Source organism: Flavobacterium sp. N1736 (assembly GCF_025947065.1).
Classification (GTDB): domain Bacteria; phylum Bacteroidota; class Bacteroidia; order Flavobacteriales; family Flavobacteriaceae; genus Flavobacterium.
Window position 1 is genome coordinate 3,575,630 of the sequence record NZ_CP109994.1, and the last position, 57,671, is coordinate 3,633,300.

The window sequence follows — 57,671 nt, forward strand, 5'->3', positions numbered from 1 at the left end:
GCGTTTGCTATTATCAAATAATCGGTTTCTAAGTTTTTCATGAATAAATTGATTCTTATTCTGAACTTTTGCATCGATTAAACTTGATAAATCATATTCAGTTTCCGGATTATAATCTCTGTAATTTTGGAGTTTTTCTACAATTTCATTTAAATCCTTCCAGCGATTTTCGCGATTTAATTCCGTCATTCCCAAAATGATATTGGCAATTGCAGGATTTATTTTGCTGTTCAAAAAGTACATTTTCTTTCGATATTCAACAAAACGTTTTACATCTTCAATATCCGTAAAATCAAACTGCAACGAAATACTCGCCAAAATCATTCCCAAAACAAAAATATCCGTCAATGGATCATGATGATCAAACTCAAATTCAAAACAACTGTAATCTTTTACATAAACAGGTTTTTTTGCGTTTTCCAAATCATCTTCAGCAACACTTTTATCGCCATATTCTCTTTTTACTTCATCTCCAATTTCGGTTGTATTAAATTGTTCGCCCGAAATTTCAAACGCCCTGCTTTTGCTTTTAAAAAATGCCGAAATTACTTTCGAATTATCTTCTATATCAAATGCATTATCAAGAATATGAAAATGCTGGTTTTCAATATAAATCGTCGAAATATCCTGCAACGACGCGACTTTTCCCTGATTATGAATGGCAGCAACTGTTTTCAGCAAAGGCATTATTATGGCAATAATATCATCATTGGCAAAACTTCCTTTCTGAAAATTTTCGGTAATAAATTGATAAAAAGCGGATTCCTTAATTGGTGTAATCATCTTAATAAGTATTTTCCTGGTCAGATTCTAAAATAGTATTTAAGGTAGTCGTACAATCCTGAGCAAAAGCTTTATATGTTTTTTCAGTCAGATTCAGTTCTTTTTTTAGAATCGTTTTCATCTCGTCTTCCAAACCCAATTGTTCAGAAATATCTAAAATGTGTCCAATAAATGCCTCTTTCAAATCCGGATCGCATAACGCAAAATCGAGCATTACATACGCGTAATATTCCTTTAGATTTTTCTTGCTGTTTTCGATTTTTAGTTTGAAAGCTTCATCAATAAACGCATCATTTTTTTTATCTGAATTGGAGAAATATTGTTTAAAAAGAGTGGTGCAATATTCAGACTGCGTCCATTTTGGTTTAAGAATAATCAAGATTAGTTCTTTTGTAGTATCAAAAACCAATTTTTTGTTGAATAAATTCAGCTGATGCAAATCGGTTTTTCCGGAAATAATTTTTTCTGTTCTCGAATAAAAATTCCCATGATCGTTTTCAAAGATTTCCAGCGATTTGGCACGAATAAAATTCTCCGGATGCGTTTCTCCATCAGAACCTTTTTCTATTCGATCCAGAATTTCATTGGCTTGTTTAAGATAACTTTCTGCCGAAACTTTTTCTAAACCTGTATTTAATTTGACTAAAGTCTGAATCGTAGTTTCCAGACTTCCGCTGACTTTTAAAGCGCCTAAATCACAAAATAATTCCGTGTAAAGCTGATATAATCTTGCAGTTTCATAATAAAATAATTCACTGTTGGTATCGCTCGCAATGGTATTGATAATTCTGTTGGTTATTTCAAAATCGCCATTTTCTAAACTAAACAATAAAATATGCGACAATTCATGTCCGAATAAAACCAGTAATTCATCGTCGTTAAGTAATTTTAAAATCGTTCCTGATAAAATAATATGGGCTTCGTTTTCAAAAAAAACAATTCCGGCATTATTATCCATACTTTGCGACTGATAAATGGTGATTGGAACAAGGATTCCTAATTTATCTTTTGCCGTATTTAAAATCTCATAAACCTTCGGTTCCGTATTGGGATCAATCCGATATGAATTTTTTAATAAATCGGTTTTAAAGGCTTCCTGCTGTTCTGCTTTTACTTTTTCTTCAGAAAACCAAGACCATGTTTTGTCTTGCTTTTTAAAATGATCTCTTAAATCAGAATGGAATGGAAATGGTTTAATCATGTCAAGTAGGTTAAGCAAATTTTATTTCAAAGTGAAAGCCTTTTTCAATCAAGTCATTATATTTTAAACCATTAAACTTAAATAATTTTGCCGGACGACCACTTTTTATGGGCGAAAAATGTTCGGTTTGTTCTAAAAAACCATAACTAAGTATCTTTTTTCTGAAATTTCTGCGGTCAATTTCTTTCTCTAAAATGGTGCAATACAAATTTTCAAGATCCGAAAACAAGAATTCTTCGGGAAGCAAATCGAAACCAATCGGTTCGTAAGTGAGTTTTGCTTTTAATCTTGCAATCGCTTTTTCGATAATTAAATTATGATCGAATGCTAAAGAAGGAATAGCATCTATTTTATACCATTGTACTCTTTCGGCATCTGTATCTGCTTTTATCTCCAAATTTGAAGCATCGACCAATGCAAAATAAGCAACAGAAATAACGCGGTTTCTGGAATCTCTGTAAATATCATCGCCAAAGGTGTAAAGCTGTTCCATGAAAGTTAACTGCACATTGGTTTCTTCATGCAGCTCGCGAATTACAGCGTCTTTTAACGATTCATCCTGTTTTACCAAACCGCCCGGAAGCGCCCAATATTTCTCTGCCGAACCAAACTTTTGTTCTATTAAAAGCACATATAAACTATTGTTTTTATATCCAAAAACAATGGCATCAACAGCGATTCTAATATTTTGAAAATTTTCCATAACTTAAAAAACGGGTTGTCACGAATTTATAAACGCAAAAGTTTGCTATGAATTACTAAAAATAGAATTCCTGACGAAAAACTACAATCTATTTCCAAAAAACAGTTTTAATTCTTTAGAAATAATATCAAAAAAAGAATTTAAATTATTGTTTTTGGGAACTAATAAATAGACAAATTCCTCCGGAACGTGAAAACTGTTCCATACTAACTGTAATTTATTTTCTTTAATATAATTTCTGGCATTACAATTCCAGGTTACGGCAATTCCTTCATTTTTAACCAAAAGCCTCAGCATTTCAGCTTCTGAAGGAATGATATAATTAGGAACCATAGACGGTCTTTTTTTATTAAAAGCATGCAGCCAGAATAATTTTATATGCGGAATTCGCGCATCATGACTATACCATTTTTGCACATTAAGCCATTGTTCAATTTCCGTAAAATTGTCTGCTTTTAAACGCTGGCGAAATTCTGTAATGTCCAAATTTGTTGGCGCAACCATGATCAGTTTAATTTTTCCAACAATTTCATAAGTGGTATCAAAAGTATCAAACCTTTTTGTTGTGATGGCAAAATCAAGTTTTTTTGAATTGACTAATTCAAAAAGAGCATCATTTTCTGCGAAAGTAAAATCGATTAAATCAAACTTCGAAATTAAAAGATGACCAACGCAGTCAAAAAGATGTTGTGAAATTCCAACCGAAATTAATCGGTTTGCATCTTCTGCTTTTGCCCTAAACGTATTTTCAACATTTTCCAGGCGATCAAGCGCATCAATAATTAAATTATTCAGTAACTTAGCGTATTCAGTTGGCTCTACTCCTTTTGATTTTCTATTAAACAATTTATTTCCAACATGAGCTTCTAACATAGAAATTTGCTGACTAACGGCAGGCTGGCTCATAAATAATTCTTTTGCGGCCACAGAAAAGTTTCCGTTTTTATAAACCGCTTTAAAAGTTCTGTACCACTCGAGATTTACCATGACATAAATATATTTATAACAAACATAGTTTATTTTATTTTTACAAATATCACTTAAACATTAATTTTGTTAAAAATTTTAAACCCTATGAAAAAAATAGCATTATTATCGATTATAGCATTCACAGCTTTTAGCATTTCTGCTACAGCTCAAAAATCAAAAAAAGGTATGAAAAAAGTATTATTTGTTGTGACCAGTAATGATAAACTGGGCAACACCGGAGAAAAAACCGGATTTTGGTCTGAAGAATTGGCTGCACCTTATTATGAACTACTAGATAAAGGTGTTGAAATTACAATTGCGTCGCCACTTGGAGGTCAGCCGCCAATTGACCCAAAAAGTGCCGATCCGTCATCAGCAACCGAAGACACTAAACGTTTTGACGCCGATAAAGCATTACAGGAAAAATTAAAAAACACGCATAAACTTTCGACTATTAATCAAAAAGATTACGATGCTGTATTTTATCCAGGAGGTCACGGACCACTTTGGGATTTGGTAGAAGACAAAAATTCAATCGCTTTAATCGAATCTTTTTACACACATAATAAACCGGTAGCATTTGTTTGTCACGCGCCAGCCGTTTTAAAAAATGTAAAGGTGAATGGTGAATTTTTAGTGAAAGATAAAAAAGTAACAGGGTTTACAAACGAAGAGGAAGAAGCTGTAGGTTTAACCAAAGTTGTTCCGTTTTTATTAGAAGATGTTTTGACTCAAAATGGGGCCAAATTTTCTAAAGGACCAAATTGGGCGCCTTATTCTGTGGAAGACGGACTTTTGATTACTGGACAAAACCCTGCTTCGTCAAAATTGGTTGCCGATAAATTATTGAAAAAATTATGATAAGATACTAAGTCTATAAGTTGCTAAGCTACTAAGGTTAAAAAACTTAGCAACTTAGAATCTAGTATCTCAGAAACTTAAAAACAAAAAAATGTTAAACTTTGAATTATACAATCCGACAAATTTAATTTTCGGAAAAGGACAAATTGAAAAACTTTCGACTTTAGTGCCAAAAGATGCTAAAATATTATTGGCTTATGGCGGTGGAAGTATTTTTAAAAATGGAGTTCACGAACAGGTAATCAATAATCTGAAAGGTTTTAATATTGTTGAATTTGGAGGAATTGAACCAAATCCGCATTTTGAAACTTTGATGAAAGCTGTTGAAGTGATTAAAGCCGAAAAAATTGACTTTATTCTGGCTGTTGGCGGTGGATCTGTTATTGATGGTGTGAAATTTATTTCGGCAGCCGTTAATTTTGAAGGAAATCCGATTGATATTTTACAAAAAAGAATCCTGATTAAAGAAAATGCTGTGCCTTTTGGAACTGTTTTAACACTTCCGGCAACAGGAAGCGAAATGAATTCCGGTTCTGTGGTTACGATTGCAGCATCACAGGAAAAATTGGCTTTTGGCGGCAGTGCATTATTTCCAAAATTCTCTATTTGCGATCCAACCGTTATCGAGTCGCTACCAAAAAGACAAATTCAAAATGGTGTTGTAGATGCATTCACACACGTAATGGAGCAATATTTAACGTATCCGCATGAAGGTTATTTACAAGACAGAATTGCCGAAGGAATTTTGCAGACTTTAATCGAAGTGGGTCCAAAAGTGGTAGAAAACCCAACAGATTATGCTTTGGCATCTAATTTTATGTGGAGCTGTACAATGGCTCTAAACGGTTTGATTCAAAAAGGAGTTCCTTCTGATTGGGCAACACACATGATTGGTCACGAATTAACAGCACTTTACGGAATTGACCACGCGAGAACTTTGGCGATTATTGGACCAAGTTTATACAACGTAATGTTTGAAACCAAAAAAGGAAAACTGGCACAATACGGAAGAAGAATTTTCAACCTAACAGGTTCTGATGACGAAGTTGCCAAAGAAGCCATCAACAAAACAGTAGAATTTTTCCATACAATGGGAATGGACACGAAACTTTCGCAATACACTGATGATTATACCAAAACAGCAGATTTTATAGTAAATCGTTTTGATGAAAGAGGCTGGAAAGGTCTTGGCGAAAACCAATTGGTAACTTTAGATAAAGTAAAATCGATTGTTGAGCTTAGTTACTAGTTGCAGTTTTCAGTCGCAGTAAAAAACAGTCGCAGTTTGCATTCAGTATTCAGTCGCAGTGCAAACTGTAAACTGAGACTGTAAACTGTATTTTTAAACTAAAAAAAAGGCGTTCTTAAAAATATTTAGGAACGCCTTTTTAAAATACTAAAACAAAACTAACTAACTCAATTTTTGCTAAACTCATTAAAATTCTAATTTATAATTACTTATAACGTAACTAATAACGTTTTATTGTGTGATGTCAAAAATATTTTTCTGAATTTTAAAATCTCGTGAAACCATTATTTTTAAAGGGCATTTTTAAATTTCTTAAATGAGATTTTGTGTTATTACTACATTATTAAGTACTTTTGTTTTAAATTATTAAAATAATGAGCGAAAATTTAAAATTTGCAGTAATTGGAGGAGGTAGTTGGGCAACGGCAATTGCAAAAATGCTTTGTGTAAATCTTTCCGAAATTTCGTGGTATATGCGCAATGATGCCGCAATCGAGCACATTCAAAAATACAAACACAATCCTAACTATTTAAGTTCTGTAGAGTTTGATACAAACAAGCTTAAATTAACCAACAATATCAACGAAGCCATAGAATATGCAGATTATGTGATTTTTGCTATTCCGTCTGCTTTTTTAGATGCAGAGTTGAAAAACATGACTGTTTCGTTAGCAGATAAAATTATTTTCTCAGCTATTAAAGGAATTGTTCCTGAAACGAGTTTAATTGTTGGAGAACATTTTCATATTCAATACGATATTCCATATTACAATATAGGTGTTATTACAGGTCCTTGTCACGCAGAAGAAGTGGCGCTAGAAAGACTTTCCTACTTAACAATTGCCTGCGGCGATCCTGATAAAGCGAAGAATGTAGCCAAACAATTATCCGGAAATTACATTAAAGCTAAAATTTCAGACGATATTATCGGAACTGAATATGCCGCAATGCTAAAAAACATTTACGCGATTGCAGCCGGAATTGCTCATGGTTTGGGTTACGGAGATAATTTCCAATCGGTAATGATGAGTAACGGAATTCGTGAGATGAAAAAATTCATTCGAAAAGTACATAAAATGAAACGTAACATCAATGATTCTGCTTATTTGGGCGATTTATTGGTTACAGGATATTCCGTTTTCTCCAGAAACAGAATGTTTGGAAACATGATTGGAAAAGGTTACACAGTAAAAAGTGCGATGATGGAAATGAGCATGGTTGCCGAAGGTTATTATGCTACCAAAAGTGCTTATAAACTAAATCAGGGTTACGGCGCTAAAACGCCAATTATCGATGCCGTTTACAGTATTTTATACGAAGGAAAAGATGCGAAATCTGTATTTAAGAAATTAACGGAGTCTTTGGATTAAGTTTTTTTTTTAGAAAATAGAGGAAAGAGTAAAGAAAATAGACTTCTATACTTTGAGAATAAAAAAAGAGTCAAGACTAATTAAATTTCGTCTTGACTCTTTCTTCTTTATTCTATTCTCTATAATCTATTCTCTATAATCTATTCTCTAAAAAACTACTTCACCATAATCCCTTCAACAAACAAAATCGGCACTTCTTCCGTATTATTTTCGTTGATTAGGTTTGATTTGAAGATAAATTTCTTGTCGTATAAAGTATTTCCAATGAAGAAAGTTACCATGAATTCGTTGTTTAAAACCAAAAGACTTTTTTCGATCATTTCGATTTTTACTACAGAAACGGCCGGAACTTCTACAAAAGCGTGACGCAAAATAGAAGTTTTTTTCATTTCTCCATCAATAGTTCCAAAAGCTTTTGAAACTACCATTACACTGTCTAAATTAAAGTCACTGTCGTTTATAAGATAAGCGTACCACACTTTCTCCATAAAATCGTCGCTCCATTCCTGAACAGCGGCTAAAAATACGTTTTCTACTTCGGGGATTGTTATATCTGCTTTCATAATGAGTCGAAAGTTTAAAAGTCGAAAGTCGAAAGTCCCAAACTTTGAGACTTTCGACTTTTGACTTTTGACTTAAAATTAAATATTTGCTTTAAATTGCTCTAGGAAACGAACATCATTTTCGTAAAACATACGAATATCACCAATTTGATATAGTAACATTGCGATTCGTTCCACTCCCATTCCGAAAGCAAAACCATTAAATTCGTCCGGATTGATGTCGCAATTTTTAAGAACATTCGGATCAACCATTCCGCAACCTCCAATTTCTAACCAGCCGGTTCCTTTTGTAATACGGTAATCAGTTTCGGTTTTTAAACCCCAATAAATATCAATTTCGGCGCTTGGTTCTGTAAATGGAAAATAGGACGGACGTAAACGAATCTTCGATTTTCCGAACATTTCTTTTGTAAAATAAAGTAATGTCTGTTTCAAATCGGCAAACGATACATCTTTGTCAATGTATAATCCTTCAACCTGATGGAAAATACAGTGCGAACGTGACGAAATTGCTTCGTTACGAAATACACGTCCCGGAGAAATCGTACGAATTGGCGGTTTGTGGTTTTCCATATAACGAACCTGAACAGATGATGTATGCGTACGCAACAACACATCAGGATTTGTCTGAATGAAAAATGTATCCTGCATATCACGCGCCGGATGGTATTCAGGTAAGTTTAATGCCGTAAAATTATGCCAGTCGTCTTCAATTTCCGGACCTTCGGAAACATTGAAGCCAATATTGGCAAAAATATCTATAATTTGATTTTTAACGATAGAAATAGGATGACGAGAACCAATAATAACAGGCTCTGACGATCTTGTTAAATCTCCAAAAATACCTTTTACTTCTTCTTTGCTTTCAAGTTCTTCCTGAATCTCTCTTACTTTTTCTTCAGCAACAGCTTTTAAGGTATTTATTACTTGTCCAAAGTCTTTTTTCTGGTCATTTGGAATATTTTTGAACTCTGTAAAAAGCTCTTTCAGCAACCCTTTACTACCTAAATATTTAATTCGGAACTGCTCTAAAGATTCTTTATTTTTCTCATTAAAGGCCTTAGCTTCCTCTATATGTTGTTTTATCTTGTCTATCATTTTCCTTCAATAATTGAGAGTACAAATTTAAGTAAAAAAGTGAGATGTTAAAGGTGAGAGGTGAGAAGTATTCTAAACTTCTGCTATTTTCATCCAAAATCTAAAATCTGCACTCTAAAATCTAAAATCCCTACTCTATAAGTTGTCTTTCTAAAAAATAATTCACAATCGCTTCTTTCATCAAAACAGATTGTTCGCCTGCTTTTAGCGGCGGTAATTCTTCTTTTACTTTATAATGCGGCCATCCGTCTTCATCAAAATATTCGAATTCGTAAAATCCGTACGGTTCTAATAATCGGCAAATAGCGATGTGCATTAAATTTAATTTTTCATCTTTTTTATATTCACGGTGTACTTTTCCAAGTTCCTGAACTCCGATTAGGTAAATAATGGCATCTAAATCTAAATCTTCGCCTTGCGAAAATTGATTTGAAAGTATATCAACGAGCTTTTCCCAACGCTCTTTTAATTGTGTATCTCTGGACATGTATATTTGTGATTTTAGATTTTAGATTTTAGATTGCTGACTTAAAAATCTAAAATCAACAATCTGAACTCTAAAATTAGATTTGCAAAGATACGGACTTCAAACTCAAAGACCTTAAAAAATTAAACACATAGAAATATTCCACAATTAAAAACCTCTGAACCTTTGTATCTCCGAACCTTTGAACCTAAAAAAAGATCTATATTTGCGCCTCAATATACAACGACAAAAAATATGAGTGTTTTAGATATGATTTTTGGTGTGCTTTTGGCGTACAGTCTTTATAAAGGAATTAAAAACGGACTTTTTGTAGAAATTGCATCTTTTATTTCTTTATTACTGGGTATCTATTTAGCGATCAAATTTTCTTCTTTTATGAAAGAAATTATCATGAAACATGTTTCGTGGAATCCAAATACGATTCAGGCTACCGCTTTTATCTTAACTTTTATTCTGGTTGTAGTTGGCGTTTATTTATTAGCGAAAGCCTTAACCGGAATCGCAGATTTTGCTCAATTGGGCTGGCTGAATAAATTGGGCGGAGGTTTTTTCAGAATCCTGAAAACGATCTTAATTTTAAGTATTATAATTGCTCTTTTCGAAAAAATAAATTTCGACAATACTTTTGCCAAAAAAGAAACCTTAGACAACTCTATCTTTTATAATCCGATTAAAAAAGTAGCCGGTTTTGTGTATCCTTCTATCGAAAAATGGTACGAAAACTTCAAAGAAAACCACACCGAAAAAAAGACTGAAACAACAGAAAAAGAATAATTATTTCTCTGCTTCTTCCTCTTTATTAACGGGTTGCGGAAATAAATTTTTAAGAATAATCAACATCATTCCAATTACATTTACAGACGATGTTGTCAATAGAGTAATCAAAACATTTTCTGAAAGATTCAGTTTTAGCAAATAACCATTAAAATATAAAATAGACACTACAGAAGCGAGCCAAAGAAGAATTATGACAGAAAAAATATAGGTTAAATGTCTTCTCAGTTTAGTATCTTCAAGAAATCGGCCTACTTTGGCATTTCCTAATCTGTCTTCAAGAATTTGATTTTGGGCGCGGGCATTTTCTATATCATCCGGAGTTATTGACGCAGTATTTTCAATAGAAATCCGACTTAGGTTTAGTGACGACATCTTAGGCAGAAATTGGTTTTAATTGATTTTTATAGTGTTCAAAAATATCATCGTCAGAAATAAGGGCGTTACTGTCTTTACGATAAACTTTTGTCCATGGCGTGCCCTCATTATGGGTTAAAGCACTCAAATAAATTCCGTCATATCTTCCGTAAAGCTCCCATATTTTATCTAAAAATTTACCGTCTTCGCCTGAAACCTTTTCGTTCTTGATGGCGTTTGGAATTTTCTCGGTAATTTTTTCTTTTTTATATTGTTTAAGACTGTAATATAAAGAGGGAAAAACAGGTCCGAAATCCCAGGCAATAGGATTTTCATCAATTAATCTTTGCTTTTTATCCGTTAAGGCCAAATACCAGCCATAAGCGATGTAGGTAAGTTTGATTACCTTCATTGGAGTGAGATTACCTGTTTTTGAATATTTGTCTATAAAATAATTAGCGACCGTGGTTGGATTGTAAGCCATAATTTATAAAATATTTTAATCAAAGTTAATTAAAATAAATTTGTAGCAAAATTTTGATAACGTATTGTACTATAAATAGTAGTAAACCTGACAGGTTTTAAAAACCTGTCGGGTTTGACACTGATTGCGTTAAACTATTTACCAGTTTATTTCTAAACTTTCTCCTTTTTTCAAGGTAATAGTTTGTTTTTTGTCTCCATTTATTAAAGTTGTTTTTCCTCCTATTTTAGACGAAACTGAAACTTTCTTTAGGATCTTATTTTCCCAATTCATCTCGATTGCAAATCCGCCCCGGGCACAAATTCCGCGTACAGACCCGGTTTCCCAGGCATCTGGTAAAGCCGGTAATAATCTTATTTCGTTTTCGTCAGACTGTACGAGCATTTCTGCAACGGCTGCAGCTCCGCCAAAATTACCATCAATTTGAAATGGCGGATGCGCATCGAATAAATTCGGATAAGTTCCTCCGCCTCTTCTTGGCGTCTCGGTTTTTTTTCCGTCGGGATCAACATATCTTAATAATTCGCGAAACATTTTATATGCACGATTTCCATCCCAAAGTCTTGCCCAAAGATTAATTCTCCAGCCTTTTGACCAGCCTGTAGTTTCGTCACCTTTTATTTCCAACGTTTTTCTGGAAGCTTCGGCTAAATCAGGTGTTTTCTCGGGCGTAATATGGTTGCCGGGGAAAAGTCCGAATAATTGTGATTGATGGCGGTGTTTTGGATCTTTATCATCCCAATCAAAATACCATTCCTGCAGATTTCCTTTTTTGCCAATTTGATACGGATGTAAATTCACCAGATCTTTTTCAAGTTCAGCTCTGAAATCAGCATCAATATTTAAAATTTTAGAAGCCCTGATTGTTTTGTCGAAACATTCTCGTATCATCGCCAAATCGGCTGTACCGCCATACATCGTGGCGCCAACAAAACCATCCGGTGTTATATATTGATTTTCGGGTGACGTTGAAGGGGCTGTAATTAAATTTCCTTTTTTATCAACCACCAGCCATGCAAGGCAAAATTGAGCCGCTCCTTTCATCAACGGATAACCTTCTTTTTTTAAGTATTCTTTATCCTGAGTAAAAATATAATGTTCCCAAATGTGTGTGCTTAACCACGCGCCAGCCATTGGCCAGCACGCCCACATTGGGTCTTCTTTGCCAAATTGTCCCACCGGATTTGTCATTGCCCAAATATCTGAATTGTGTGCCGCTGCCCAGCCTTCATTTACGCCGTAGAAAGTTTTAGCCGTTATTTTTCCCGTAACCGAAAGGTTTTTTATAAAACTCAATAATGGCAAATGCATTTCTGAAAGATTGGTGTTTTCTGCCAGCCAATAATTTTCTTCCAGATTAATGTTCATCGTATAATTACTGCTCCAGGGAGGATTTAAATGCGGATTCCAAATTCCTTGTAAATTTGCCGGAACGCCCAAAGTTCTGGAACTGCTTATTAGCAAATATCGTCCGTAATTAAAATAGAGAATTTCCAGATTTTTATCTTCTTTACCGTCAGCGTAGCGCAATAAACGTTCGTCTGTTGGTAAATTCGGTGCGGTTGTTTTTCCTAAATCCAGATTGACACGATTGTAGAATTTTTGATAATCGGCAATATGTGAATTTTTTAATTCATCAAATGATTTTGAAAATGCTTTGCTTAATTTTTTCTCTGCAATAACATTTGCGATTCCATCTACGGACGGGTTTATATTAAACGCTTTAAAACTGGTTGCAACTGAAACATAAATTATCGCTTCGGTTGCATTTTTTACGCCCAAAGTATTTGTCGTCGTTGTGATTTTTCCGTCAGTATTTTTTATTTTTAATAAGGAAGTAAATCGTGTTCCTCTGGTAATTTTCGCTTCTTTTGCTGCTTCTTCTTTTTGCTCAGCTGTAGGAAAAGCTGGAAAATATCCCATCTTATTATATCCCGGATTTTCATGCATTGGTGCAATACCGCTTATTTCAAGAACATTATTTTTTATTTCAACATTTGATTTTAATAAACTGCTCAAATTAATATCAAAATTTAAAGTTCCTTTTTGACTGCTCGTTAATTTGATAATCATGATTTGATCCGGTGCCGAAACAAAATATTCCCGGGTAAACTTTGCGCCGTCAACTTCGTAACTTACTTTTGAAATAGCATTCGAAATATCAAGTTCTCTATGATAATTGGCAACTTTTCCTTTGTGAGAATTGTTGATTTCAATTGTTCCAAGCGGCGCGTACGATTCAGAGTTTTTACCTTGCAGTTTTTTATTTAATTCTTCAGCTAACTTGTAATCTTCTTTGTTTAACGCTTCGCGAATTTCCGGCAAATTTTTATATGCATACGGATTCATGCCGGCATCCACTGGTTCTCCCGACCAAAGTGTAACATCGTTTAAATAAATTTTATCTGAATTAACGCCTCCAAAAACCGTTGCTCCCAATTTTCCGTTTCCTAAAACCAAACTTTCTTCAAAAAATTCTGCCGGTTGATTGTACCATAAAACATGACTGGATTGCGCTGTCGATTTTATGCAAAAAAAGGTAAATAGTAAAATGAGAAATGTTTTTGTGACGTTCATTTGTAGCGTTTTAAATTTTAATTGTTTCCATTTAAAATGTGTAGATCTTGCGTTCAACGAATTAAAAATCCGTTCAAAATATAATTGTTGCCGTCAACGGATTAATCCCGAAGCTTCGGGACGTTGCTACAATATAGTTCGTTCCTCCGGAACTTTTAAGAGAGCCTTCGGCTCGGTTTATTTTGTTATCCTAACAGGTTTTTTCAACCTGTTAGGTATTTTCTTTTAGGTTGTTTGACAATTATACCCAACAGGTTGAAAAAAACCTCTTAGGATATTTAACTACGATTAAGATTATTTAGTAACCTTATATATTTCGTTTGCCGTAATCATTGCCCAATTATCGGTTCTAAAAGGCGATGCGGGGAATTTTTCTTTATTGAAAAGATTGATTTCGGTATCGTCATCGGCCCAACCATAATGAACGGCAACAGGGCTTTTTACATTTTCGCTTGAAACGATGACTTTATTGTTTTTGATTATCGCTTTCGCGGAATAAAAAACTTTATCTGCTCCGGCAATTTCAAAACCTTTTACATTTTCTGAATTGTCTGAAGCTGTTAATCCTGAACCAATAGTATCGAAAGTCAGAATAATTTCGTTTCCTTTAATTTCCTGAGATTTAAAAGTTGGTCCGCTATAAATTTGTTTTTTGCCGTAAACGTTGTTCATGGCAATTGCCGCCAAACGCAAACCTACATCTTGTTTGTTTGTTGGGTGAATGTCTTTTGCGTTACCAATATCTGTGGTTACGACCATTCCGGTATTTGATATTTTTAAGGTCTCAAGTTGTGCTTCGCGAAGTTCTGCCCAACGGCTGCCCACTTTACTGTTTCCGTTAAACTCGTTGAAAGTTGACAATTGTACGAAGTAAAAAGGAAAATTGCCCTGATTCCATTTTGTTCGCCAATCGTTAATCATTAACGGAAATGCTTTTTTGTATTGTTTTGCACGCCAAACATTGGCTTCTCCCTGATACCATAAAACGCCTTGAAATGCATACGGAACCAATGGATTCACCATTGCATTGTATAATAACGATGGATAACTGTTTGGAGAAACGGCGATTTTTACCTGAACCACATTAAATTTCCAAAGTCCTTCGAGTGGAATATTATTGTCTTTGAACTGAATTTTCAAATCGGCAGGATCACCGTAAATTCCGCCACCGCCTGAATAATCCGCAATTCTTACTGCGATTACGTTTTTGCCTTCTTTTAAAACTCCTGTTGGAATTTTATAAATTCTTAAAGCTTCCCAAATTTTATTGGTTCCGACTTCAACTCCGTTTACATACGTAATATCTTCGTCGTCTACTTTTGAGAGATGCAAAACCGCTTCGCTTTTTGCTTGTTCGGCAGTTAAAATAATTGTTTTTCGCATCCAGACGACACCATCGATATTGCCTATTTGTTGGTTTTCCCACAATGATGGCACTTTTATTTCAGGCCAGTTTTTATCATCAAAATTAAATTCCTTAAACTGATTTTCATTTTCGATCGAAACATCAAATCCCTGAATTTTTTTAATATTATCTAAAAGAGACTTTTTATACACTTCAAAAACGGCGTCCATATCAACTTGCGGAACATCGGCAATCATCGATTTAAATTCATCGCTTTTTTCGAAAGCTTCACGGCTTGTCCAAGTTTCTACATTCGTTCCGCCCCAGGAAGTATTTATAATTCCAATTGGGATTTTTAATTCGGCATATAATTTTTTGGCAAAAAAGAAACCTGCTGCCGTAAAATCCCGAATGTTTTCTTTGTTGGCAACCAGCCATTTTCCTGCTTTTAAATCTTCTTTTGGAGTTCCGCTTAAATCCTGCGCTACTCCAAAATGACGAATCATTGGATAATCAGAGTCGTCCATTTCTTTTTCTGCATTCATGGTTTTGTACATCTGAAATTCCATGTTTGATTGTCCGCTGCAAATCCAAACTTCACCAACCAAAACATTTTTGATGACAATTTTATTTTTTCCTGTAATGGATAATTCAAAAGGTCCGCCTGCTTTTTCGGCAGACAGTTTTATCATCCATTTTCCGTTTTTATCAGCCTGAATTGTTTTGGTTTGTTTGTTAAAATGAACCTCAACTTTTTCATTTGCATCTGCCCAGCCCCAAACAGGAATTTCTTTGTTGCGCTGCAGTACCATTCCGTCAGAAAACAACAAAGGCATTCGCACATTTGCGTTTGCCATTGTACTGAATATCAAAAAAATAAAGATTATATATTTTTTCATTTTTAGCGATTTAAATTATTTTAAACCATATAAGTGATATAAGTAAAAATCCATTCAATCTTTAAATAAACTTAAATTGTCTTATATCACTTATATAGCAAAACGATTGTTTTTTACTGTAATCCTTCTTTCAAAGCGGTTAATGCCTGAGTGTCAAAAACGGTATTATTGGCTCTGTTAAAAATTCCAAAACCTTTATCATTTAGACTTCCTTCATCCCAATAAAAAGGTAATAATCCATTTGCTTTTGCTTGTTTTACGACCGTTTTTAAATAATAGGCTCTTGACGCTAAATGTAAAGTTAACGCATCGCCTGTTAAAGTTGTTCTGCGAATGGCGCCAAACTCTCCTAACAAAACGGGAATTCCTTTATCGACAAATTGGGCTTTCATTAGTTTAAAGTTTTTCTCTAAATCTGCTTCTTCTCCCCAACTTGCATTTCTTTCTGTGTCTGTTGTTGAATGATAATTTGCTCCCCAATAATAGAACATTTTTCCCCAGGTTTCGTCTTTGGTTAAACCGGCAAAATTCCACGGAGCGTAATAATGCACTTCGACCATCATTTTGTTGGCAATTTTATCGGTTGGCAAAGTCAACATTAGTTTATTTGTTTTCTCGATATCTGTTGTTGGTCCTTGCACTACTAAAACACGATAAGCATTTTTTCCTCCGGTAGAACGAACGGCATCTATAAAAGTTTGGTGATACGAGGTTAAAACAGCCATTTGTACAGCATCTTCAACTGCCGGTTCATTGGCACTGGCAAAAAGTACATGCTCATCAAAACCACGTAATTGTGTCGCGATTTGTTCCCAAAAAGCTTTTTGTTTGGCATTGTTTTCTACTTTTTTGGCTTCGGTAATATTATTTTCCAGCCAACCGCCGTCCCAATGAATATTTACAACAACATACATATCATTGTCTACACAGTATTGTACGACTTCTTTGACTCTGTTTAGCCAGTCTGTTTTAATTTTGGCTGTAGCCGAATTTTCTAAATACTGGTTCCATGAACACGGAATTCTAATGGCATTAAAACCGTTTGCTTTAACAGCGTCGATTAATGCTTTTGTCACTTTTGGATTTCCCCAGGCAGTTTCTCCCCCTGTTGCTTCAAGCGTGTTTCCAATATTCCAGCCCAATTTTATTTTTGCTGCCAATTGTGCGGCTGTACTTGACATTCCGTTTGCATCGGCTGCAATTGGATTTGTATTGTAACTTGGATATAAACCTGTAACCTCAATTTTATTGTCCTTTTTTGTTTCCTCTTTATCTGAACTGCAAGCCCAAAGACTTAAAAAAGAAAAACATAAAACAAGACTTAGCCGATAATTCTTTATTTGGTTATTCATTTTTTTGATTTTTACAATTAATTATGTGGTTCTCATTCCTTAAAAACATTAAATGCATTCTGAAAATAATTTCATCGGGTTTCCTGTTATAATCTAAATTATAAGACCCACACAATTAATGCAAAATCTATTATTACTTGATCGTTACAACAATTTCTTTCTTGATGTCTCTTGAAGAATTTCCTAATTTCAAAGTATATTTTCCTGGCTCAATTGTCCATTTTTTGGCTGCAACATCATAATATGCTAATTCTTTTACCGGAACTTTAATGGTTACGGTTTCTGAATTTCCTGCTTTTACTAATATTTTTTGGAAACCTTTTAATTCCTGTGCCGCGCGTGTTATTTTCGAATCTGCTTTTGAAGTGTACAACTGAACAACTTCTTTTCCATCAACTTTTCCGGTGTTTTTTACATCAATCCAAACCGTGATTGTTTCGTTTTGTCCGTACGAAGTTTTGTCTGTTTTTGCATTATCAAAAGCAAAAGTGGTGTATGATAATCCGTATCCGAAAGGAAATAACGGCGCGATATTTTTAGTATCAAACCAACGGTATCCTACCAAAATTCCTTCACCATAATTTGCTGTTTTTCCTCCTGGGAAACTGTTTGTTGCGTGTGCCGGAGAATCCATAATTTGTTTAGGCATTGTCCACGGTAATTTTCCTGATGGATTTACTTTTCCTAAAATTACATCTGCCAAAGCATTTCCTCCTTCTGAACCATTAAACCAAGACCAAACTAAAGCTGATGTTTTTTTGGTTACTGCATCAATATCAAAAGGTGCTCCGGCAACCATAACTACAATTGTTCTTGGGTTTGCTGCTATTACTTTCTGAATCAATTCTTCCTGCCCAAATGGTAATTTTAAATTTCTACGATCTGAAGCTTCTGTTTCATAATCACGGTTTGAACCCGCAAAAATAATTGCAACATCCGATTTTTTAGCTGCTTCTACCGCTTCCTGAACTTTTGCAGGATCTAATTGATCTATAGTTACGGGACCGTTTAAGGTAATATCGCCTAATTTCCCTTTATTTTTTTCGTCGTAACGCTCTAAATATCCTTCGGCATAATTGATTTTAATTGACGATGGCAATCTGTTTTTTAAACCTTCAAGCGGAGTAATTTCTCTTTTTGTTTTAACGCCTGCACCAAATCCGCCAAGAGCATTTTTCTTCGTAGCGTTGTTTCCAATTACTGCAATCGATTTTACTCCGTCTAATTTTAATGGCAATGCATTGTTTTCATTTTTCAATAAAACGATGTCTTCTGCTGCAATTTTATAAGCGTCCTGATAATGTGCTTCTGTCGAAATACTTCCTTTTACACGGTCTTTACTTTGGCTTCCCATAGCTTTTACCTGAAATAAAGTACGTAAAATTCTTTTTACATGTTTATCCAATTCTGCTTCTGAAATCTCTTTGTTTTTTGCAGCAGCGATTAATTTATCGGCAAGGAAAAATTCATTGAATGGTTTTGGAGTTCCCATTTCAATATCCAAACCACTTTCTAAAGATTTTACTGTAGAATGTACCGCAGCCCAATCTGAAACTACAACGCCTTTAAATCCCCATTCGTTACGCAGGATTTTATTTAGCATATAATCATTCTCACACAAATATTCGCCTCTAAATTTGTTGTAAGCGCCCATAACTGCATAAGCGTGCGCTTCTTTTATAGATGCTTCAAATGCCGGAAGATAAATTTCGCGAAGTGTACGTTCGTCCATTCTTACATCTACAAAGTCACGATTAGTTTCCTGATTGTTTGCTGCAAAATGTTTTACGCAAGCCATAACATCGTTGTCTTGTAAACCAACAATTAACGGCACTGCAATTTTTTTATTCAAAAACGGATCTTCACTCATGTATTCGTAAGTTCTTCCGCCAAGCGGCGTTCTTACGATATTAATTGCCGGCGAAAGCAACATATCTTTGTCTCTCGCACGCAATTCCTGTCCAACACTATTTCCAAAAGTATACGCCATTTCAGCATTCCAGGTTGCGGCTAAACCTCCGCCTGCCGGATAATAGGTTGCAAAATCATTTGTCAAACCTGCCGGTGCCCAATTGTCTCGCGAGATTTCTTCACGAACACCAAGCGGTCCGTCGGCCATTTTTAATTCAGGAATTCCTAAGCGTTTTACGCCGCCGGAAGTAAACATACTGTTTCCGTGCAACATGCCTATTTTTTCCTCCAATGTCATTTGAGAAACTAACTTATCGATTTCTGCATCAAATTCTGATCCTATTTCTTTGCCTTGATATTCTTTTTGCGCTGTTTCAGAATCTGCTGTTTTTACATCACTTTTACAAGATGTAAATACTGCAAAAGCCAATGCGGCTGACAGGTATAAAATTTTGTTTTTCATGCTTAATAGTTTTTTTTAGTTTTTTGAATTTGTTCTTTTAAGAAATTAAAGCTTTACAAAATTCAATAAAAAAACATCGTTTTCATTGATTTTAAAATCTTTGCTATAAGTTCCTTTTGCATCAATGGTTACTTTTTCAGTCGCCCATAAAGCGCCATTGTTTTTTTGTTTAATGATATTTACCTGCTCTCGCGATAACTGACTTGGTTTTCCCATGGCGAGATAATCTGCGTAAGCGTCATTTGTTTTATAACCTACTTTGTAGATTTCGAGATTGTATTTTCCTTTTTTCAAACCTTCAACTTCAATTTTTAAAGTTCCTTTTGGCTGTGATGGTAAATCCTGAACATAATAGGTTTGATTCCATACTTTATCTCCCGGATGCGTATTCGTAAAATCCCAAACCAACAATTGTACATCGCCTTTTGCGTTTTTAGTTGCCCACGAAGATTTGTCGTTATTTTGAAGTTCTGTTTCTCCTAATTTATTCAAAAAAGAATACGAGAAATAAGCCGGTTTTTTGATTCCTTGTGTATTTAATAATCCGAAACCGCCGTGAAACGGTGTAAATCTTGGACCCGGTTCTTCAAAAATATCGGTAAAAACCCAATACGACATGGAATTTGCCGCATTGCCAACTTGTTTTAGTTTCTGCAAAATATAAGCTGCTGAATGGTAACTATCATGAATTGGATCTGCAGGAGTATATGATGTGCTCCATTCTGTATAATGTAATTCTAATTTTGGCTTTGCCGAATTTGAAATTTGTTGACGTGAATTAATTACATCGCCGCTTATACTCGAATCTTCTTTATTTAAAACTGTTCCCGATGTTCCGAATTCATCTAAATATCCTTGTTTTACACCATAAGTATGTGTCGAAATAAAATCTAACGGAACATTGTTTTTAGTGCAAAAGTCTATTGTTTCCGGAACCCAGCCTGCTCCCGCTGTTGCAGGTCCGCCCACTTTATAAGCCGGATTTACACTTTTGATGCCGCGTGCAGCATATTCATATAATTTGAAATATTCTGCCTGCGTTCCTGTCCAGAAACCCGGAGATAAATTAGGTTCGTTCCAAACTTCAAAATACCATGTTTTTACTTCTTCATCTCCGTAACGTTCTTTGAAATGCTGGGTTAGATTTCGAATTAAATCTTCCCATTTTTTATAATCTTTTGGAGGCGTAACATTTCCCTTCCACCAAAAAATAGTCTGACTTCCGCTTGCCAATGCATTAGGCATAAATCCTAATTCTACAAAAGGTTTCATCTTTATGCTCAATATAAAATCATATAAAGCATCGATATATTGATAATTGTATTCGGGATTTCCATTTGAATCTTCGCGATAAACCGCCATATCATCAGACAATAAACCGTGCATTCTGATGTATTTAAAATCACATTCTTGTTTTGCCATTGCCAATTGCTGTTGCCAATCGGCGCGTAAACCTTCGTTTGCTCTTCCGGCGCCAATACATTCTTTGAACATAGTGTTCAGTTTTCCTGCGCTTTTGTTGTAATCGACTTTTATGATTCTTTCGTCAGATTTTACCGCATTCGAATTTTGTCCAAACAAATTAATATTGATTAGAAGTAATGAAAGAAATAGTATTGTTGAATATTTTTTCATCTGAAAAATGTTTTTTAAAATCCTGATGTTTGTTAGTAAACCTGACAGGTTTTAAAAACCTGTCGGGTTTGACAATCTATATCTATAATTTTTTTAATCTAATTGCTGTTCCTCCGGCGCCGCCTAAATGTAATTTTAGTGAATCTGAAGATTTTACCGTTTTTTTCGAAATTGCGATTTCAGCAGGATTATGTGTTTCATCAGTTCCTTCGGCGTCAGCGTAAATCTGAGCTTCGTAAGTTGCGTTTGGATCCAGGAATGATAAAGAAACATTTACGTCTCTTGCATTTTCATTTGTAATTGTTCCTAAATACCAATCGGCGCTGTTTCTGTCTTTACGCGCTGTGGTGATGTATTCTCCTATTTTTCCTTCTAATACTTTTGTATCTTCCCAATCTGTTGGAACATCTTTTAGGAATTGTAATGCTGGTTTTCCTTCATAATTTTCAGGTAAATCTGCCATCATCTGGATTGGTGCATAAATCGTAACATACAATGCTAATTGCTGCGCTGCTGTTCCGTGAACTCTTTTTCCCGGGTAACCTTGTTTTACCTCAACATCAAAAATTCCCGGTGTGTAATCCATTGGTCCTGAAAGCAATCTTGTAAACGGGATAATCGTTAAGTGATTTGGCGGATTTCCTTCGCTCCAAGCGTTGTATTCCTGTCCACGCGCTGCTTCTCTTGAAACCATGTTTGGAAAAGTTCTGCGTTCTCCGGTATCTTTTATAGATTCGTGATACAATACGGCTAAATCATATTGTGCTGCTTTTTCTAAAATGTATCTGAAATAGTTTACTCCAAATTGCCCGAAGTGCATTTGTTTCATATTTAATTTCGAACCTACGTGTCCAATTTTAACGGAATGAATTCCCAGTTTTTTGTACAACGCAAAACCTTCGTCAACTTCTTTTAAGTAGTTAATTAAGTTTGAACCTGTTTCGTGGTAACCAATAAGCGCTACACCTTTTTTGTTTCCGTAATCTACTACTTTTTCTAAATCGAAATTGTCTGCACTTTTAGTAAAACTAAACATGTGCATGTGGTTTTCATACCATGCCGGCGTCCAGCCTTTGTTCCATCCTTCGATCAATAAATGATGAAAGCCTTCTTTTGCCGTAAAATCGATATATTCTTCGGCATGTTTTGTTGTAGCGCCTTGTTTGTCGCTTTCCCAAAAAGTATATTTTCCAATATGCATTCCCCACCAAATTCCGAAGTATTTGTATGGTTTGAAATAACTTGCTGTATTTTTTAATTTGTTTGGTTCGTTCAGGTTTAAAATCAAATAAGATGTAATTAAATCTGCCGGAGTTTCTCCAATTTGAAGTGTTCTCCATGAAGAGGTAAATGTATCTTTTACACGAACTTTTACGCCATCTGCCCACGGCACTAAGTCTGATTTTAGCTGAGTTCCGGTTGTGTTTACCAAAGTCATACTGGCAAAATCTACTAAGTTTGCTTCATGAAAACTTAATGCTAATCCGCTTTTGCTTTCGATTGTTAGCGGAGTCAAAACCGTATCAAGTGTACTTACAGGAGCATCTTTAAAAAGATATTCGTCGCGGTTTTCTCTGTTTGCGGGAATCCACCATGCTTTTCCATCTTCTTTTAGGTTAAAAGTCGTTTTTTCATCCATAATGAAAATACTGTCTTTTACACTTTGTTTTGGATACACATATCTAAAAGCAATTCCGTCATCAAACGCGCGAAACTGAATTTCCAGTTTACGTTTGTTTCCTGCTTTTTGCTGTAATTGAACCGAAAGCTGGTTGTAATGATTTCTGATGTTTTTCTTTTCTCCCCAAACTTGTTCCCAGGTTTCGTCGAAAGTGGAATTTTTCACACTTTTGATTTCAAAATCAGAACTTAAATTTTCATTTCCTTTTAATAAAAAACCCATATCTGATGGTGTAATCACTTCGGTTTTTCCGTGTGAAACAGCATATTTCGGAGCGTTTTTTACTAACTCAAATTTAATTTTGTTTTGCCCGTTTGGCGATGCCAATTCATAAGCATTTTTACTTTTCTGACTGTATCCAATCGAAACGGAGAGGATTAAAGCGGGAAGAATGAGGTAATTTTTCATGATATTTTTCTTAATTCATTTTTAATAAATCGGGTGTTGCTTATGAGACTTCACCCGATTTACAAACTCAACAAAAACTTATTTTTTATCCCTTGTTGGGATTATTTTTTTTAACACATAGAGACATAGGATTTTGTAAACTTACAAAAGGCGTTTCACTTGTATTAACAAACATAGCTATGTGTGAAAGCTTGCTTTTTTGTTTACTTATTTAAAGTTTACAAAAAAATCTATGTTTCTATGTGTTTATTTTTTTTCACACAGATTAAAAATGATTTCTTTTTTCTGTGTGTTTATTTTTTCTCGCAGATTTGGCAGATTGAGCAGATTTTAATCTTTTTAATCTGTAGCTATTTTTTACTAATCATAGAAATTAAAAAAAAATCTGCTAAATCTGCCAAATCTGCGAGAGTAATAATCTTTTTAATCTATGTAATCTGTGGCATAACTTTTTTATTTTACCCACTCTGTTTTTAGAGTTGTTTTTCCTTTAAATGGGTTTGAAGTTACGTCAAAATTGTTTCCGTTTTTAGTTACTTTTATTTCTTGTACTGCATCGCCGTCCGGTAAAAATACTTTGGCTGTAGCCGAAGTGGTTTTGTCACTTGCATATATTTTTAATGTCAATTTACTCCAATCCATATCTTTTGTAGATTGTGCCAAAGCGATGTGAGGCAATGCTGTTCCGTCTTTTACAAGAACTATAATTGGCACTTCTCCGGCTTTGATTTTATGCCAGCCTGATTGGTATACTTTTTTGGTTTGGTAATCAATCCATGTTCCTTCCGGAAGATAAACATCTCTTTCTGTAACTTCTTCAAAAAGTGGCGCAACCAACATGCTTGAACCAAATAAATATTCATTGTCTACTAACCACGCTCCCGGATCATTTGGATATTCTACAAATAAAGCACGCATCATTGGTAATCCTTTTTGAGAACTTTCTTTCGCCTGAGCGTAGATATATGGCATTAATTCGTAACGCATATTATCTGCTTTTCTAAATCCTTCAAGGAAATCTTTGCTGTACAACCAAGGTTCGCGCGGAGGTTCTCCGTGGCTTCTTACGTGCGAAGTAAACATCCCGAAAGGTGCCCATCTTCTGTATAAATTCTCCGGTGATTTTGTTGCAAATCCTCCTACGTCATGACTCCAAAAACTGAATCCACTTAGACCTAATGAAAGTCCGCCGCGTAATTCTGCCGACATTGCGCCGTTTGTCGTTTCGGCATCGCCACCCCAATGTAATGGATAACGCTGAGATCCTGCCCATGTACTTCTTGCCCATATTAAGGTGTATCCTTTTTCTTTTTGGGTAATTTCGGCGACAGCCTTATTGTATCTTAACGGGTATAAATTGTGTTCGTAAAAACCTGTTCTTCCTGAATGGTAAATTCCGTCTGGCGGAGCAGCTTCTCCAAAATCTACTTTGAAAACCGAAACGCCCTGATCAAATAAATGTTTCAGTTTTGCCTGATACCAGCTTACCGTTTCAGGATTTGAGAAATCAAGAACGGCATCTTCGTACGGAAGATTTCCTTTGCGATCTCTTACGGCTAAATTCTTGTCCATAATTTCGTTAAACAATGTATTTTTTGGTGAAAAATAAGGCAATTGCCATAAACACACATGGAATCCATCGTCTTTAAGATCTGACATCATTTTTTGAGCATCCGGAAAACGGTCTTTTGAAAACTCGTAATTGTTTCTCCAATCTACATCAAACCAACCGGTGTCGAAGTGGATAACATCTGTTGGAATTTTATATTTACGTAAATCTTTTGCTACCTGACGTCCTTCTTTTTCTGAGAAATACGTGATTCGGCTCATCCAGAAACCAAATGACCAAAGTGGTGGCATTGCAGCTTTTCCGGTTAAATCTGTATATTGGTCTAAAACGTCTTTTGGTTCTCCGATAAAGAAAAATAAATCGGCTTCGTCGTCGCCAATATACATTTCGTTGGCACTTGCGTAATATTTACCAAAGTCAACCGTAATAGGTGTCGAATGGTGCATGAAAACTCCGTAACCGCGGCTGCTCATATAAAACGGAACAGGTTTGTACATCGTTTCATTCTGGATTCCGTTTGCGTCATCTGTCCATAAAACAACTTTTTGTCCGCGTTTGTTGAATTGTGTGAATGATTCTCCACAACCAAATATTTTTTCGTCCGGTTCTAAGCTGAAAGCTGCTCCCATACTTCTTGAATAATCGCTGTTTCTGCGAACATACGAAAACGGAAGTGTTGGCGTGTAGGTATTTTGTAAATCCGAATCATGAAGTGTGCTTGTTAAAAGCTTCCCTTTTTCATCGTAAATTTTTACATGCCACGGCTTCGTTAAAATTTCAACTGAACCATGTTGGCTCGTGTATTTATGTCCACCTTCAATTTTAGAATATTTCCATAATTCAGGATGATTTGGCGCAACGCCATTAATCAGCATTAAAGATTCTTTTTCAGGATGAAATTGTGGTCCTGAAGTGGTTTTGATTCTAATAGTACGATCTGAAACAAACTGAATCTGGAACGGCAATTCAGGAGAAGCCTGATATTCTGTCGTTGGAAATTCGTTTGCAGGAACTACATCTGGCTTCATCATCATGTTGTTGAATGCCTGACGCGTTTTATAATTGTATCTCAGATATTTTATCGTTCCTTTTCCTGTTGCAGGATCAAAAGCTGTAAGTTCATCAGCGAAATAAAAGGTGTTCAGATAATTCTGAAAATCCTTGCTGATATCTATTGGAGCATTTAATACATCGGCATTCTGAATTTGTGCTGATGCTTTTGGCGTCAAAACAAATCCAAGCATGAAAGCTGAAAACAATGTGGTTAGTGATGTGTTTTTCATTAGTTTAGTTTTTGTATTTCCTTCCTGCAAGGTTTTCAAAACCTTGTAGGTTTGCTATTTTTTATTCTATACTTTACTATTTATACCTACAAGGTTTTGAAAACCTTGCAGGAAAGGCATATCGTTATTTATTGCTTCTCAACCTGCAAGGTTTTTTCAACCTTGTAGGTTTGATTTATTTATTTAAATCCTATTTATACCTAACAGGTTTTGGAAACCTGTTAGGAATGTAACTTATTATTCTGCTGTAATTACGATTGTGGCTGGTTTTAATCCATTCGCTTTAGCGGTTAATTCTAATCTTCCTGTTTTATTTTCAGACTGAATAATGACTAAACATTTTCCGTTAAGTGCTGTATGTTTTGAACCTTTGTACGATTCGTGACTTACGGGATCTCCGCTGCAAACGCCTACTATTTTTCCGTTTCCTTTTAAGGAGAAGTTGATTTCGTTGTTTGCATTTGGAGCCAAAGTTCCTTTTGCATCGAGAATATCTACGGTTACAAAAGACAAATCATTTCCGTCTGCTTTGATGTTACTTCTGTCTGCTGTTAGTTTTAAGTTTGATGGATTTCCGGCTGTTTTTATTTCCGTTTCCAGAACTGTTTTTCCGTTTTTACGGGAAATGGCTTTTAGTGTTCCGGGTTGAAAAGGAATTCTCCACATAACGTGTAAATCTTCTCCTTTTTTACTGCGAACTCCTACTGATTTTCCGTTAAGGAAAAGTTCAACCTCATCAGCTTTATTATAGTAAGCCCAAACATCAACGGTTTGTCCTGCTTTCCAGTTCCAATGTGGAAAAATGTGCAGCACGGTTTTGTCTGTCCATTCGCTTTGGTACATATAATAAACATCTTTTGGGAAACCGGCTAAATCTACAATTCCGAAATAAGAGCTGATCGACGGCCATTCGTACGGAGTTGGTTCTCCGATATAATCGAAACCTGTCCAGATGTACATTCCGGAAAGATAATCGTGTTTTTTAATTACTTTCCATGTTGCTTCGTGCGTAGAACCCCAAGGCGCTTGCACCTGATCGTAAGCTGAAACGGTGTTTCCAGGATTTCCTTCTGTAAATTTAAGATCCCATCTTACGGGCCATTTTTTTATCGTATCTGAAACGGCATCATAATATCCACGGGTTTCTAATGCCGAAGTAGTTTCGGTTGCGATAAAAGGAATTCCGGGGAAATTCTTTTTATGATATTCATAGGTTTGATGCGCATAATTGTACCCAATAATATCCAAAGCACCCGATTTTGCGATTGCATTATATTGTACTTTTGCTTGTTCAAATTGCAATGTCACATTATCGATATTCATATTTACCGGCGGATTCATCGCTGCTGTAATCGGACGTGTTTTATCGTATTGACGTGTAATCGCCGCTAATTCTTTTGCCGTTTTTACGCCGTTTTCATTCCATTGATCGGGAATTTCGTTTCCGATACTCCACATAAAAACACTTGGATGATTTCGGTCACGAAGTAATTGATCGACTAAATCTTTTTTGTGCCATTTGTCCCAGTCGTTTGCATAATCGTATTTGGTTTTGGCTGTTTTCCACATATCAAATGCTTCATCCATAACGATGAAACCCATTTTATCACAAAGTTCTAAAAGTTCCGGAGCGGGCGGATTATGCGAAGTTCTGATTCCGTTTACACCCATTTCTTTCAGGATTTCAAGCTGACGCCCGATGGCGCGCGTGTTGATTGCAGAACCTAACGGACCTAAATCGTGGTGCATACAAACGCCTTTGATTTTTAGCTGTTTTCCGTTAAGGATAAAACCTTTATCAACATCAAATTTAAAATCTCTGATTCCGAAATTAGTTTTGTATCGATCGATAGTTTTATCATCAATTATAATTTCAGTTTCGGCGGTGTACAATTCAGGTTGTTCAACCGACCATAGAGCTGGCGTGTTAACCTCTGTTACTTGTTTAATAGTCTGATTGGCATTTGCACCAATTGTTATATTTTGAGTAGTCGATTTTAGTCGTCTACGTTCGTCTCCTGCATTAAAAAAAATAGTAGTCGTTACTGTTGCTTTTTTTGAAGTTGAATATTGATTTTTAATCGTAGTTTCAATATTAACCAAGGCTTTTTCAGCCGTAATTTTTGGCGTTGTCACATAAGTTCCCCATTGTGCAACGTGTAATTTATCTGTGGTTTCGATCCAGACATTTCTAAAAATTCCTGAACCTGAATACCAGCGTGAATTGGGTTGTTTTGAATTGTCAACCTTTACAATAATTTCGTTGTTTTTTTCTCCGTAATTTAAGTACGGTGACATGTCATATTGAAAGCCAATATATCCGTTTGGACGTTTTCCTAAATAGTGTCCGTTTACCCAGACCTCGCTGTTTTTGTAAACTCCATCAAAGGCAACTGATATAATTTTACTGCTATCAGAAGCGTTTATTTTGAAAGTTTTCTTATACCATCCTAAACCTCCATTAAGCGCTCCGCCCCCATATCCGGCGGGACTTTTCTCGTCAAATTTCCCTTCGATACTCCAATCATGCGGAACATTTAAAGTTCTCCATTTGGTTGAAGTTCCTATGGTGTCTTTATCTTTTAAACTATCATTTAAATGAAAACTCCAATCTGAATTAAAAGAAACTTTTCGGTTCATAAAAGCATCTTCTTTTTTGCTGCAAGAGCCAAACAAAATGATTCCAATTAATGTTACTAATGAAAGTTTACTGCTTAAATTCTTTCTTTTACGCATTGGTACTATTTTTTATTTTGGAAATTGAATTTAGAAATAAAAAGAGTTGCTATTATCTCTGTTAGAAATAATTTAAGTCTCAGTTTTAAAGAACATTAAAAAATGCTTATAAAACTGAGACTTTAGAATTAAATAATTAAGGCTTTGGCTTGTAGTGGAAAATAATTTGTGCTTTTCCTTCGCCAGTTCTGCTTTGATCGCGTAATACTGATAAACGCAATGATGTTGGTGTAAGTTCGATTACTTTTAAAGTCGACCAATTGCTTACATCCGGATAATAATCGCCTCCGTAAAGCAATTCTGCACCATTTAAAAATGACATTTTATTATTTACCATATCAAATGCAAATAATCCTGCTTTAGTAGCTTGTTCCGCCGTTGTCTGAGCGGTTTGTTTTACGGTAACATTATATCCGCCTGAAAGGTCAAAGCGCATTTCTCCCCAATCTTTATTTGGCATAACCCAACTGTTGCTTGCATAATCCGGATACCAGTTCCAGTTATCTCCTGTTGCACCGGGAAAATCTAAACCTCCCCAGCCAATAGGACTTTCCATATCTAAAACCCATGTTTTACCGGCAGCTCCATTTGTTAGCATTGCCCATTTAGGATCACTAAAATAAGTTTCGTCATTTTTTGCTACTGTAACAGATACCGGAGCGGTTGCATCTACAGAACCTCCTCTTGTATAAGCTGTATAATAAATCTTGTAAGTTCCTCCAAAAGGAAATACTACTTTATCATCATTTTTGTTAGAATGTCCTAATTCATTTCCTTTGCTATCGACATATTTCCAATACGGAATTACATTTGGATCCTGATTTTTTAAAATAACCTCGTGATCATTTGCCGGATTTTGAGTAACCGAAAATTTTGTATTCTCCGGTGTTAATGTAATAGCGTCCAAACTTTCGCGATCTTCAACAGGATCACAAGAAAATAATAATGAACCTACGGTTATTGCAGCTATTAATATATATAATATACGTTTCATAATTATTAGTTTTTTAGTTAATTCCAACCTGGATTTTGTTTAATAGTTCCGTTTGAAAGTACTATTTGAGATTGTGGCAATGGGAACCAGCCTAAAGTTTCAGGTCTAAAAGTCACATTAAAATCACCACCTGTATTGTTATCAATTGCAGTTTTGGCAATTGTCAAATTTTGTCTGATTAAATCAAAATAACGTAGTCCTTCAAGTGCTAATTCAAAACGGCGCTCATTCATAATTACTGCTTTTGTAAGATTGGCAGCTAAAACTCTGTGCGCTGTATCTTTAAATGCTCTGTCACGAACTCTGTTGAAATCATCTGCCGCTAATGCTGAATTTGTATCTAAATTCAATTCGGCAGCCATCAACAATACATCAGAAAAACGAATTACTGCATAATCCTGATAGTTGTCAATTTGGAAATTTCCTCCGTTTGCTTCAACAATCGCAACTCCGGCTGCATTTGTAATTGGGCAATATTTTTTCCATGAATATCCTGTGTACTGACGCTGATCTCTTGCCTGCGCATCAAAATTTAAAGGATTTCCATTATAGGATTCTGTCTTATAACTAATGATTGTTGCATCTCTACGTGTATCTCCTGCTGCATAATCATCATATAGTTTAGGATTTACTGTTGCTCCTCCCCAACCGGTAGCGTATGGTCCGATGTTACCTCCACGTGGTGCAATATCTACCTGAAAACGGTTTCCTTCATTTAAATTCCAATCTCCTTTTCCTGAACCGTTAAAACGAACTGCCCAAACCATTTCTGTATTGTCTTCTCCTGCAAATTTTTCAAAAGAAGCCGCTAACCAAAGATTAGCAAAATCTGCTACTAAACCGTGTCCGCTATTAGATACTGCATCGTTGATATAAGTAATCGCCTGCGCTTTGTTTACAACACCTGCTAAATCCGGTTTTTCATAATAATCTGTATAAAACAAAAATGTTCTTGCCAAATAAGCTTCTGCCGCCCATTTTGTAATACGTCCGTAATTAGCATTTCCTGTTTGTGAATAGTTTTCAGGACCTAAATTATCTGCTGCAAATTTTAAATCGCTTGCAATTAATGCATACGTAACTTCTGCCGGTTGTCTTGGCAATAAAAATTCGCTTGTCGTTACCGTATGATCCAAAGGCACGATATCACCAAACATTTTTGCCGCCATGAAGTGAAAGTGTGCTCTTAAAAAACGGGCTTCGGCTTCGTATCTTGTCTTTAAAGCGGTATTACTTCCCCAGTTTACCTGATCAAGGTGTTCCAATAAAATATTGGCTCTGTAAATCCCTAAGTAGGCATATTTCCATACATCAGAATTCATGTCTTTATTGGTTACATATAAAAAGCGATCCCATTCGATATCTGCCTGAGCATCTGCCGTTCCATATCCTCCAAAACAATCATCAGATGCTTGTTCACTAATTAATAATGGTCCGCCGTAAGCTTCGCGCTGTAGTACATCGTACACCGAAATTAATCCCTGGTAAGCATCGTTTGGTGTTTTGTAGAAATTATTTTCATCTTTATTTGTAGAAGATTCAGTATCCAGAAAATCATCAGAACAAGCTCCTAAAATCAACAAGCCTGAAACTGCTAATAATTTTATATATTTTTTCATCGTTTTCATAATTTAAAAGTTAACATTAAGCCCCATCATGTATGTTCTTGGCTGTGGATAATATCCAACATCAATTCCTCTCGCCCAAGGCTGAGTTAAATTACCGCTGCTGTCTCTGTTACTGTTTCCAAATCCAATTTCAGGATCCATTCCCTGGTATTTTGTAAACGTAAACAGGTTATTAGCTGCAACATACAATCTGAATTTGCTGAAGAAATTTAACTTGTTTGTTAATTTTGTAAAATCGCATCCTATTGTAGCACTTTTAATTCTGTAGAAATCTGCATTTTGAACATATAAATCAGAGAATTTAGTATAATTACCATTTGTATCTGCTCCATAAGTAACTCTCGGAATTCTGTCTGAACTTCCTTCTGTTGTCCATCTGTTTAAAACCTCTGTTGTATTATTTGTGTAAGGACGTGTTGGATCGTGAACTCCAAAAACATTTTGATTTCCTGCTACTCCGTATGTGTAAACTGAAAGATCGAATGCTTTGTATGAAAGGTCAAAATTTAAACCATATGTAAAATCAGGATTTGGGTTTCCGATTTTAGTTTTATCATTTGCATCAATTTTTCCGTCATTGTTTAAATCTACGAAACGAACATCTCCGGGTTGTGCATTTGGCTGAACACCGGCTGCAACTTCTGAAGTATTTTGAAAAATTCCGGCAGTTTTTAATCCGTAGAAATAACCAATTGGCTGCCCAACCTCAACGCGGTTCATCTCATCAGTTCCCTGAAACAATAAGTTTGTTTCTCCGTGAATAATTCCTTCACTGTTTGCAACTCTAAGTACTTTATTTTCATTGTGTGAAATGTTTCCGTTTATAGAAAAATTCCAGTCTTTTCCAAATTTAGTGCGGTAAGCCAAAGCAAGTTCAACTCCTTTATTTTGAATATCTCCTCCGTTAATATAAGGCGCCGTTGCTCCTGCATAAACAGGAATTGAAGAAAGTACTAACCAGTCTTTTGTTTTTTTATCGTAATAATCAAACGTTAAAGTAAAATTAGTAAATAATGTAGCATCAAAACCAAAATCTGTTTGCTCTGAAGTTTCCCATTTCAGGTCTTTGTTTGAAAGCTGATCCGGGCTTGCTCCTGTTTGCAGCGTTTCTGTTCCTGTACCAAAATGGTAGCTTTTATTGTAGGTACTGATTGTTGACAAATAAGAAAAAGCAGGAATCTGGTCGTTACCATTTTGTCCCCAGCTTGCTCTTAATTTAAGGCTGTTTAATACTTTATTTTGTGGAAAGAAACCTTCTTTATCCACGTTCCATCCTGCAGAAAGTGACGGGAAATTTCCGTATCGGCTTGAACGTGCAAAGTTTGAAGAACCGTCTCTTCTAATTGTTGCTGTAAACAAGTATTTGTTATTGTAATCATACAACAAACGTCCAAAGTAAGATTGAATAGCATAATCTGCACGGTTTCCTTTTACTGTATTTGATGTTTGGTCTGTAGCATTACTTAGGTAAGCATGATCAAAATCATCAAAAGTCAAGTTTTTCCCTGTACCTTCCATAAAATCTGACGTGTTCTTTTTAGCAGAAGTACCAACTAATACATCAAAATTATGAACTCCGGCAAGTGTTCCTTTGTATTGCACTGTGTTTTCAAAAATCCATCCTAATGATTTAGTCGCATTTTGAGTTACACTTGAAACCGTATTATTATCTGTTGTTGAAAGAGAATAAACCGGTCTGAAAGAACGATAATTACTATCTGTCATATCAACACCAAAGCTCGTTCTGTATGTAAAGTTTTTTAAGAATTTTAATTCTGCAAAAATATTTCCTACGTAACGGTTTGATTTTGTTTCATTAAAGTTATTGTAGTATAATGATCCAACCGGATTACTAACATCCGGCGCCACTACTGAATGTGCAAAGTTTCCGTCTGCATCATAAACTGCATCAATTGGTGCTGCATTTAAAAAGCTTCTGATTGCGTTGCTGTAAATTCCCTGATCTGCAACTCCAGAACTTTTGATATTGGCGAATGAAAAATTCTCTCCAATTTTCAAATGGTTTTCAATAACTTCTGACGTTGAGTTTACACTAAATGTAATACGGTCATATTGCGATTGACTTGTTGCACTACCAATCATACCTTCTTGCCCGTAATAAGACAATCCTGTAGAAATGGTAGATTTTTTATCACCTCCGCTAATGGTTAGCGAGTGATTTTGTTTCATTGCACCTTCATTAAATAAATCTTTTTGCCAGTCGTGATCTGGAAAAGCTGCAATTTGTGCTGGTGTATAAAGTGGCGTTAAACCAGAATTTACACGTGCTTCGTTCATAATAGTAGTATATTCCTGTGTGTTTAATAAATCCAGTTTTTTAGCTACCTGCTGAAAACCTGTGTAGGTATTAAACGCAACATTCATTTTACCATCTTTACCTTTTTTGGTTGTTACCAAAATAACTCCGTTTGCTGCTCTTGCTCCATAAATAGATCCTGCCGAAGCATCTTTCAATACGTCGATTCTTTCTATTGCCGAAGGATCAAGATAGCCAATTCCGTTATCGACAACCACACCATCTACAACATAAAGCGGTGTACTGTTTCCTGCGGTTCCAACTCCACGAATGTTTACTGCCATTCCAGCGCCCGGTTGTCCCGAAGTTGAAGTAACATTTACACCCGAAGCCTGACCTTGCAGAGCATTTACAACATCAAGACTGGCAACATTTTGAATGTCTTTTCCTGATACTAATGAAGTTGCAGCTGTATTTACCTTTTTCTTTTGTGTACCGTAACCGATAACCACAATTTCTTTTAGTTCAGCAGTTTCAGCCTGCATGGTTACATTTATTTTTCTATTGGCTCCAACAGTAATTTTTTGTGTTTTATATCCCATAAAACTAAATACCAGAACATCGCCTGTTTTAGCTTCAATTTTGTATAATCCATCAAAATCAGTTGCAGTGCTGATTTTTGTTCCTTCTACCAAAACAGTGGCGCCCGGAACTCCCATATTATCATCTGCTGATGTTATATTTCCGCTCACATATTTGGATTGCTCCTGAGCAAAACCAGATTGCATTGTAAAGACGCTTAGCAGCAGCGCTATACAAAACGGAAGCATTGTCGTTTTTATACAATATTTGCTTTTCATAATAATTAAGAATTGGTTTAAATTTATAGTTAGTTACCTGTAATTGATTTAATACGCATTCGAAATAATCTGCTCGAATAATTCTTGTCTGCCGCTTATGGCCTGAGGTTCTCCGTTTGCACGTGCAATTTTGCTAAGATCTTCAAGAGATAATTCTCCTTTTTCAAACTTAGCTCCGTTTCCACCGTCAAACGAGCTGTAACGCTGTGTGCGTAATTTTCTGTAATCAGTATTTTGAAGTATGTGATCTGCACAGATTAATCCTCTTGCAAAAACATCCATTCCAGAAATGTGTGCAATAAATTTATCTTCTAAATCGATTGAATTTCTTCTCACTTTAGCGTCAAAGTTTACACCACCACCCTGAATTCCGCCGCCTTCAAGGATAACCAACATTGCCTGAGTTACTTCCTGAATATTGATTGGGAATTGATCGGTATCCCAGCCATTTTGGTAATCACCGCGATTTGCATCGATGCTTCCTAACATTCCTGCATCAACGGCAACTTGTAGTTCATGTTCAAAAGAATGTCCTGCAAGCGTTGCGTGATTTACTTCAAGATTTAATTTGAAATCATTTTGAAGCCCGTATTTATTGATGAAACCTAATGAAGTCGCCGCATCAAAATCATATTGATGTTTGGTTGGTTCCATTGGTTTTGGTTCGATTAAAAAGTTTCCTTTAAAACCTTCTTTACGAGCATAATCTTTACATGTATTCAAGAATCTACCTAAATGGTCTAATTCTCTTTTCATGTCTGTATTTAACAAACTCATATATCCTTCACGTCCTCCCCAAAAAACATAATTTTCTCCGCCAAGCGCAATAGTCGCATCGATAGCAATTTTTGCCTGAGCTCCGGCATACGCCAAAACATCAAAGTTTGGGTTGGTTGCCGCACCGTTCATGTAACGTGGATTACTGAATAAGTTAGAAGTTCCCCACAATAGTTTAATTCCAGATTCCTGTTGTTTTTGTTTTGCATATTCAACCATTGTCTGAATACGCGTTTCAAATTCTGCCAAAGTTGGCGCATCATCCACCACATCAACATCATGAAAACAATAATATGGCAAACCTAATTTTGTCATGAATTCAAAAGCCGCATCCATTTTGTCTTTGGCTCTTAAAATTGCATTTTCATTTTTATCCCACGAAAAAGTTTCCGTCGAAGCTCCAAACGGATCTCCTCCCGTATTACATAGCGTATGCCAGTAAGCCATTGAAAAACGCAAATGTTCTTTCAAAGTTTTTCCGGCAACAACACGATTTTCATCATACCATTTAAACGCCAATGGATTATCACTTTCTCTGCCTTCGAACTTAATTGTATCGATGTTTTTAAAATATTGATTGGTTGTGCTCATTCTTATTGTTCTATTTTAATTTGATTTTTCCATTCCTGATATAAATCCTGATATTGAGAAGTCAGAATTTTGTTGGGTTCAATTCGGTCTAAATATTGCAATCCTTCAAAAGCTTCGTTGAGCGAATTGTAATATCCTAAACCGTAAGCGGCACCTCTCGCAGCACCTTCGGCACCTGATGTATTGTATAATTCTAAAGTTGTTTGTGTCGTATTAGTGAAGATTTCCCTGAAAACCGGGCTCAAAAACAAGTTTGAATTTCCTGCACGAACTACAGTTCCTGAAACTCCAACTTCTTTCATCACATCAAAACCGTAATTCATTGCAAACACAATTCCTTCGCAAGCTGCACGAACCAAATGTGACGGCTGATGGATATTGAAATTTAAATTCTGAATTCCCGATGTTGCATTTTTATTATTGAAAATACGCTCCACACCATTTCCGAAAGGATAAAAACGAAGTCCGTTGCTTCCGGCTTCTACTTTTGCAGCTTCGGCATTTAGTTTTTCGTAAGCGATTAAATCAGTTCTGTCAACTGACATAATTTTGCGAAGCCATTGGTATAAAATTCCAGAACCGTTAATGCACAACATTACGCCATTGCGTTTCTCGGTTTCTGTATTATAGACGTGTAAAAAAGTATTGATTCTGTTTTGTTTGTCGTAAGCATCCTGATCGCTTACGGCATAAACTACTGCCGAAGTTCCGGCTGTTGTAGCGATTTCTCCGGGTTTCAAAACATTCAATGACAATGCATTGTTGGGTTGATCTCCGGCTCTGTACGTTATTTTTGCATCGGGATTTAATCCTAATTCCTGAGCGATATCTGCGTGAATTGTTGCCTGGACTCCGAAATTTGAAACAATTTCAGGAACAATATCTGCTGATAATCCCATTTGAGAAAGGATTTCTGTTGCCAGTTTTCCTTCTGAAAAATTCCATAAAGCGGCTTCTGATAATCCCGAAGTACTAATTTGAGCCACTTTTGATAATTTCGCAGCAATAAAATCGCCCGGAAGCATCATGTATTTTGCTTTTGCAAAAACTTCAGGTTCGTTGTCTTTTACCCATTTTAATTTTGAAGCCGTAAAATTTCCCGGACTTCCTAAAATTTGCTTTTGACAATTTTCTGCACCAATCTTATTATAAATTTCGTCTCCAATAATCGCAGCACGACTATCGCACCAAATAATCGAAGAACGAACGGGATTTAAATTTTCATCGGTTAAAACCAAACCATGCATTTGGTACGCAATTCCGATTCCGGCAATTTTCTTTAAATCAATATTAGATTTTGCACCCAATTGTTTGATTCCGTCTTTTACATATTGCCACCACGATTCCGGATTTTGTTCTGCCCAGCCAAATTGTTGTGCAATAATTGGCATTTCAAAATCAGGAACACTTACTGCACCAATCGTCGTTCCTTTTTCAGGATCGAAAACTGATAATTTTATTGAAGAGCTCCCTAAATCAATTCCTAAAAAAAACATTTGCGGCACTTTTTAATTAGTTATAGATTTGTCCATTCAAAACTTATAGTCAAACTGAACTTATCTTATGGTTATTTTGACTACAAGTGTAAAACATTTTTTCTATATTAACAAAATATTAGGTGTTTTTTTTGGCTATTCAGATAAATTGATATTCATTTTTACAGATACAACAAAAAACGTGTTGAAAGTGAAATAAAAATTATCGAAAAAATAACGAATTATGAATTTGACAATCAGACATTTAAGAAATAGAATTTAAAAAAGAAAAAATCGACAATAAAACAACAGACTGATTATCAGAAAATTGTTACGTTAAAAAAAATATAAAGCTTTCACGAAAGCAATTATTCATTTTATTTATTTAATTTGTCAAAATTTTAATAGGATATGGTTAAAAATGTAGATGAAGATTCCGTTTTAAAGAACGAGCAAACTGCAATGAATGCGATCACGATTGACTGTGTAATATTTGGTTTTGACAAAGGAAGTTTAGAAGTACTTTTGGTACAGCACGGAGAAGGAATCAGCAAAGGAAAATGGGGTCTTCCGGGTGGTTGGATTTATAAAAAAGAAAGTACAGACAACGCCGCACATCGTTTATTAAATGAACTTACAGGTCTTGATAATATTTATCTGGAGCAGCTGAAAGCGTTTGGAGATCCTAACCGTTTCCCGCTTCGACGCGTTATTACGATTGGTTATTATGCGTTGGTAAAACGTGAAGACTATAATATTAAAGCCGGTTTTACGGCTTCTGATGCCAAATGGTATAAAATAAACAGTATTCCGGATTTGATTTACGATCATAACGAAATTCTGGCGTATAGTTTAAAACACCTTCAAAACAGAGTTCGTCAGGCGCCGCTTGGATTTAATTTACTGCCTGAAAAATTTACTTTATTACAGTTGATGCATTTATATGAAGAAATTTTGGGAATTGAGATGGATAAATCTAACTTTCGCCGAAAAATTCTTCACATGAAATTATTGGTTGCTTTAGACGAAAAACAGCAAGATGTATCACACAGAGCCGCAAAATTGTATAAGTTTGATCCTGACATTTACAAAAAACTGACTGAAAAAGGATTTAATTTTGAATTTTAATGGCTATTTCATCTTCTAAAAATATTTCTGAAACTGAAACAAATACTACTATAACCGCAGATAAAAAAACGATTATAAACGGTATTACAATTGACTGCGTTATTTTTTCGTTTGACAAAAAAAACCTTGAGGTTCTTTTGGTACAGCATGCCGGCGGAGCAAGTATAGGAAAATGGGGTCTTCTTGGCGGAGATTTATATTTAGACGAAAGTGTTGATAATGCTGCGCTTCGAATCGTATATGAACTTACCAGCCTTGATAATATTTACTTAGAACAGCTAAAAGCTTTTACAGATCCTGATCGTGTAAAAAGTACGAGGGTTATTACCGTAGGATATTATACTTTAGTGAACAGGGAAGATTATAATATTAAAGCGAGCGTTTCTGTAATTGAGGCGAAATGGTATAAAATTAAAGAAATCCCGGATTTGATTTTTGACCACAACGAAATTCTCGAATTCAGTTTAATGCAATTGCGTAATCGGGTTCGTCAGGCGCCTATTGGTTTTAATCTTTTGCCTGAAAAATTTACTTTATTACAATTAATGCATCTTTATGAAGAAATATTAGGCGTTGAATTGGATAAGTCCAATTTTCGCAGAAAAATATTGCACATGAAATTATTGGTTGCGCTCGATGAAAAGCAAAAAGATGTTTCGCACAGAGCCGCAAAACTCTATAAATTTGATCCCGAAATCTACAAAAAACTCACTGAAAAAGGTTTTAATTTTGAGTTTTAAAACTGATTTTAAATTCGAGAATCTAACAATCAGAGATCATCATTCCAGAATCCAAAACTTTGCGCTATCTTTGCGCCTTAATAACACTCTGTAAAGCAATTGTTACAGAACAAATTTATACCCTGAAATTACTAAAATCTCGTTTAGAGAATTGATATAATAAAATGAAGAAGATACGTAACTTTTGCATTATTGCACACATTGACCACGGTAAAAGTACACTGGCAGACCGCTTATTGGGCGCTACACAAACCGTTACAGCTCGTGAAGAAAAAGCACAATTGCTTGACAACATGGACCTGGAACGTGAGCGTGGAATTACCATAAAAAGTCACGCCATTCAAATGGAATATACTTATAAAGGAGAAGAATATATTTTAAATTTAATTGACACTCCCGGTCACGTTGACTTTTCATACGAAGTTTCTCGTTCAATTGCTGCCTGCGAAGGCGCACTTTTGATCGTTGATGCTGCACAAAGTATTCAGGCACAAACGATTTCAAACTTATATTTAGCTTTAGAAAATGATCTGGAAATTATTCCGGTTTTAAATAAAGTAGATTTACCAAGCGCTAATCCTGAAGAAGTTAGTGATGATATTATTGATTTATTAGGATGTAAACTTGAAGATATTATTCATGCTTCGGGAAAAACAGGTTTTGGTGTTGAAAATATCTTAGCTGCAATTATCGAAAAAATCCCGCCTCCGTCAGGAAATGTTGACGAGCCGTTACAAGCTTTGATTTTCGATTCACATTACAATCCGTTTCGTGGAATTGAAGTTATTTTCCGTGTAAAAAACGGACAGATTAAAAAAGGGCAAAAAATTAAATTCATGGCGACAGGAAATGAATATTTTGCCGATGAAATTGGAACTTTAAAATTAAATCAGGTTCCTAAAAATGTTATTTCTGCAGGTGATGTTGGTTATTTAATTTCTGGAATTAAAGAAGCTAAAGATGTAAAAGTTGGAGATACTCTGACCGATGCTAAAACGCCTACTACCAATATGATTACGGGTTTTGAAGATGTAAAACCAATGGTATTTGCCGGAATTTATCCTGTTGATACGGAAGATTATGAAGATTTACGTTCTTCAATGGAAAAACTGCAATTGAATGATGCTTCGTTAGTTTTTACTCCTGAAAGTTCTGCGGCTTTAGGTTTTGGTTTCCGTTGCGGATTCTTAGGAATGCTTCACATGGAAATTATCCAGGAACGTTTAGAGCGTGAGTTTGATATGACTGTAATTACTACAGTTCCTAACGTTTCGTATTTGGCTTACACCAAAAAAGATCCTGAAACTCCATTTGTTGTAAATAATCCTTCTGACTTACCTGAACCTTCTCGTTTAGACCGAGTTGAAGAACCATATATTAAAGCAACTATCATTACAAAATCTGATTTTGTTGGAAACGTAATGAGTTTGTGTATCGAAAAACGTGGTGTAATTACCAATCAAACGTATTTGACTACAGAACGTGTTGAATTGAATTTTGACATGCCATTGGCAGAGATTGTATTCGATTTTTACGATCGTCTAAAAACAGTTTCTAAAGGTTATGCTTCTTTTGACTACTCTCCTATTGGAATGAGAACTTCGAAATTAGTAAAACTGGATGTTCTTTTAAATGCTCAAACGGTTGATGCACTTTCAGCCTTGATTCACGAAGACAATGCGTATAATATCGGTAAAAAAATGACCGAGAAATTACGTGAACTAATCCCAAGACAACAATTTGATATTCCGATTCAGGCTGCAATTGGAGCAAAAATTATTGCTCGTGAAACTATTAAAGCACTTCGTAAAGACGTTACCGCAAAATGTTACGGTGGAGATATTTCTCGTAAACGTAAATTGCTTGAAAAACAGAAAAAAGGTAAAAAACGTATGAGACAAGTAGGAAACGTTGAGATTCCGCAAGAAGCTTTTATGGCTGTTTTGAAATTGAATGACTAACGCTTTTTAGAAGAAAGAATTTTAGAAGAAAGAATTTCAGAATAAAGATAATAGAATATAGATTGAACCCGATGGCGAAAGTTGTCGGGTTTTTTGTTTAATATACAGATTGCGAAATAATTTTTAACCCATAAATCTGTCCTAATTTGGAACAAATTTTTTATTTCTTTAAACTTTGAACCTTTGTATCTTTGAACCTCTGAACCTTTAAAAAATGATGGACGAAACCCCAAAACGATTTGACCGAATTGTCGCTATTCTGATTCAATTGCAATCTAAAAAAATTGTAAAGGCTCAGGAATTGGCAGATCGTTTTGAAGTAAGTTTAAGAACTATTTATCGTGATATTCGAACTCTTGAAGCATCGGGAGTTCCTATTTATAGTGAAGCCGGAGTTGGATATGCTTTGATGGATGGTTATCGATTGCCGCCTGTTATGTTCACGCGCGAGGAAGTGAGCAGTTTTATTGCTGCCGAAAAACTAATGCAAAAATTTACTGATCCGTCTCTTGGAAATCATTATGCGACGGCAATGTATAAACTGAAATCGGTTTTGAGAAGTAATGACAAAGATTGGCTTTCAAATATTGAATCCAGCGTTGTAATGCAAACTGCAGAACCTTTATTTAATGACAATTCTCCTAATACTCTGGCAGTTTTATTTGAAAGTATTGCCGAGAAAAAGCAAATCTTACTATCGTATAAAACTTTTGATAAGGAAGAAACCACACAACGAAATATCGAACCTGTTGGCGTTTTTCATGATCATAACAATTGGTATTTTTTAGGGTATTGCCATTTACGAAAAGATTACAGACAGTTTCGAACGGATAGAATTTTGGGAATTAAAAAAACAGAATGCGATTTTACAATCGAACACGATTCTCTGGAAACGTATTTGAATAAAACAGAAACAATTCCGACGACGAAAGTCCGAATTTTGATTGAGAAGAAAATTGCCAGATATTTAGAATTCGAAAGGAAATACCACGGTTTTGTTTCTGAAAAAGAAGTAGACGGAAAAATTGAAATGACATTTATGTGCCGCGATCTCGAGAACGGCTTTCCGCGTTGGTTTTTAATGTTTGGAGATTACGCCACAATTCTGGAACCGGAAATACTTAAAACCAAAACTTTGGAATTATTGGAAATCAATCGAAAAAGGCTTTTATAAAAAACTCCAAAAGATGAATTAAATTTCAATTTTTGGAGTTTTTTTAACTATAATTTTCCCGGTTTTATCTTTCCCAGAAAAATGGAGGTTCAATTCCTAATGCTCTTAAATATACATATCCCTGACCTCTGTGATGGATTTCATTATCAACAAAATATAAAATATTCTGAATTACAGGAAACTCATACTGACCAAAAAGATTAAAGGTTTCGTTGAAATCTTCAATTGACAATTTTTCCCAATATTTATTAATTTCTGCGGTTGCTTCGTCCCATTTTTCAAGATATTGCGCTTTAAAAATAAGTTTAGCTGATTCTTCTTCTGTAAATGGTTTCTCTTCTTTACTTACAATTCCTTTAAGTCCAGGAACTGCGATTGCCAAAAGTTCATCCGTTAATTTTGCAAAAGGACGCATTCCTGCAATAGAAAATTCAAAAAAGTCTTTTTCAGGAAAAGCTTCAATTACACGACGCGTAAGTGCGCGATGTCCTTGCCAATGTTTCAATAAATCTTCCGGAGTAATTACCTGAGCTGCTAATGTTTTCATGATTTTAAAGTTTTAATTATTTAATACTTCAAAATTATCGAGGGTTGGTGACAACAGTTTGTCAGCAGGAAAAAAAACATTTAAATATTTTTTTTCCTGTCAACCAATCCCGACAGGTTTTAAAAACCTGTCGGGTTTAATACGTATTATTTACTTTTCAACCATTCAAACAAACGATTGGCATCTTCGTATTTAAACAATTGTGTTCCTTCATTCATGGTTGCGGCAGATCCGCAGGCAACTCCCCAACGAATTACTTCCTTTAGATTTTTATTTTGTGATAATGCCCAAACCATTCCGCCAACCATACTGTCGCCTGCTCCAACGGTACTTTTTTTGGCAACATTTGGTGCAGGAACATATTCATATTCATCTTTCGTTACCAAAACTGCCCCTTGCGGACCAAGTGAAACCACTACTATTTCGGCTCCGCCTTGTGCAATGATTTTTTTAGCGGCTTCATTTACTTCTTCCATTTCTAAACGCTCTGCGCCAACCAACTTTGCCAATTCGCCTACGTTTGGTTTTATAAGATAAGCGCCTGTTTCTAAAACTTTTTGTAATGCTTCTCCTGAAGTGTCGACTATTAATTTAGAATTTGAGGCTTTGGCAATTTCAGCCACTTTCTGATAAAAATCTGAAGATAAACCTTCGTTTAGACTTCCACTTGCTACTAAAAATTTGGATTTTAAATTGGAAACTGTTTCCAGGATTTTTTGAATTTCAGATTCTGATAAAACATCTCCTGAAAATCCGAACCGATATTGTGAATTGGTATGATCATCAACCGCTACAAAACTTTCTCTTGTTAATGCTTTGGTCTTGATAATTTCGGATTCTATTTTTTCTTTTTCTACTAAATCTTTCAGCATTTCTCCAACTGGTCCGCCCGAAGTAAAGATCGCTAATGAATTTCCGTGCAAGCGGGCAATGGCTTTTGAAACATTAATTCCGCCGCCGCCGGCATCAAACAAAGGTGTGGCGCATCGAATTTTTTGTTCGGCAACTAAACCTGAAAAATGGGTGCTTTTATCTACGGATGGATTTACTGTGAGTGTAACTATATCAAATGATTTCATTTTTTCATCTTTTTTTAATTCTCTTAAAGATCCGAAAAAAATATCAATTTTTAAACCCGACAGGTTTTTAAAACCTGTCGGGTTTGGTAATTGTGCATCTCTACATTTAAAATCTTTACAGATATTTTTGTCATAATTATTTTAACACATAGAAACATAGATTTTGTATATGCTAAAAAGGCGTTTCACTTGTTTAAATGCACGTAGCTATGTGTAAATGATGTATCATTTATTTTGATCTTCTTTAAAAAAGTCAAAATCTATGTTTCTATGTGTTAAATTTTTTTATGAATTGCATTTAATAGGGACGCACAGCGGTGCATCTCTACAGGATTACGAAATTAAAATTTGTACCTTTGCGCCTTAGAAACTTTGGAACTTAAAAAGAAATGATCGAAGATAAAAATCCGCAACGTACAAGTATAGCGCAATTAGGTGAATTTGGCCTGATTGAACATTTAACCAAAAATTTTGATGTTACTCAGGAATCTACTTTAAAAAGTATAGGCGACGATGCTGCAGTTCTTGATTTTAAGGATAAAAAAGTAGTTGTTTCTACCGATTTATTGATCGAAGGCGTGCATTTTGATTTGGCTTATATGCCATTAAAACATTTAGGATACAAAGCAGTTGTTGTAAATATATCTGATATCTGTGCAATGAATGCCAAACCAACGCAAATAACGGTTTCTGTTGCCGTTTCTAATCGTTTTCCTCTGGAAGCCTTAGAAGAATTATTTGAAGGAATTACACACGCTGCAAAAGAATATAAAGTCGATGTTATTGGCGGAGACACAACCTCATCTCAAAAAGGTTTAATTATTAGCATTACGGCTATTGGTGAAGCAAACGAAGAGGAGATTGTTTATAGAAACGGAGCCAAACAAACAGATTTACTTGTTGTAACGGGCGATATTGGTGCTGCTTATATGGGATTACAGGTTTTAGAACGCGAAAAACAGGTTTTTCAGGTAAACCCAAACAGCCAGCCTGATCTTGATATGTACAGCTATTTAATCGAGCGCCAGTTAAAACCGGAAGCCCGAAAAGATGTTCGTACTTTATTACATGCTCTTGAAATAAAACCAACTTCGATGATCGATATTTCAGACGGATTATCATCTGAGATTATTCATTTATGCAAACAATCAAAAGTGGGTTGTAATTTGTATGAAGATAAACTTCCGTTAGATCCTCAATTTATTTCGACTTGCGAAGAGTTTAATATTGACAGCACAACGGTTGCTATTAATGGCGGTGAAGATTATGAATTGCTTTTTACAATTGATATTAATGACTTTGATAAAATAAAAGGAAACCCGAATTTCTCAGTTATTGGTCATATGGCTGATGAAAGCGAAGGAATTAATCTGGTTACACGTGCAAACACGCAAATTCCTTTAAAGGCTCGTGGCTGGGATGCTTTGAGTGAGTAAAATTTAGTATTTAGTCGCAGTTTTCAGTCTCGGCATATAAAAAATCCTAACAGCTCTTAAAGTTTGTTAGGATTTTTTTATGCTTTAATCTAAAATCTATATTCTTAAATCTAAAATTTCTTAAAAAAGCCCTTTGCTTTTTGCTTCTTTTATCAAATCTTCATCAGAACCGGATTTTATTTTAAGTAATTCTTTCAGGTTGATTTTTCTTTTTTCGATTGCATTCAGCGAAATCGGAATATATTGCGGCATATCTGCGGTTGAAGTTCCTTTTGATAAATGAAATAATATCTGTTTATCAAACTCGTCTATTTCAATTGAATTATGAGGTGACTGATTGAGCATTTTTTGAACTGACTGGCTGTAGTATTTATCGTTTTTCATTACTTTATCGAAGGCAAAAAGCAATTCATCAAACGTAAGATCATTTTTAATGATTAAACCATTGGGGTTTATGGTTCTGATAATCGTTTTAATTTTTAGTAATTCTGTATACATTGTAAGCAGGATTACGCTGCAGCCGGGCATTTTCTTTAAAATTAGTTTTGCCAGATCTTCGCCGGAGTAAAGTTCTTTTTCTTCATAAGGCGGCATACTAATGTCTAAAAAAGCAATATCAAAATCTGGTGTTGTCTCATCTTCAATTAAATCATAAGCGGATCTGCAATCGTACGCTTGTGAAATAACAAAATCATATTTCTTAGGATTATAACGTGTTATTGCATTTTTGTATCCCTCTATAATAAAAGGATGATCATCTACAATTAATATGTTACGCTTAATTAATTGAGAAACTGGGGGGTTTTGTTCAATTGTCATTATTTTGTAGGTTAATTTTTTGATCTATCGGCACTTTAACTACAAGTAAAGTACCTTGTCCCTGAACAGATTTAATCGACACATTGCCCTTACATTCAGCGGCTCGGTATTCAATATTATGCAAACCAATTCCGCTTTTTGTTTTCTTGGTATTAAAACCAATTCCATCATCATAAATTGATAAAACCAAATAATTCACTTCACTTTTAAATTCAACCGTAATCGTGTCTGCATCTGCATATTTATTACAATTTTGAAGTGCTTCCTGAATAATTCTGTACAAATTAATCTTAACTGCATTACTTACCAATTCCCACTTTATTTGGGGATCAAAAGAAGTAATTAATTTAGAGTCATAAGTGTTTTGTTGGTTTTCAAACAATTTGTTTAAAATTAAAACAAAATTATTAATTAATTCGGATTTTTCTCTATTTAAATCATGAGAAATTTCACGTATATCTTCTTCAATATTTTTAAGTTCTGTTAAGTACTTTCTTCTTTTTGGCAATGCCTCTGTTTCATCCATTTGTTCGAGACTGTCAAGACTTATTCTAATGCCAAACATTCTGCCCAAAACACCGTCATGAAGTTCCTGGGCTACCTTTTTCTTTTCTTTAATGCGCGTTGCTTCGATATCATTTTGCTGCGAAATCATCAAATTATAAATATCCTCATTGGCGACTTGTTGCTGTTGTTTAAAAAGCAGTTCCCTGTTTCTTGCCTGCTGTGTTTTATAAACATAGAAAAACAAACCAACCAGTGTACAAATACTAAAAACATAAACTAAAGTTTTATTCTTTTCCTGCAGGTTCGAATTTTGGTCTTTTATTTCGTTGGTTTCGTATTCTATACGCGAGAATTTTTCGCCCATTTTTCGTTCTTCCCGCTGCAATTTTTCGTTAATTTTTATATACTCTTTCGTATATCTCGACGCGTTTTCGGGATCAACAATTGCAATTTGTTTAAGGGCATCTAATGTATTTCTGGATTTATTTGAAATTCTGGATAAATTTAAAGCCTGTTTTGAAAATTGAATCGCTTTGAGTGTGTCTTTATTAAACGCATAATATTCAGAAAGATGAATTTTATTTAATATGATTCCTGATTCAAGCTTTAAACTATCTCTAATTTTCAGGGCATCAAAAAATTGTGCAGGCAATCCGGTAAATTCTTTTGATTTAAATTTGGCGTATGCTAAATTGTCTAAAAGCATGGCATATAAAACAGTATTGCCGGTAAATAGATCTTTTTGCTCCAGCCCTTTTTGAAAATAGATTTTGGCGAGATTAAAATCATGCATCTTTAAATAAACAAAACCCATATTGTTGAGTGAAGTCGATTTTAACTGAAGATCTGCCGGAATAGATTTATCTTCGAGAATTAATAATGCTCTGTTATGAAATTCTAATGCTTTATCATATTCTTCACGCTCATTATATAAAATCCCTAACAAGTTGTAACTATCATATAGCAGATTGCTTACATCTTTTTTCTCTTTTAAAATTTTAAGGGCTTTAAAAATAGTTATTTCACTTTCAAAAAAGTCACCCTCACTTAATTGTAAATCTGCTTTGGTTAAAAGCGTTTTTGCAATATTAAAGTCGTCATTAATTCCCGAAAATATTTTTTCGGCCTTAAAATAGTTTAAAAAAGCACTATCTGAAATCGCTTGCGCCTGATAATAATCTCCCAGATAAACATATCCTTTAGCCATATTTGCCGAGTCTTTGCTGACTGCAGCTTTTTCTAATACCAATTTTGAAACCTTTTTATAAGATTCCCAATCATTCATATTAAAATAACGATTGGCAACTTTAAAGAGATTTACTTTTTTAATAGAATCGTCTTTTTGGGCATTAATAATATCGAGCGCTTTTTGATTGTATTTTTGCTTATAGGTTAAAGGCAGATTTACGTCATTTGCTAATGAGAAATAAATAGAAAGGCTATCGTTTGAAGAATTTAATTTTACATTCTTATTTTCTTTCCTTTCATTGGTGCAGCCAAATAGAAGAAGTACTAAAAACAATAATATCTGCGAAGCTTTTTTCAAAGTATGTTTGATTTTGATCAAAAATACTAAAAGTATAAACACAAAAAAAAGTTGTCACAAAAATGACAACTTTTCTTATACTAATTTTATATTTTATTTAGTCGACTTTTATTCTTGATCCTGTCGACTGGCTGTCAGATGCAAAACTATTTAACTTACTATCTAATGAATTCAACTGATTTGAAGTAGCGTAAACATCTTGTTTTTGTTTATTAATTCCTTGCTGTCCGCCACCATCTATTGCAACATTTGAAGTAACTATTTGAGGAGATGTAAAAGAAGTTGTTACTACTACTAAAGAAAATAATCCGATTGTTAGAGCTGTTTTTTTCATGTTTTTGAGGTGTTTAGTTTTTATTTTTTTATTTGGGGCACGTGATTTTGATTATGAATCACGGTGTAAAACTAATTCTGTAAATAAAAAAAATGGCACAAAAAAAACAGTTTATGGTAGAACATGCCCAATTGGTAGTCAATGAGCGTCAAATTAGCGTAAATACTTAGTTTTTAGACTTCTAAGTAATTTCCTGCAGAAAAATCGTTTATTATTATGTCTACGTTTGATTTGTAGGTTTTTGAGAAAGGGATCTTTTTTGACGAGTTTTTTATGTAACAAACTGAGTGTCCGTTATGAATTCTCGAAATATAATTTTGATTTACGATATAACTATTGTGGATTCTTACAAAAGGATGCGATAAAACCTGCTCAAAATGTTTTAATGTTTTAAAAGCTGTTACCATTTCACCGGAATTCAAATAAATATCTGTAGAGTTATTATCGGCTTGCAGATAGCAAATGTCCGGTGTTGCTATATATCGATAATCTCCGTACGATTTAATACATAAAACAAGCGGTTTCTCGACAATTTGTATTGTTTGTGCGGGCGGAATTAGAGAAGCTTTAATTTTGTTTTTAATTTGTACAGAATCTGTTTCTATAGTTATTCTGTCCAGCTTTAAAATAATCTTCAATAAATCGATTGTTAAAAGAGGTTTTAATACATAATCAAAAACACCATGCTGAATGGCTTCAAAAGCCAGTTCCTTTTTAGAAGTCGTTATTATTACTTTAGGTATATCAGATAAATACCTGTATAATTCATTGATTAAAGAAAGTGATAAATTACTAATGGCATTTATGGGATCAATTTCTAAAAAAACAAATGACGGTTTGTGCTGTAAAGTCAAATCTAATCCATCCTGATAATTTGTCGCCGAAGCAACAAAAGTTAGTTCTGAAAAACCATCAGCAATTGTTTTGGTTTTCAAAATACTTTCGTTGTCATCATCGATAATAATATACGAATACTTTTTCAATATTAAATTTGGTGGATTTTTAATAAACCTGGTTTATTGTTCCTATCTCTCACAGATAATTTAAAAAAACGCGCTTTTTAAAAATATGCCTGCAACTAAAATTACGCATTTCAATTCATTTAAAACTTTCATTCATAATACATTATGAACAAATATTTCCACATTATTTTAAACGGGATTTTCTAAATAAAACTGATACGATTATAATGAAAAAATCCCAAACTCCTATTTGGAATCTGGGATTTTTTATAGTGATATTTGAAAGATTACATCTTCATCAACCAGTTTTTCATTGAAACTTCGTTTTCGATAATATCTTTCAACTCAGAGATTTTTACGCGATCTTGTTTCATCGTATCTCTATGACGAATTGTTACTGTTTCGTCTTCGATTGTTTGGTGATCTACTGTAACACAAAACGGTGTTCCAAGTGCATCTTGCCTTCTGTAACGACGACCAACTGCATCTTTCTCATCATAAGCAACACTAAAATCCCATTTTAAATCATCGATGATTTTTTTAGCAATATCAGGTAAACCATCTTTTTTAACCAATGGTAAAATAGCCACTTTTGTAGGTGCTAAAACTGCCGGTAATTTTAAAACTGTTCTTGTAGAACCGTCTTCTAAAACTTCTTCTTGTAATGAAGTTGCAAAAACCGCCAGGAACATACGATCTAAACCAACTGAAGTTTCTACTACGTATGGCACGTAGTTTTCGTTCAGTTCCGGATCAAAATACTGTAATTTTCTACCAGAATATTGTTCGTGTGCTTTTAAGTCAAAATCAGTTCTTGAGTGAATTCCTTCTAATTCTTTGAAACCAAACGGAAAATTAAACTCAATATCAGCCGCAGCATTTGCGTAATGTGCTAATTTTTCGTGATCGTGAAAACGGTAATTTTCTTTTCCTAATCCCAAAGATAAATGCCAGTTTAAACGGGCTTCTTTCCAGTGGTGGTACCATTTCATTTCTTCTCCCGGACGAACGAAAAATTGCATTTCCATTTGTTCGAATTCACGCATACGGAAAATAAATTGTCTTGCAACAATCTCGTTTCTAAACGCTTTACCCGTTTGAGCAATTCCAAAAGGAACTTTCATGCGACCTGATTTCTGAACATTTAAAAAATTCACAAAAATACCCTGAGCCGTTTCCGGACGTAAATATAAATCCATTGCAGAATCTGCAGAAGCACCTAATTTAGTTCCGAACATTAAGTTGAATTGCTTTACATCTGTCCAGTTTTTAGAACCGGTTTCAGGGTCAGCAATTTCTAATTCTTCGATTAAAGCTTTTACATCCTGAAGATCATCCGTCATTCCTTTTGCAAGCCTTGATAAAATTTCTTTATATTTTGAAAGATATTCTATAACGCGGGCATTTGTTGTAACAAATTCTTCCTCATTAAAAGCATCACCAAAACGTGCTCTTGCTTTTTCAATTTCTTTTTGAGCTTTTTGATTGATCTTTTCAGCATGATCTTCAACCAAAACATCAGCTCTATATCTCTTTTTTGAATCTTTATTATCAATTAACGGATCATTAAACGCATCAACGTGACCCGAAGCTTTCCAGGTTGTTGGATGCATCAATATTGCAGCATCAAGGCCGACAATATTTTCATTCATCTGAACCATTGATTTCCACCAATATTCACGGATATTCTTTTTTAACTCGACACCATTTTGTGCGTAATCATATACTGCACTTAATCCGTCATAAACTTCGCTCGACGGAAAAATAAATCCGTACTCTTTTGCGTGCGAAACCACATTCTTAAATAAATCTTCTTGTTTTGCCATAGTGATGCAAAAATATAAAAAGTACGTTTAAAAAAAAGAAAAATAACAAAGATTGCAGGATTGATTTTGTTATTTTTGTAACTAAATTCTTTCTATTTGTGTTTAATTCGATTCTTAACCTGTTTTTCCCTAAAGTTTGTGCCGGATGCCGCAAACTTTTATTAGCCAACGAAAATGTTTTATGTACCAATTGCCGTCATGAAATGCCTCTGACTCAATATCATTTGGATACAAAAAATGAAGCTGTAAAGAAATTTTACGGCAAAATTGATATCGAATATGCATCAGCATTTTTATATTTTAATAAAAAAGGAATTGTTCAGGAACTCATTCACAATTTAAAATATAAAGGTCGGGAAGAAATTGGTACTGTTTTAGGAAACTGGTATGTAGAAGATTTAAAAACATTGAATTTGGAAAACCCTTTTGATATTGTGATTCCGGTTCCTTTACACAAGAGAAAATTTCGAGAACGAGGTTTTAATCAGGTTACCACTTTTGGAAAGGCTTTGGCCGAAGGTTTAAAAATCAATTATGATGATCGGGTTTTGTACCGAAAAAAATATTCGAAAACCCAATCAAAAAAGAATCTTTTAGGAAGATCTGAAAACATAGAAAATATATTTGATGTGCTTTCAATAGAAAACCATCAAAACAAACATGTATTGCTTGTTGATGATGTACTTACAACCGGCGCCACTCTTGAAGCCTGTTCCCGGGCATTATTAAAAATTCCGGGAATTAAAATCAGTATTGTTTGTATGGCAATGGCGAACTCTTAAATAAATTCCAAATTTTAATACACAATGATTTTTTTCACGGTTCTTTTATCTCCTTCAATAACGGTTACAAAATAAATACCGGCAGAAACATTCTGTAATTGAATATTTTGATTAAAGTTAGACGTTGCTTCAAAAGAGTTGCTATAAACGCTTTTGCCTAGAATATCATGTACAAAAACGGCAATTTTTTTAGTAGAATCACTTTCAAACTGAATGGTAAAGTTTCCTTTATTTGGATTTGGATAAAGAACAAAGACAGCTTTATCAAATTCAGACGTTCCTAACGTATAGTTCTGACTGCAAATATTTATCGAAGCTGAGTTTACTGTTCCGAAACTTCCGGTAACGTCATCACGAACTTTTAGCGACCAGGTACCCTGAGGGTTTTCGCCATTAAAAGCACCTAATACACTAGTTGGAAAAACGATTTGAGTTGTTGTTTTTGCACAATCTAATGCAGCGCCGGAATCGTCAAATTGTAATGACAACGTAGAATCTGTACCTGTACAACCTCTGTAAAACAATTGAACAGCGGTTCCGCTCGGACTTACTATTTGAATTTCTAAATCAGAAAAATTTGCATGTGTTACATTCAAATTGACACTTACATTTGATATCGTAGATGTTGATGAAGTTACATTGATTGTTTTTGTCGTAAAATTGCTTGAATATGGTATGTTGAAAGAACTGCCAAAACCATACAAATTACAAGTTGTTGTTGGCGTATAACCAATCGAGAATGGTTTACTATTTAATGCATAATAAATATTTGTTGTTGGTGCAACCAGAATTCTGCAATTAGCTGCAGTTGCACTTGTTGGCAACACAACCGTTTCAGAACCGTCATTTGGTGTATTCGCTGCTAAAATTATAGGAAATGTCAAACCTCCATCTGTAGATAATTTAATATTTACAGTTGATGATCCCGGCAAAGTATTGGTATTATTTACAGTCCATGTGATTGTTTGATTTGATCCCGGAGCCAAATTTAAACTCGCAGTGTTTTGAGAAGTAACGGCAAACGGTCCTGCAGAAGCAGTAACATTTACAATCATTTCGTCTGTTTTTGTCTGCGCTGTTCCTAAAGCTGCATTATCTCTGCCTGTCAAAGTAAAATGCAATGTTCTTGGTATAGACGAAACCGATTCCCAAATTGTAGATAATCTATTTTGAAGTACAGTACTATAACTTGGCATATATCGAACCGGCGAACTGTTAGGAACTACTGATCTGAACAACGGTCCATCCGGTTTAGTTGGATATGCAGTACTATTTTGGTTTGAAGTTGTTGTTGCATTGTCATTTTCCTCCCAGTTGTATGTAACCGTATCGCCTTCCGGATCAGAACCTGATCCCGTTAAAATAAAAGCGGTACTAATAGGAATTGTATAATCTGGACCTGCACTTATCACCGGTGGATTATTTGTTAAAGTGGTACTTACCGGACAGCTCTTTCCTGCAAGATTGTTCTGAATTTCTAAAATACTGGCATAGGCAAAATAATCATCAGAATTGTTTTGAACATCATAATTTGTTATTCCGGCATACCCCATAATTGTAGAACCGCTTCCTGGCTCGACATTCACGTTTGTTCGTTCTCCCCCATTATATGAAAAAGTATGACTTGCGCCCAACTGATGCCCTATTTCATGAACGACAAAATCAATATCAAAAGTATCTCCTTCCGGTTTTCCATCTGCCGGCGAAGTATAAGCACTTCCCTTTTCTGAATTTACACAAACACAACCAATACAATTTGCATTTCCTCCTCCGCCTGTAGCCCCAAATAAATGACCTATATCATAATTAGCTTCTCCAATTACGCTGGTTAAAGTAGACTGTACTTCTGTACTCCATTTATCTCCCGCAAGTGATGCATTAGAATAAGGATCTGTTGCAGCATTTGTATAAATTACGGCATCATTGTTTGCTATTAAAATCAATTTTACAGCCAAATCTTTATTCAAAATTCCGTTAACTCTTGTCAGGGTTGCATTCATTGCAGCAAGCGCACCTGCTTTTGTGCCTCCAAAATAAGCCGTGTATTCTCCTGTACAAGACAACGCCAAACGCATTGTTTTAAATACTTTTGCGCTCGAAGCGACTGTTGCATTTTTTGCAGCAATATTTTTGTTTACAGCAACATCATCTGTTTTACAAATTAGTTTGGACTTTGCTGTTTTATTAGAAGTAAACAAAACATATTCCGATTTATCATCGGGATTTTGTTCGATAAATTCAGTTGCTTTATCGGCACGAATTACCATTGTTTGTGTACCGTTTGGCGAAACGCTAAAATGTATTTTTGCCGATTTATCATCTAAACCGCGACCTTCATAAGATCTAATTTCAGGATATTTTGCCTGTAATTCAGGTTCAAAATTAGAGGATTCCCAAACAGAAAATTTTTCTAAAACACCTTCTGAATTAGGAATTGTAATTTCTGAAGTAGTACTATTGGAGTTTTTATTGGTTGTTGATGCAAGTTTTGCTTTCAAAAAATCCGAATTTAATTTAAAGTACAATTTATTCGAATCATCGGAAATTATCCTTTTACCAGAAATTGAACCGGAACTTCTTTGCCATAAATCATCATTTTGAGCATGAATTTGGACACAACAAAATATAAGTAATAAAAAAAGTAGCTGTTTATTCATTCTCAAGGGGTTTAGAAAAATCAAAATTAAGAGAATTAAATTAATTTCTTACATATATACGACAATTAATGGTTTTTTATCGACGAGTGAGCCAATTATCACAAAAAGTGACTTACTGATTTTAAAAAATCAATTGAGCATAGTATCAAATTTGAAATAGATAACATAAATTTGCACCATCTTAAACAATTTGCTTTGAAGCTCTTTCATTCTATAAACGATTTTCAATCGACCAAGAAAACTATTTTAACTCTTGGTACCTTTGATGGCGTACATATTGGTCACAAAAAAATTTTAGAACGAATTACCCAAAATACTGAAAACGGAAAATACGAAAGTTTAGTGCTTACTTTTTTTCCGCATCCGCGAATGGTTTTACAGGAAAAATCAGAAATAAAACTTCTAAATACTATTTCTGAAAAATCTAAATTACTGGAAGAAACCGGAATAGAGAATCTTGTTATTCATCCATTTAACGAAAGTTTCTCCAGATTAACCGCCGAAGAATTTGTGAGCACTATTCTGGTTGATCAATTTCATATTCAAAAAATAATTATTGGGCACGATCACCGTTTTGGAAGAAACAGAACTGCCAACATTGACGATTTAATTGCTTTTGGTACTGAATATGGTTTTGAAGTCGAGCAAATTTCGGCACAGGAAATTCAGGATGTTTCTGTAAGTTCGACCAAAATAAGAAAAGCTTTGGATGAAGGAAATATAGCTTTGGCAAATGATTATCTGGGTTATGCTTATTTTTTAAGCGGCGAAGTTGTAAAAGGCAAACAATTAGGAAGAACAATTGGTTTCCCGACAGCGAACATTCAAATTGAAGAGGATTATAAAAAAATCCCTAAAAACGGGGTTTATATCGTTAAAACTTTCATTGACAATAAAGTCGTTTTTGGAATGATGAATATTGGTTTTAACCCAACGGTAAATGGTCAAAAGCAAACTATTGAAGTCAATCTTTTTGATTTTGATGCTGATATTTACGGTCAAAAACTAGAAATCTCTTTGTTGGAATATATTCGTGAAGAACAAAAATTTGGTTCTGTAGATTTGCTAAAAGAGCAATTAAATCGCGATAAAAAAACTGCTTTAGATTTTGTGAGCAAGCTTTAAAAAAATCGTTATTCATTTAATGAAAATTGATAACGTGCGGTTTGTCATTTCGAGGAACGAGAAATCACACCAGAAACTCCGTTCCTAAAAGCAACCAATCTTTGTCGAATTACAAGTGTGATTTCTCGTTCCTCGAAATGACATTACCCGCAGGACTCACCTTTTCAAAACATCTATATTTCTATATATACTTTTCATCATTTTTAAATCATCGTACTTATTTTTTTAGTAAATTTGATATACAACTCTGTTTGTCAATCATTTACTATTAACTTCTTTAAAAATAACCATTATGAAATTACCTAAAGAAATTACCAACGGTTTTTTAATTTTCCTGGGAATTGGCATTTATTTTTTATTGATGAATCTATTAGGTTTTGCTGATTTATTCTATCTGCGTACCCTGAATGTGTTTTTTATATTTTATGGGGTAAACAGAACCATGCAAATGAATCTGCATGAAGGCGAAACTAATTTTGTATCAAATGCAGTTTCGGCAATGACAACTTCTGTTGTTGGTGTCTCAATGAGCGTTTTTGGATTATTAGTTTACAGTTACGCACGAGGTGGTGACGCTTACGTAAAAACACTTTCTGAAGCTTTTATGTTTGGAGGAAATCCATCAGTACCTACTTATTGCATTTGTTTGCTTTTTGAAGGACTTGCATCATCTGTTATAGTAACTTTAATGATGATGTTGTACTGGAACAATAAATATGCAGCGGATTAATTTTTTTAAATAAAACATATCATTTAACACTCTAAAATCATAAAAAGATATAATTATATGATTTTAGAGTGTTTCTTTTTTGAAAATAACTATCAATTGTTTATTTACAGAATTCATCATTGGTTGATTAGAACAATTTCGTTACTTTTGAAGCTTCAAAAACAATGTACCTAATGAGTATTACAAAACACAACTGGACAAAAGACGAGATAATCGCCATATATAATAAACCAATGATGGATTTGCTGTATGAAGCAGCAACAATTCACAGACAAAAACATGATCCGAACGTAGTTCAGGTATCGACATTACTATCTATTAAAACCGGTGGCTGTCCTGAAGATTGTGGTTATTGCCCACAAGCTGCACGTTACAACACAGGCGTTGAAGGAAACGACTTAATGAGTGTAAGTCAGGTAAAAGCACAGGCTTTGCGTGCAAAATCAAGCGGATCTTCTCGTGTTTGTATGGGAGCTGCCTGGAGAAATGTAAAAGACGGTGAAGAATTTGATCAGGTTTTAGAGATGGTTCGTACCATTAATAAACTGGATATGGAGGTTTGCTGTACTTTGGGTATGATTACCGAAAATCAGGCGCAGCGTTTAGCAGAAGCAGGTTTATATGCTTACAATCACAATTTAGATACTTCTGAGGAATATTATAAAGACGTAATTTCTACACGTGGTTTCGAAGATCGTTTACAAACTATCGAAAATGTTCGTAAAACGAATGTTACGGTTTGCAGCGGTGGAATTATTGGAATGGGAGAAAGTATCGAAGACAGAGCCGGAATGCTTGTTGCGCTTTCTACTTTAAATCCTCAACCTGAATCTGTGCCAATTAATGCTTTGGTTGCTGTTGAAGGAACTCCGATGGAAGAAGAAAAACCGGTTGAAATCTGGGAAATGATTCGTATGGTGGCAACGACAAGAATTGTTATGCCGGATACTCAAGTTCGTTTATCTGCAGGAAGAACA

General features: G+C 34.8%; 43 protein-coding genes (2 of these 43 running past the window's edge). 13 read left to right on the forward strand and 30 right to left on the reverse strand.

Annotated features, from left to right (window positions below; genetic code table 11):
- The 4 genes from OLM54_RS15295 to OLM54_RS15310 all read right to left on the reverse strand — a co-directional run.
- Positions 1-783, reverse strand: the 5' portion of a protein-coding gene (locus OLM54_RS15295; RefSeq protein ID WP_264535437.1) for an AAA domain-containing protein. It extends 4,635 nt beyond the left edge of the window; 783 of the gene's 5,418 nt are visible here — the first part of the coding sequence; it begins with the start codon at positions 781-783; its stop codon lies beyond the left edge, outside the window.
- Between the two features lies 1 nt (position 784).
- The gene (locus tag OLM54_RS15300) at positions 785-1,984 is read right to left on the reverse strand and encodes a M48 family metalloprotease (RefSeq protein ID WP_264535438.1); all 1,200 of its coding nucleotides are present in this window, start codon (positions 1,982-1,984) and stop codon (positions 785-787) included.
- 10 nt (positions 1,985-1,994) lie between these two features.
- Positions 1,995-2,687, reverse strand: a complete 693-nt coding sequence (locus OLM54_RS15305) for an NUDIX hydrolase (RefSeq protein WP_264535439.1) — start codon at positions 2,685-2,687, stop codon at positions 1,995-1,997.
- Between the two features lie 81 nt (positions 2,688-2,768).
- The gene (locus OLM54_RS15310; RefSeq protein WP_264535440.1) at positions 2,769-3,674 is read right to left on the reverse strand and encodes a LysR family transcriptional regulator; all 906 of its coding nucleotides are present in this window, start codon (positions 3,672-3,674) and stop codon (positions 2,769-2,771) included.
- Between the two features lie 87 nt (positions 3,675-3,761).
- Here OLM54_RS15310 and OLM54_RS15315 point away from each other — a divergent pair, with 87 nt between their 5' ends.
- The 3 genes from OLM54_RS15315 (at position 3,762) to OLM54_RS15325 (ending at position 7,136) form a co-directional block, all read left to right on the forward strand.
- Positions 3,762-4,517, forward strand: a complete 756-nt coding sequence (locus OLM54_RS15315) for a type 1 glutamine amidotransferase domain-containing protein (protein WP_264535441.1) — start codon at positions 3,762-3,764, stop codon at positions 4,515-4,517.
- A gap of 91 nt (positions 4,518-4,608) precedes the next feature.
- A complete protein-coding gene (locus tag OLM54_RS15320) occupies positions 4,609-5,766 on the forward strand; it encodes an iron-containing alcohol dehydrogenase (RefSeq protein ID WP_264535442.1) in 1,158 nt (385 codons plus the stop codon).
- A gap of 374 nt (positions 5,767-6,140) precedes the next feature.
- Positions 6,141-7,136, forward strand: coding sequence for an NAD(P)H-dependent glycerol-3-phosphate dehydrogenase (locus OLM54_RS15325; RefSeq protein WP_264535443.1), 996 nt, complete (start codon positions 6,141-6,143; stop codon positions 7,134-7,136).
- Positions 7,137-7,291: 155 nt separating this feature from the next.
- Here the strand turns inward: OLM54_RS15325 and OLM54_RS15330 are convergent, their stop codons facing one another.
- The 3 genes from OLM54_RS15330 to OLM54_RS15340 all read right to left on the reverse strand — a co-directional run bounded on the left by OLM54_RS15330 (position 7,292) and on the right by OLM54_RS15340 (position 9,284).
- Positions 7,292-7,699, reverse strand: coding sequence for a hypothetical protein (locus tag OLM54_RS15330; RefSeq protein WP_264535444.1), 408 nt, complete (start codon positions 7,697-7,699; stop codon positions 7,292-7,294).
- 78 nt (positions 7,700-7,777) lie between these two features.
- Entirely contained in the window at positions 7,778-8,797 is a 1,020-nt protein-coding gene (locus tag OLM54_RS15335) for a phenylalanine--tRNA ligase subunit alpha (protein WP_264535445.1), read from the reverse strand.
- A gap of 130 nt (positions 8,798-8,927) precedes the next feature.
- Positions 8,928-9,284, reverse strand: a complete 357-nt coding sequence (locus tag OLM54_RS15340) for a hypothetical protein (protein WP_264535446.1) — start codon at positions 9,282-9,284, stop codon at positions 8,928-8,930.
- A gap of 234 nt (positions 9,285-9,518) precedes the next feature.
- On the opposite strand from OLM54_RS15340, the gene OLM54_RS15345 reads away from it, so the two are divergent.
- Positions 9,519-10,058, forward strand: coding sequence for a CvpA family protein (locus tag OLM54_RS15345; protein WP_264535447.1), 540 nt, complete (start codon positions 9,519-9,521; stop codon positions 10,056-10,058).
- Here the strand turns inward: OLM54_RS15345 and OLM54_RS15350 are convergent, their stop codons facing one another.
- The 15 genes from OLM54_RS15350 to OLM54_RS15420 form a co-directional block, all read right to left on the reverse strand.
- Positions 10,059-10,433 carry a hypothetical protein gene (locus OLM54_RS15350; protein WP_264535448.1) on the reverse strand — a complete coding sequence of 125 codons (375 nt, stop codon included), beginning with the start codon at positions 10,431-10,433 and terminating at the stop codon, positions 10,059-10,061. It abuts the gene before it with no gap.
- A gap of 1 nt (position 10,434) precedes the next feature.
- On the reverse strand, positions 10,435-10,899 hold the full coding sequence (locus OLM54_RS15355; RefSeq protein WP_264535449.1) for a Panacea domain-containing protein: 465 nt from the start codon (positions 10,897-10,899) through the stop codon (positions 10,435-10,437).
- A gap of 138 nt (positions 10,900-11,037) precedes the next feature.
- The gene (locus tag OLM54_RS15360; RefSeq protein ID WP_264535450.1) at positions 11,038-13,476 is read right to left on the reverse strand and encodes a glycoside hydrolase family 95 protein; all 2,439 of its coding nucleotides are present in this window, start codon (positions 13,474-13,476) and stop codon (positions 11,038-11,040) included.
- 294 nt (positions 13,477-13,770) lie between these two features.
- Positions 13,771-15,720, reverse strand: a complete 1,950-nt coding sequence (locus OLM54_RS15365; protein ID WP_264535451.1) for a sialate O-acetylesterase — start codon at positions 15,718-15,720, stop codon at positions 13,771-13,773.
- Positions 15,721-15,833: 113 nt separating this feature from the next.
- Positions 15,834-17,072 carry a glycoside hydrolase family 5 protein gene (locus OLM54_RS15370; RefSeq protein ID WP_264535452.1) on the reverse strand — a complete coding sequence of 413 codons (1,239 nt, stop codon included), beginning with the start codon at positions 17,070-17,072 and terminating at the stop codon, positions 15,834-15,836.
- Between the two features lie 133 nt (positions 17,073-17,205).
- The gene (locus OLM54_RS15375) at positions 17,206-19,446 is read right to left on the reverse strand and encodes a glycoside hydrolase family 3 C-terminal domain-containing protein (protein WP_264535453.1); all 2,241 of its coding nucleotides are present in this window, start codon (positions 19,444-19,446) and stop codon (positions 17,206-17,208) included.
- Between the two features lie 45 nt (positions 19,447-19,491).
- Positions 19,492-21,081 carry a GH39 family glycosyl hydrolase gene (locus OLM54_RS15380; RefSeq protein ID WP_264535454.1) on the reverse strand — a complete coding sequence of 530 codons (1,590 nt, stop codon included), beginning with the start codon at positions 21,079-21,081 and terminating at the stop codon, positions 19,492-19,494.
- An 82-nt stretch (positions 21,082-21,163) separates the two neighbouring features.
- Positions 21,164-23,170 carry a glycoside hydrolase family 97 protein gene (locus OLM54_RS15385; protein ID WP_264535455.1) on the reverse strand — a complete coding sequence of 669 codons (2,007 nt, stop codon included), beginning with the start codon at positions 23,168-23,170 and terminating at the stop codon, positions 21,164-21,166.
- Positions 23,171-23,623: 453 nt separating this feature from the next.
- Positions 23,624-26,023, reverse strand: a complete 2,400-nt coding sequence (locus tag OLM54_RS15390) for an alpha-xylosidase (RefSeq protein WP_264535456.1) — start codon at positions 26,021-26,023, stop codon at positions 23,624-23,626.
- Positions 26,024-26,260: 237 nt separating this feature from the next.
- A complete protein-coding gene (locus OLM54_RS15395) occupies positions 26,261-28,759 on the reverse strand; it encodes a glycoside hydrolase family 2 TIM barrel-domain containing protein (protein WP_264535457.1) in 2,499 nt (832 codons plus the stop codon).
- 136 nt (positions 28,760-28,895) lie between these two features.
- Positions 28,896-29,753 carry a hypothetical protein gene (locus OLM54_RS15400; protein WP_264535458.1) on the reverse strand — a complete coding sequence of 286 codons (858 nt, stop codon included), beginning with the start codon at positions 29,751-29,753 and terminating at the stop codon, positions 28,896-28,898.
- Positions 29,754-29,770: 17 nt separating this feature from the next.
- On the reverse strand, positions 29,771-31,372 hold the full coding sequence (locus OLM54_RS15405) for a RagB/SusD family nutrient uptake outer membrane protein (protein WP_264535459.1): 1,602 nt from the start codon (positions 31,370-31,372) through the stop codon (positions 29,771-29,773).
- Positions 31,373-31,384: 12 nt separating this feature from the next.
- Positions 31,385-34,498 carry a SusC/RagA family TonB-linked outer membrane protein gene (locus OLM54_RS15410; RefSeq protein WP_264535460.1) on the reverse strand — a complete coding sequence of 1,038 codons (3,114 nt, stop codon included), beginning with the start codon at positions 34,496-34,498 and terminating at the stop codon, positions 31,385-31,387.
- A gap of 48 nt (positions 34,499-34,546) precedes the next feature.
- Complete coding sequence (gene xylA / locus OLM54_RS15415) at positions 34,547-35,866, reverse strand: xylose isomerase (RefSeq protein ID WP_264535461.1); 1,320 nt, start codon at positions 35,864-35,866, stop codon at positions 34,547-34,549.
- 2 nt (positions 35,867-35,868) lie between these two features.
- Positions 35,869-37,362, reverse strand: coding sequence for a xylulokinase (locus tag OLM54_RS15420; RefSeq protein WP_264535462.1), 1,494 nt, complete (start codon positions 37,360-37,362; stop codon positions 35,869-35,871).
- Positions 37,363-37,752: 390 nt separating this feature from the next.
- Between OLM54_RS15420 and OLM54_RS15425 the strand changes: the two genes are divergently transcribed.
- The 4 genes from OLM54_RS15425 (at position 37,753) to OLM54_RS15440 (ending at position 42,344) form a co-directional block, all read left to right on the forward strand.
- Positions 37,753-38,469, forward strand: a complete 717-nt coding sequence (locus OLM54_RS15425) for an NUDIX hydrolase (RefSeq protein ID WP_264535463.1) — start codon at positions 37,753-37,755, stop codon at positions 38,467-38,469.
- Entirely contained in the window at positions 38,469-39,209 is a 741-nt protein-coding gene (locus tag OLM54_RS15430) for an NUDIX hydrolase (RefSeq protein WP_264535464.1), read from the forward strand. The genes OLM54_RS15425 and OLM54_RS15430 overlap by 1 nt, the downstream gene beginning before the upstream one ends.
- Positions 39,210-39,373: 164 nt before the next feature.
- A complete protein-coding gene (lepA, locus tag OLM54_RS15435) occupies positions 39,374-41,170 on the forward strand; it encodes a translation elongation factor 4 (protein ID WP_264535465.1) in 1,797 nt (598 codons plus the stop codon).
- 214 nt (positions 41,171-41,384) lie between these two features.
- Positions 41,385-42,344, forward strand: a complete 960-nt coding sequence (locus OLM54_RS15440) for a helix-turn-helix transcriptional regulator (protein ID WP_264535466.1) — start codon at positions 41,385-41,387, stop codon at positions 42,342-42,344.
- Between the two features lie 64 nt (positions 42,345-42,408).
- On the opposite strand, the gene OLM54_RS15445 is transcribed toward OLM54_RS15440, so the two are convergent.
- Both OLM54_RS15445 and OLM54_RS15450 read right to left on the reverse strand, forming a co-directional pair.
- A complete protein-coding gene (locus OLM54_RS15445; RefSeq protein ID WP_264535467.1) occupies positions 42,409-42,891 on the reverse strand; it encodes a DinB family protein in 483 nt (160 codons plus the stop codon).
- Positions 42,892-43,037: 146 nt separating this feature from the next.
- Complete coding sequence (locus OLM54_RS15450; RefSeq protein ID WP_264535468.1) at positions 43,038-43,970, reverse strand: 1-phosphofructokinase family hexose kinase; 933 nt, start codon at positions 43,968-43,970, stop codon at positions 43,038-43,040.
- Positions 43,971-44,359: 389 nt separating this feature from the next.
- On the opposite strand from OLM54_RS15450, the gene thiL reads away from it, so the two are divergent.
- Positions 44,360-45,406: a thiamine-phosphate kinase gene (gene thiL, locus OLM54_RS15455; RefSeq protein WP_264535469.1), complete on the forward strand. Its 1,047-nt coding sequence runs from the start codon at positions 44,360-44,362 to the stop codon at positions 45,404-45,406.
- A gap of 120 nt (positions 45,407-45,526) precedes the next feature.
- On the opposite strand, the gene OLM54_RS15460 is transcribed toward thiL, so the two are convergent.
- The 5 genes from OLM54_RS15460 to OLM54_RS15480 form a co-directional block, all read right to left on the reverse strand.
- A complete protein-coding gene (locus OLM54_RS15460; protein WP_264535470.1) occupies positions 45,527-46,225 on the reverse strand; it encodes a response regulator transcription factor in 699 nt (232 codons plus the stop codon).
- Positions 46,215-48,278 carry an ATP-binding protein gene (locus OLM54_RS15465; RefSeq protein ID WP_264535471.1) on the reverse strand — a complete coding sequence of 688 codons (2,064 nt, stop codon included), beginning with the start codon at positions 48,276-48,278 and terminating at the stop codon, positions 46,215-46,217. Before OLM54_RS15465 ends, OLM54_RS15460 begins: the two co-directional genes overlap by 11 nt.
- A gap of 97 nt (positions 48,279-48,375) precedes the next feature.
- Complete coding sequence (locus OLM54_RS15470; RefSeq protein ID WP_264535472.1) at positions 48,376-48,612, reverse strand: hypothetical protein; 237 nt, start codon at positions 48,610-48,612, stop codon at positions 48,376-48,378.
- A gap of 173 nt (positions 48,613-48,785) precedes the next feature.
- Positions 48,786-49,595 (reverse strand): LytR/AlgR family response regulator transcription factor, encoded by an 810-nt coding sequence (locus OLM54_RS15475; RefSeq protein WP_264535473.1) that lies wholly within the window; start codon positions 49,593-49,595, stop codon positions 48,786-48,788.
- Between the two features lie 266 nt (positions 49,596-49,861).
- The gene (locus OLM54_RS15480; RefSeq protein ID WP_264535474.1) at positions 49,862-51,400 is read right to left on the reverse strand and encodes a glycine--tRNA ligase; all 1,539 of its coding nucleotides are present in this window, start codon (positions 51,398-51,400) and stop codon (positions 49,862-49,864) included.
- Between the two features lie 98 nt (positions 51,401-51,498).
- Between OLM54_RS15480 and OLM54_RS15485 the strand changes: the two genes are divergently transcribed.
- Positions 51,499-52,182 (forward strand): ComF family protein, encoded by a 684-nt coding sequence (locus tag OLM54_RS15485; RefSeq protein WP_264535475.1) that lies wholly within the window; start codon positions 51,499-51,501, stop codon positions 52,180-52,182.
- Positions 52,183-52,196: 14 nt separating this feature from the next.
- Here OLM54_RS15485 and OLM54_RS15490 read toward each other — a convergent pair whose 3' ends face one another.
- Positions 52,197-54,680 carry a reprolysin-like metallopeptidase gene (locus tag OLM54_RS15490; protein WP_264535476.1) on the reverse strand — a complete coding sequence of 828 codons (2,484 nt, stop codon included), beginning with the start codon at positions 54,678-54,680 and terminating at the stop codon, positions 52,197-52,199.
- A 354-nt stretch (positions 54,681-55,034) separates the two neighbouring features.
- Between OLM54_RS15490 and OLM54_RS15495 the strand changes: the two genes are divergently transcribed.
- From OLM54_RS15495 to bioB, 3 genes are all read left to right on the forward strand, one after another.
- Complete coding sequence (locus tag OLM54_RS15495; protein ID WP_264535477.1) at positions 55,035-55,964, forward strand: bifunctional riboflavin kinase/FAD synthetase; 930 nt, start codon at positions 55,035-55,037, stop codon at positions 55,962-55,964.
- A gap of 292 nt (positions 55,965-56,256) precedes the next feature.
- The gene (locus OLM54_RS15500; RefSeq protein WP_264535478.1) at positions 56,257-56,694 is read left to right on the forward strand and encodes a hypothetical protein; all 438 of its coding nucleotides are present in this window, start codon (positions 56,257-56,259) and stop codon (positions 56,692-56,694) included.
- 173 nt (positions 56,695-56,867) lie between these two features.
- Positions 56,868-57,671 carry the 5' portion of a biotin synthase BioB gene (gene bioB, locus OLM54_RS15505; protein ID WP_264535479.1) on the forward strand. Its footprint extends 285 nt past the window's final position, so 804 of the gene's 1,089 nt are visible here — the first part of the coding sequence; its start codon is at positions 56,868-56,870; its stop codon lies off the right edge, out of view.

Coding starts and splice junctions, on each gene's coding strand:
- OLM54_RS15345 (WP_264535447.1), top strand. CDS start 9,519: ATGAGTGTTTTAGATATGATTTTTGGTGTGCTTTTGGCGTACAGTCTT.
- OLM54_RS15360 (WP_264535450.1), bottom strand. CDS start 13,476: ATGAACGTCACAAAAACATTTCTCATTTTACTATTTACCTTTTTTTGC.
- OLM54_RS15355 (WP_264535449.1), bottom strand. CDS start 10,899: ATGGCTTACAATCCAACCACGGTCGCTAATTATTTTATAGACAAATAT.
- OLM54_RS15320 (WP_264535442.1), top strand. CDS start 4,609: ATGTTAAACTTTGAATTATACAATCCGACAAATTTAATTTTCGGAAAA.
- OLM54_RS15395 (WP_264535457.1), bottom strand. CDS start 28,759: ATGCGTAAAAGAAAGAATTTAAGCAGTAAACTTTCATTAGTAACATTA.
- OLM54_RS15335 (WP_264535445.1), bottom strand. CDS start 8,797: ATGATAGACAAGATAAAACAACATATAGAGGAAGCTAAGGCCTTTAAT.
- OLM54_RS15315 (WP_264535441.1), top strand. CDS start 3,762: ATGAAAAAAATAGCATTATTATCGATTATAGCATTCACAGCTTTTAGC.
- OLM54_RS15310 (WP_264535440.1), bottom strand. CDS start 3,674: ATGGTAAATCTCGAGTGGTACAGAACTTTTAAAGCGGTTTATAAAAAC.
- OLM54_RS15460 (WP_264535470.1), bottom strand. CDS start 46,225: ATGACAATTGAACAAAACCCCCCAGTTTCTCAATTAATTAAGCGTAAC.
- OLM54_RS15450 (WP_264535468.1), bottom strand. CDS start 43,970: ATGAAATCATTTGATATAGTTACACTCACAGTAAATCCATCCGTAGAT.
- OLM54_RS15400 (WP_264535458.1), bottom strand. CDS start 29,753: ATGAAACGTATATTATATATATTAATAGCTGCAATAACCGTAGGTTCA.
- OLM54_RS15425 (WP_264535463.1), top strand. CDS start 37,753: ATGGTTAAAAATGTAGATGAAGATTCCGTTTTAAAGAACGAGCAAACT.
- xylA (WP_264535461.1), bottom strand. CDS start 35,866: ATGAGCACAACCAATCAATATTTTAAAAACATCGATACAATTAAGTTC.
- OLM54_RS15390 (WP_264535456.1), bottom strand. CDS start 26,023: ATGAAAAACACATCACTAACCACATTGTTTTCAGCTTTCATGCTTGGA.
- OLM54_RS15470 (WP_264535472.1), bottom strand. CDS start 48,612: ATGAAAAAAACAGCTCTAACAATCGGATTATTTTCTTTAGTAGTAGTA.
- OLM54_RS15410 (WP_264535460.1), bottom strand. CDS start 34,498: ATGAAAAGCAAATATTGTATAAAAACGACAATGCTTCCGTTTTGTATA.
- OLM54_RS15385 (WP_264535455.1), bottom strand. CDS start 23,170: ATGAAAAATTACCTCATTCTTCCCGCTTTAATCCTCTCCGTTTCGATT.
- OLM54_RS15330 (WP_264535444.1), bottom strand. CDS start 7,699: ATGAAAGCAGATATAACAATCCCCGAAGTAGAAAACGTATTTTTAGCC.
- OLM54_RS15440 (WP_264535466.1), top strand. CDS start 41,385: ATGATGGACGAAACCCCAAAACGATTTGACCGAATTGTCGCTATTCTG.
- OLM54_RS15325 (WP_264535443.1), top strand. CDS start 6,141: ATGAGCGAAAATTTAAAATTTGCAGTAATTGGAGGAGGTAGTTGGGCA.
- OLM54_RS15365 (WP_264535451.1), bottom strand. CDS start 15,720: ATGAAAAAATATATAATCTTTATTTTTTTGATATTCAGTACAATGGCA.
- OLM54_RS15445 (WP_264535467.1), bottom strand. CDS start 42,891: ATGAAAACATTAGCAGCTCAGGTAATTACTCCGGAAGATTTATTGAAA.
- OLM54_RS15340 (WP_264535446.1), bottom strand. CDS start 9,284: ATGTCCAGAGATACACAATTAAAAGAGCGTTGGGAAAAGCTCGTTGAT.
- OLM54_RS15370 (WP_264535452.1), bottom strand. CDS start 17,072: ATGAATAACCAAATAAAGAATTATCGGCTAAGTCTTGTTTTATGTTTT.
- OLM54_RS15480 (WP_264535474.1), bottom strand. CDS start 51,400: ATGGCAAAACAAGAAGATTTATTTAAGAATGTGGTTTCGCACGCAAAA.
- OLM54_RS15430 (WP_264535464.1), top strand. CDS start 38,469: ATGGCTATTTCATCTTCTAAAAATATTTCTGAAACTGAAACAAATACT.
- OLM54_RS15405 (WP_264535459.1), bottom strand. CDS start 31,372: ATGAAAAAATATATAAAATTATTAGCAGTTTCAGGCTTGTTGATTTTA.
- OLM54_RS15300 (WP_264535438.1), bottom strand. CDS start 1,984: ATGATTAAACCATTTCCATTCCATTCTGATTTAAGAGATCATTTTAAA.
- OLM54_RS15350 (WP_264535448.1), bottom strand. CDS start 10,433: ATGTCGTCACTAAACCTAAGTCGGATTTCTATTGAAAATACTGCGTCA.
- thiL (WP_264535469.1), top strand. CDS start 44,360: ATGATCGAAGATAAAAATCCGCAACGTACAAGTATAGCGCAATTAGGT.
- OLM54_RS15305 (WP_264535439.1), bottom strand. CDS start 2,687: ATGGAAAATTTTCAAAATATTAGAATCGCTGTTGATGCCATTGTTTTT.
- OLM54_RS15380 (WP_264535454.1), bottom strand. CDS start 21,081: ATGAAAAAATATTCAACAATACTATTTCTTTCATTACTTCTAATCAAT.
- lepA (WP_264535465.1), top strand. CDS start 39,374: ATGAAGAAGATACGTAACTTTTGCATTATTGCACACATTGACCACGGT.
- OLM54_RS15420 (WP_264535462.1), bottom strand. CDS start 37,362: ATGTTTTTTTTAGGAATTGATTTAGGGAGCTCTTCAATAAAATTATCA.
- OLM54_RS15500 (WP_264535478.1), top strand. CDS start 56,257: ATGAAATTACCTAAAGAAATTACCAACGGTTTTTTAATTTTCCTGGGA.
- OLM54_RS15375 (WP_264535453.1), bottom strand. CDS start 19,446: ATGAAAAACAAAATTTTATACCTGTCAGCCGCATTGGCTTTTGCAGTA.